This window comes from Streptomyces sp. NPDC041135 (assembly GCF_055592085.1).
The window spans coordinates 1-57,021 of the sequence record NZ_JBVIYZ010000016.1 but is presented as its reverse complement, the minus strand read 5'-3'; the positions used below and the strand labels follow the sequence as shown (position 1 = coordinate 57,021).

Here is a 57,021-nt window from a genome sequence, read left to right as displayed (position 1 = left end):
AGCCGGGCCTGGCCCGGCAGCGGGCTCTCGCCGACGCGCGCGCCCTGCGGGCCCTGGTCGAGCGGCACGCCGTGCGCGACCCCGAGAACCCTGAGTGAGGAACATCAGGGCCGACCGGGTGACGCCCACCCTGCCGCATCGGGCCATGTCTTGATTAATCTGGAGGCGGAGGTGTTTTCGTTGCGCCTCCGCCCCTGCTGCTCCGCCCGGTGCACAGGGGTTCCTGCTACCCGAGGAGTGACTCCCTCCAGCGATGGACGGATCGTCCTGTAGTACCTGCGCCGCCCCCTTCCCGATCGCGGAGGCGGCGGCCTCATGACCACCTCCCTGCTGCTCCTGGCAGCGGCATTCCTGCTGATCCTCGCCAACGGCTTCTTCGTCGCGGCGGAGTTCGGCCTGGTGACGGTCGACCGCCCGGACGCCGAGCGGGCCGCCGCCGAGGGCGACAAGCGCGCCCGTACGGTCGTCGAGTCGCTCAAGGAGCTGTCCTTCCAGCTCTCCGGCACCCAGCTGGGCATCACCATCACCTCCCTGGTCGTCGGCATGCTCGCCGAACCGGCCCTCGCCCAGCTGCTGCGCGGCCCCTTCACCGCGATCGGCGTCCCCCCGGGCGCCGTCTCCGGCGTCGCCGTGGTCGTCGGCATGCTGCTCGCCTCCGCCGTCCAGATGGTCATCGGCGAGCTGGTGCCGAAGAACTGGGCGGTGTCCAAGCCGCTCCAGGTGGCGCGGTTCGTCGCCGGTCCCCAGCACCGCTTCGCCCTGCTGTTCCGCCCGGTGATCGCCGCCCTCAACACGGTCGCCAACCGGCTGGTGCGGGCCCTGGGCGTCGAGCCCGCCGAGGAGCTGGCCTCCGCCCGCACCCCCGGCGAACTCGTCTCCCTCGCCCGGCACTCCGCCCAGGCCGGCGCGCTGGAACAGGACACCGCCGACCTCTTCGTACGGACTCTGTCGCTCGGCGAGCTGACCGCGCAGCACGTGATGACCCCGCGGGTGAAGGTCAGCGCGCTGCAGTCGTCGGCCACCGCCGAGGACGTCGTCAACCTCACCCGGGCCACCGGCCTGTCCCGCTTCCCGGTCTACCGGGAGAAGATCGACGAGATCGTCGGCATGGCCCACCTCAAGGACGCCCTCGCCGTCCCGGTGCGCGACCGGCTGCGCACCCCCGTCGGCCGCATCGCCCGGCCCGCCCTGCTGGTGCCCGAGACGCTCCCGGTCCAGCCGCTGCTGGCCCGGCTGCGCAGCGAGCAGCCCATCGCCGTCGTCGTCGACGAGTACGGCGGCACCGCCGGCGTGGTCACCCTGGAGGACATCGTCGAGGAACTCGTCGGCGAGGTCCGCGACGAGCACGACGGCCAGCTGGTGCCGGAGCTGGCCGCCGCCCCGCCCGAGGACGGCAGGCCCGCCTGGGACGCCGACGGCAGCTGCCGGGTCGACGTCCTGCTGCGCATCGGCCTCGACGTGCCCGAGGGGCCGTACGAGACCGTGGCCGGGCTGGTCGCCGACCTGCTCGGCCGCATTCCGGCCCCCGGCGACAAGGCCGAGCTGCCCGGGTGGCGGCTCTCCGTGCGCCGGGTCGGCCACTACCGCGCCGAGCGGGTCCGCCTGGTGCGCACGGTGCCCGCGGTGAACGTCATGGAGGCCGCCCGATGAGCGTCGTCCAACTCCTCTTCGCCGCGCTGCTGGTCCTGGCGAACGGCTTCTTCGTCGGCGCCGAGTTCGCGCTGGTCTCGGTGCGCCGCAGCCAGATCGAACCGCTCGGCACCACCCGGGCCCGCCAGGTCCTGCACGGTCTGGAGCGGCTGCCGCAGATGATGGCCGCCGCCCAGTTCGGCATCACGGTCTGCTCGCTCACGCTGGGCGCCGTCGCCGAGCCGACGGTGGCCCGGCTGCTGGAGCCGGTCTTCGCGTGGGTCCACGTGCCGCACGGGGTGATCCACCCCCTGGGCTATGTCATCGCCCTGGCGGCCGTGGTCTTCTTCCATCTGGTCATCGGTGAGATGGTGCCGAAGAACCTGGCGATGGCGGCCCCCGAGAAGGCCGCGCTGTGGCTCGCCCCGGGGCTGGTCGCCTTCGCCCGTGTGTGCCGGCCGATCACCGTGGGCCTCGGCGCCTGCGCCCGGGCCGTCCTGCGGCTGTTCGGCGTCGAGCCCAGGGACGAGGTCGAGGCCGTCTTCACCAGCGAGCAGCTCAACCGCCTGGTGGAGGACTCCGGCCAGGCCGGCCTCCTCGACCCCGAGGAGCAGGAGCGGCTGGAGGACGCGCTGGAGCTGGGTTCCCGCCCTGTCACCGACGTCCTGCTCAAGCGCGAGTCGTTGGTGACGGTGGCTCCCTCGGTCACCCCGGGACAGATCGTCGAGCTGACGGCCCGCACCGGCTACTCCCGCTTCCCGGTCGCCGCGGAGACCGGCGCCTTCATGGGCTACGTCCACGTCAAGGACGTGCTGGACCTGGAGGACTCGCAGCGCGCGGTGCCGCAGCAGGTGTGGCGCCCGATGACCACCCTGCGTGCGGAGCTGCCGCTCGACGACGCGCTGACCGTGATGCGCCGGGCCGCGACCCACCTGGCCCAGGTCGCCGACGCCTCCGGCCGGGTGCTCGGCCTGGTGGCGCTGGAGGACGTCCTGGAGCTGCTGGTGGGCGAGGTCCGCGACCCCGCGCACCGGGAGAACCCCGAGGAGGCCGAGGGCGGCGAGGACTCCGCAGCCGCCGTGGCCCGGGTGTCGGAACCCCGGGTGAGCGGGGAGCCGGAGGAGGCGCTGGCCGGCTGAGCCGCTTCCGGCCGGCCGGGCCCGTCCCGGTCGGCCGGCGGAGCCGGTACCGGTGGGCGGCGGGACCGCGGTTCCGGCCGGCGGGGTCGGGGGAGGTGTCACATCGCCGGCGGGTCCTGCGGTCCGCGCCCCGACAGCACCTCGCCGTACGCCTGCATCAGATCCGGCAGCCGCAGCGTCGCCAGGTCGTCGCGGGTGAGCGCCCCCGGGTAGGCCGACAGCCGCAGGTCCCGGTACGCGCAGCTCTTCTCGTACAGCGTGCGCAGGAACCGGCCGTTGCCCAGCTCGTCGATCCACCCCTGCTCGACCACGTGCCCGGCGATGGAACGCAGCTCCTCCAGCGTCTCCTCGTCCCACGCGTCCCCGTTCTCCGCGGCCAGCACCTCGCCGATGGCGGTCAGCTCCAGGGGCCGGTAGGACGGGAAGTCGACCCGGGTGGTGAAGCGGGAGGACAGGCCCGGGTTGGCGGCGAGCAGCCGGTCCATGCCCTCCGGGTAGCCGGCCAGGATCACCACCAGGTGGTCCCGGTTGTCCTCGGCCCGCTTCAGCAGCACCTGCAACGCCTCGTCGCCGTACGCGTCGCCCTTGCCGTAGCCCGAGTTGGACAGCGAGTAGGCCTCGTCCACGAAGAGCACGCCGCCGATCGCGGAGTCGATCAGCTCGTTGGCCTTCACGGCCGTCTGCCCCAGGTACTCGCCGACCAGATCGGCACGCTGGGCCTCCACCAGGTGGTCGCCGCCGAGGAGCCCGAGGGCGTAGAAGACCCGGCCCAGGATGCGCGCGACGGTGGTCTTGCCGGTGCCGGAGGGCCCGGAGAAGACGAAGTGCCGCTTCGGCGGCTGCACCGGCAGGCCCTGCCCGGCCCGCAGCCGCGCCATGTTCAGCTGCGCGGACAGCGCCTTGACCTGCCGCTTCACCGGCTCCAGACCGACCATCCGCTCGAGTTCGGCGAGCGCCTCCTCCAGCAGGGCGGGATCGGTGGGCCCGGTGGGCAGCGGCGTGGACGCCGCGACGGTCCGGTAGCGCACCGCGGGGTCGGCCGCCGGGGAGAGGGGACCGGCCGACGGCGGCTCTGCGTCGGGGAAGCGCAGGTCGCGCCCCTCGGTGCCGAACAGCGGATCGAGCAGGTCCGGGCCGTCCACCATGTCCTGGCCGGTGCCGGTGAGGGTGATCGCCGCGAAACCGGCCGCGTCCTCGTAGCCGTCGCCCTCGGCGATCGCGGCGAGCCGGGCGGAGGTGTCCATGAAGGCGGGGTCCACCCGGTGCACCGCCCGGTACAGGGGGAGGGCGGCCGCCGACCGGCCGGTGCCCTCGTGCGCCCGGGCCAGCCAGTACCGCAGCTCCTTGCGCTGCGGCTGCTCGCTGCGGCAGCGCATCAGGGCCGCCGAGAGCAGCGGCTCGGCCTGCCCGTACATCTCCAGGCGGACCCGGGCCATCCCGCCGAACAGTCCCGCCTCGATGCCGAGCAGGGCGTCGTCGAGCAGGGAGTCGGTGTGCCGCACCAGCTGCTCCCAGTCCTTGACCAGATAGGCGCGGCAGGCGTGCAGGAAGCGGACCTGCGGGTCGGTGTCCACCGGCGGCAGGCCGGCCAGCGCCCGGTCCAGCTCCGGGACGTGCCGCCCGTCCAGCCAGTGCGAGGCGTGGGCGAGCAGCAGATCGCGCGGGCTCTCCAGCACCGGCTGCACCCACCAGCCCAGCCAGTACCAGGAGTTGAGGGTGCGGCGGTGCCGGGTGCGCTGCTCGCCGAAGCGGTCCCGGTGGCGGAACATGCGCAGCAGCGCGGTGGTGGTGTCGACGCGTAACGCGTGCAGTCCGAGCCAGCCGTCGGCCATGCCGGGATCCATCCGCACCGCGGCGCGGAACTCCTCCTCGGCCTGCGGATAGGCGCCCATCGTGTAGGCGTCCACACCTCGCAGCCAGGCGAGGTCGGCCGGGGCCTCGTGGCCCCGCGTGCCGAAGTCCATCACGTCCCCCACAAACCGTGCCCCCGTCGGTTGACCACCGGGCCTTCGCCGGTGGCCGCCTTGGTCGAACCGCTGTGCCGCGGACCGGAGTTGCAGGTGCGCGAAGCAGTCGTTCGAAGGTCGCACCGTGGGCATCGTACCTGCGGGGACACCGCCCGCCGTAGGGTGCCGCACAGGCCGTTCGGCGCGGTGGTAGCGGGCGGCGCGCACCCCGAGCGGTGACCGTGGGTGAGCGGATCGGCGCTTGCGGCGGCCGGGAAACCGGCCGCGGGCAGAACGAAGCCCCCGGTCACGGGGGAACAACCGGGGGCTTCGCGTCTGCGGGCGGCCTCGAACGACCGCACATTGAGAACGTAAGACCTGCCCGGCCCCCGGGTCAAGCACAGGTGGGGGCGCTCGTGCGAGTTGCCCCCACGCGATCTTCACACCTTCACCACACAGCGGGCGGGCCGTCACACTCGGTGACGGAAGAGCCGGTTCCGCCGGTCGTCGCGGGTCCCGGCAGCACCTCGTACCCCTGCGGAGACCGCAGCACCAGCAGATCGGCGTACGGCCGTGAGGGGTCGGCGGCGAAGTGCCGCCGTTCCTCCCGGACCCATCCGGCCCAGAACTCCCGCTGCCTCTCCCCGTCCCGCGCCCGCCCCCGCGCCCAGGACTCCTCCCTCGGCACCTCCATCCACAGCAGCCGCGCCAGATGCGGGCGCAGCGCGCGGCGGCCGGCGCCCACGCCCTCCAGCAGGACCACCGGCGCGGACGGCAGCTCGCGGGGCGGGCCGAAGCGCCGGGCGGACCAGTCGTAGGGCTCGTAGTGCGCGCTCCCGCCCCGCCGCAGCGGCTCGATCACCTGGCCGAGCAGCCGCCCGGTCCAGTCGAAGGGCCGGGCGTGGCTGGCGATGTCGTCCAGGTGCAGCACGGGCGCCCCGCCCAGGGCGGCGGCCAGCCGTGCGGCGAACGTCGACTTGCCCGAGCCGGCGTGCCCGTCGACACCGATCAGCCGGACGGGGCCCAGGGACGGGGGGAGGCCGCGCAGCGCGCCGGCGAGGTCGTGAATGGCGATTCCTGAGGTGTGGTGCGGTGTGGGGTGTTTTCCGGAAACATTCTAGTAGCGGCCCGCCGGGCCCGGCGGGTGGGGCCCAGAAAACGTCACGTCTTGAACTACCGGCGGGTCCACGGGCAATCGCCCGCATTGAGTTCCGAATCGGCTGACCGATATGTCGAAATCGACGTTCCCGCTGTGCCTCCGGCTGAGTAAGGTGCCTCCTGCGCACCTGCGACGCGCGCCACGGGGACGGACAGGGGAACATGGCCACGGAATTATTCGAGGGGCACTATGTGTGGCACCCGGCGGCCGACGACCGCGTCCTCGCGCGGGTATGCGTCGATGTGCGCGCCGGACGTTATCTGACCGCGTCCGAGGCCCTGGCCCAGACCCGTGCCGACTTCGCGCTGCGCGCCCACCGCTCACTGGTCATCGCCTCCGAGGCCGCCGACACCGACCTGGTCGAACGCTGGCTGGCCGAGGAGCCCACCGCCGAGGCGACCCTGATGTGGGCGCGGGTGGCGGTGCAGCGGGCGGTGCGGGCCGCCGACGCCCGTGACGAGCGGGCCGAGGCACTGGAGCGGATAGCGCTGGCGGCCTGCGACCGGGCGGCCGAGATGGCCCCGGCCGACCCCACCCCCTGGGTCGCCAAGCTGGCCATGGCCCGGCTGCACCGGCTGCGCGACCCCGCCCCCGCCGGGCTGCTCACCGCCCCGCCCGGCCCCTGGCGGCTGTTCGCGCACATCCTGTCCCTCGACCCCTGGCACCGCGAGGCCCACCACCGCTTCCTGTCCTGCTTCTTCAGCCGGTACGGCGGTTCGGTCAACGCGGCCTGGGACGTGGCCGCCTTCCTCAGCCAGCGCGCCCCCGCCGACTCGGCCCTGCGGCTGCTGCCCCTGGTCGCGCTGGTGGAGAGCTACAACCCCGGCCAGCTGCTGGCCGACCGCGTCTGGGAGCAGCCGCAGTGGCGCTCCACGGCCCTGGCGATCTACCACAACTGGCTGCCCACGGTGACCGGTTACCGCTTCACCCCGGTGCTGGACCTGGCCTACCTCGGGCACGCGCTGGTCATGGCCCAGCGCGAGTTCGAGGCCCGGGCGGTGTTCGCGGCGATGGGACCGTACGCCTCGCGCATGCCCTGGAGCGTCTTCGGCGACCCCGAGGAGCAGCTCTCCCGGGCCCGGCGCGCCTGCGGACTGCCCGTGCCGGGACCCGCCTGACCGAAGTTCGTCCCCCGCTCGTCCCCAACCGAGAGAAAGGTCGATCAGTGTCGGAACGGATTTCGACTCCCCGGGCCGCGGCCCGCCGAGGAGACGACCCGGTCGTGCTCGACGACGACGCCACCCTGCACGCGATGGGTTATCCGCGGAAACTGACCCGTCGTTTCAAGGCGTTCGACAATTTCGCGATCTCCTTCACCATCATCAATATCCTTTCAGGTATCTTCTCGTCCTTCGGATACGGTATGAACGCGGGCGGGCCGCGCATTCTCGTGTTCGGCTGGATAGGCGTCTCCGTCATGGTGCTGCTCATCGGCGCGGCCATGGCGGAAGTCGCTTCGGCCTATCCGACGAGCGGTGCCCTGTATTTCTCCGCCGGAAAGCTGGCCAAGCGGCACAAGGGCGCCTGGTCCTGGTACACGGGATGGCTGAACTTCGTCGGCCAGATCGGCGGCACCGCGGCCACCGGATACGCGGCCGCCACCTTCATCCAGGCCTTCATCGCCCTCCAGTGGTCCTCCTACCAGCCGACCGCGCACCAGACGGTGCTGATCACCGCGCTGATCATCGTGCTCCAGGGGCTCGCCAACACCTTCACGGTCCAGCTGGTCGCGCTGCTGAACCGGATATCCGTGTGGTGGCTGATCATCGGACTCGTGGTGATCGTGAGCACACTGATCGTGATGCCCGATCATCATCAGTCGGCGTCCTTCGTGACGCATTTCGTGAACAACACCGGCTTCAGCAACGGCCTTTACGGCGGCATGCTCGGCCTGCTGGTCACCAGCTGGACCTTCACCGGGTTCGACGGCAGCTTCCACATGTCCGAGGAAACGGTCCAGGCGACGGTCAACGCCCCCAAGGGGATCACCCGGGCGATCGGCTATTCGGCGCTCACCGGCCTGATCCTGATGCTCGCACTGGTCTACAGCATTAGCGACTACGCCAAGGTGGCCGGTTCTTCCGCACCGCCCGTCCAGATTCTCATCGACGGCCTGGGCCTGGGCGCCGCCAAGGTGATGCTGCTGATCGTGATCGGCGCGATGCTCTTCTGCGGTCTCGCCAACCTCACCAGCAACACCCGGCAGATCTTCGCCTTCTCCCGGGACGGCGCCATGCCCGGCTCCCGGTGGTGGCACTCGGTCTCGTCGCGCACCCGCACCCCGGTCAAGGCCGTGTGGCTCGCCGTGGGCTGCTCCCTGGCGCTGGTCGTGCCCGGCTGGTGGTCGCACACCGCGTTCACCGCGATCGTCAGCGTCAACGTCGTCGGCCTCTTCCTCGCCTACGCGGTGCCGATCTTCCTGCGGCTGCGGCTGGGCTCCCGGTTCGAGCCGGGACCCTGGCACCTGGGCCGCTGGAGCAGGCCGGTGGGCTGGCTGGCGGTGGTCTGGATCCTGCTCAGCAGCGTGCTGTTCATGCTGCCGCAGGCCTCGCCGATCACCGTCGACTCCTTCAACTACGCCCCGATCGCCCTGGCCGTCGTCCTCGCCGTGGCCACGGTGTGGTGGTTCGCCACCGCCCGCCGCCGCTTCCAGGGTCCGGTCAGCTACGGCCGCCCCGACGAGGTCGCCGCGATGGACCTCATCTGACCGACCCCGACCCACCCGGACCCGCCCCCGACGCGCCCTGGGCCCGCCCTGGGCCCGCCCGGTCCCAGGGCGTCCGGCCACGGCCCCCGGCCCCGGCGTCCCGCGTCCCGTACGCGCGGACACCGGGGCCGCGCCGCGTCCGGAGGAGGACCTCCTCCGCCGGCCTTGCGGCGGTCTTCCGGGGTCCTTCCAGAGGACGAGACCAATATTCCTGGCGTGGCATGGGCCGAAGTGCTGGCAGGGGCATGCCCCCTGCTTCATAGTTGGCGCACACCGTGCACCGCACCAGCCCCGACTCGGACACCTGGGGGTCTCGCGCCCATGAGCCAAGCCGAACAGCCGTCCCGCCGAACTGTCCTGGCGGCCGCCCTGGCCGCCGCGGTGGCCGCAGGAACGGCCGCCCCGGCGGCCGCCGCAGCGCCCGCGGCCGCCGCCGAAGACTCCCGCCGGGCCCCGGCCCGCCCGGTCGACAACCACGCCTGGACCACGTACCAGGACTGGCGCGCCGGCACCGCCCAGGGCGCGCGGGCCGTCGCCGGGGCCCGCCCCGGCGTCGAGATCGGCGCCCCGGTGGGCAGCACCGACTACCTCGACCCGCACACCGGCACGACCGCCCCCTGGGAGTACGCCACCTGGACCTCCCCGCGGCACCGGCTGAGCGTGCCCGCCACCGAGGCCGTGGCGCACTGGAACGCGCACACCCCGGCGGGCACCTGGCTCCAGGTCGAACTGCGCGGCACCTACTCCGACGGCAGCGACACCCCCTGGTACGTGATGGGCCGCTGGGCGGCCGGCGACCAGGACATCAAGCGGACCTCGGTGGACGACCAGAGCGACGGCCGCAGCAGCATCTGGACCGACACCTTCGCCATCGACGACGCCTCCACCGGACTGCGCCTGGCGTCCTACCGGCTGCGGCTGACGCTCTACCGCAGGCCGGGCACCACGCTCACCCCGACCGTCTGGCGGCTCGGCGCCATGGGCTCCGACGTCCCCGACCGCTTCACCGTCCCGGCCTCCACGCCCGGCCTGGCCCAGGAACTGGCCGTGCCGCGCTACTCGCAGGAGATCCACAAGGGGCAGTACCCGGAGTACGACAACGGCGGCGAGGCCTGGTGCAGCCCCACCTCCTCGCAGATGATCATCGAGTACTGGGGCGGCCGGCTCACCCCCGCGCAGCTGTCCTGGGTCGACCCGGCCTACGCCGACCCGCAGGTGTGCCACGCGGCCCGGTCCACCTACGACCACCAGTACGCGGGCTGCGGCAACTGGCCGTTCAACGCCGCCTACGCGGCCACCTTCCCGGACCTCCAGGGCGTGGTCACCCGGCTGGGCTCGCTCACCGACCTGGAGACGCTGATCGCGGCCGGCATCCCGGCCATAACGTCCCAGTCGTTCCTCAAGACCGAGCTGACCGGCGCCGGCTACGGCACCTCCGGCCACCTGATGACGGTGATCGGCTTCACCGCCGAGGGCGACGTCATCGCCAACGACCCGGCCTCCCCGAGCGACGACGCGGTGCGGCGGGTGTACGCGCGCCGGGAGTTCGAGAACATCTGGCTGCGGACCAAGCGGTACAACGCCTCCGGGACGGTCGTCTCGGGCACCGGAGGCGTCTGCTACCTCTACTTCCCCGCGCACCCCACCGCGCACCAGCGCAAGGCCCTCGACGCGGTGGGCGTCCGCTGAGCCGGCCCGGCTGTGAGCAAGGTCTCCGCCCTCCCGGGCCCTCGTCGATGGCAAGGTGGACGGGTGGGGGGAGACCACTCCAGCCGGCAGACCTCAGCGAGACACCATGACCGCACACGCAGCCACCGCCACTCCTACCGCCCACGCCCGCACCGTCCCGGACCGCGCCGCCCGCGCCCGCACCGGCGGCCCGCAGGACGACGGCTCCAGGTTCGCCGAGCACGTCCTGGGCTGGGTCCTTGTGGTGGTGACCGCCATGCTGGTCACCCAGCTGGGACTGCTCTAGCGGGTCCCTGGGGCCGCCGCGCGCCTTCCCGGCACCCGCCGGGGGAGCGCGGGGCGGGCCGGCGGCCGCGAGGCGCTCGCCGGGAGCCGCTCCGGCGGGCTCTGGCATACTGCGGATGTCCCGCCCCCGCCCGAGACCAGGGTGTGAATTGAATATCAGTCAGCAGCGTGCCGCCGCCCCTCCCCGGGTGCGCGGCACCGAGCGCTCTGCGACCCGTCGCGCCGAACTCATCGCCATCGGGCGGAAGTTGTTCGCCGACACGTCCTACGACGCACTGTCCATGGACGACATCGCCAAGCAGGCGGGGGTCGCCAAGGGACTGATCTACTACTACTTCCAGTCCAAGCGCGGCTACTACCTGGCGATCATCCACGACTCCGTCGCCGACCTGGTCGCCTTCGCCGCGAGCGGTCTGGAACTGCCCGCCGTGGACCGGGTCCACCGCACCGTCGACAGCTATCTGCGCTACGCCGAGCACCACCAGGCCGCCTACCGCACCATCGTCAGCGGCGGCGTCGGCTTCGACGCCGAGGTGCACGCCGTCCGGGACGGGGTGCGCGAGGCCATCGTCGCCACCATCGCCGAGGGCGCCTACGGCCGCAGCGACATCGCCCCGCTGGCCCGGATGGGCCTGCTGGCCTGGGTGTGCAGCGTGGAGGGCGCCACCCTGGACTGGATGGACCGCCCCGCGCTCTCCCGCGACCGCATGCGCGAGCTGCTGGTGCGGACCCTCGGCGGAGCCCTGCGCGCCATCGAGGACATGGACCCGGCCTACCCCGCCCCGCTGCCCGCCCGCCGGGAGGCGTGACGCACGGGAGCGGGGGCTCGTGGTCCCCCGCTCCCGCGTCCCTCCGGCCGGGCCGTCGCCCGCCGGGCACCTGTTAGTTGATGGCCTTGATCAGCTCACCGTTCGAGGTGTCCCCGCTCAGCTCCCAGAAGAAGGTGCCGCCGAGGCCCTGCTGGTTCTTGTACGTCATCTTCGTCGCGATGGTGGCGGGGGTGTCGTAACTCCACCAGTCGCTGCCGCACTTGGCGTAGGCGGTGCCGCCCACGGTGCCGGTGGCCGGGCACTTGGTCTTCAGCACCTTGTAGTCGTCGATGCCCTGCTCGTACGTTCCCGCCGCCGGGCCGGTCGCCGTGCCGCCCGGTGCCGCCTGGGTGACCCCGGTCCAGCCGCGGCCGTAGAAGCCGATGCCCAGCAGCAGCTTCGAGGACGGGACGCCGAGGCCCTTCAGCCTGGCGATGGTCGCCGAGGTGGTGTAACCCTCCTTCGGGATGCCGGAGTAGGAGGTCAGCGGCGAGTGCGGGGCCGTCGGGCCCTTGGCGTCCCAGGCGCCGAAGTAGTCGTACGTCATCGGGTTGTACCAGTCGACGTACTGGGCGGCGCCCGCGTAGTCCGCCGCGTCGATCTTGCCGCCGCTGGTGGCGTCGGCGGTGATGGCCGCGGTGACCAGGTTGCCGGAGCCGAACTTCGAGCGCAGGGCGGCCATCACCGTGCGGAAGGCGTCCCGGCCGCTGGTGTCGCAGGTGTTGCCGCAGGCGTTCGGGTACTCCCAGTCGATGTCGATGCCGTCGAAGACGCCCGCCCACTTGGAGTTCTTGACCAGGTCGTAGCAGGACTGGGCGAAGGCGGCCGGGTTCTTCGCGGCCTCGCCGAAGCCGCTGGACCAGGTCCAGCCGCCGAAGGACCACAGCACCTTCAGCCCCGGGTGCTTCTTCTTCAGCTTCAGCAGCTGGTTGAAGTTGCCGCGCAGCGGCTGGTCCCAGGTGTCGGCGACGCCGTCCACCGACTCGGCGGCGGTGTGGGCGCGGTCGGTGGCGGCGTAGGAGTCGCCCATCGCGCACTTGCCGCCGGTGACGTTGCCGAAGGCGTAGTTGATGTGGGTGAGCCTGGCCGCCGAACCGGACGTCTCGATGTTCTTGACGAGGTACTTGCGGTCGTAGACGCCCCATTCGGTGAAGTAGCCGACCACCTTGGAGCCGGCGCTGAGCTGCTGGGCCCGGGCGGCCGGCGGGGCGGCCGCGGTGGCGGTGCCCGCGCCGGCCAGCAGCCCGGCGCCGAGGGCGGCGCAACACGCGGCGGACAGCAGCGCCCGGAAGCGGGAGCGGGGAGAGAAGTGCATCGGGTGTCTCCTCGTGGGGGGAGGGGAACGCGCGCGGATTGGCATGAACGCATTCAAGCCGTGGTTCGAGAGGTTAGGAGGACTAGACCACTCGGGTCAATGGTTCGGACCAATGCGCAGGGGTCGGAATTGAGGGGTGGAATCTTCAAGTGAGCGGTCGTTAACTGGTGACGGGAGGGTGTGGATCGGGCATACTCACTGCGCAGCCGCTGGTCAGCCGCCTCCCGAGACCCGGGAAAGCCCGCCTCGGCCGCACCGGAACGTTGTGGCGGAGCCGCCCCACCCAAGGCGCACATCCGCCGATGTGCCCGACAGGGAGGAGACCGACGCCATGTCCGACCGCGACCCGCAGCCGGTGGAGCGTCAACTGCCCACGGAAGAGGCGAGAGATCTGATCTCGCTCGTCCGTGAGATCGCACAGCGCGAGATCGCGCCGAAGGCGGCCGAGGAGGAGGACGCCGGACGCTTCCCCCGCGAGGTCTTCCGCCTGCTCTCCGCCTCCGGCCTGCTCGGCCTGCCCTACGACTCCGAGCACGGCGGCGGTGACCAGCCCTACGAGGTCTACCTCCAGGTGCTGGAGGAGCTGGCCGCGGCCCGCCTCACCGTCGGCCTCGGCGTCAGCGTGCACACCCTCGCCTCCTACGCACTGGCCGCCTACGGCACCAAGCAGCAGCAGGTCGAGCACCTGCCCGCCATGCTCGGCGGCGGTCTGCTCGGCGCGTACTGCCTCTCGGAGCCGTCCTCCGGTTCCGACGCGGCCTCCCTGCGCACCCGCGCGGTGCGGGACGGCGACGACTGGGTCGTCACCGGCAGCAAGGCCTGGATCACCCACGGCGGAATAGCGGACTTCTACACCGTCATGGCCCGCACCGGCGAGGAGGGCCCGCGCGGGATCACCGCCTTCCTGGTGCCCGGCGACGCGCCGGGCCTGAGCGCCGCCGCGCCCGAGCGGAAGATGGGCATGAAGGGCTCACCGACCGCCCAGGTCCACTTCGACGGCGTACGGGTGCCCGACGAGCGGCGCCTCGGCGAGGTGGGGCAGGGCTTCGCCATCGCCCTGTCCGCGCTGGACTCCGGGCGGCTGGGCATCGCGGCCTGCGCCATGGGCCTGGCCCAGGCGGCACTGGACGAGGCGGTGGCCTACGCGACCGGGCGCCGGCAGTTCGGCCGGCCCATCTCCGACTTCCAGGGCCTGCGCTTCATGATCGCCGACATGGCGACGCAGATCGAGGCCGGGCGCGCCCTCTACCTCGCGGCCGCACGGCTGCGCGACGCCGGGCTGCCGTTCGCCAAGCAGGCGGCGATGGCGAAGCTGCACTGCACCGACACCGCCATGAAGGTCACCACCGACGCCGTGCAGATACTCGGTGGCTACGGCTACACCGCGGACTTCCCGGTCGAGCGCTACATGCGCGAGGCGAAGGTGCTGCAGATCGTCGAGGGGACCAACCAGATCCAGCGGATGGTCATCGCCCGTCACGTGGCGGGCCCAGAGGGTCGCTGAACTGGCCCAGGACGGCCGCCGGGGCCGCCAGCCTGACCCACTCCGGGTCGTGGCGGCCCGGCAGCGTCCGGCCCCGGTCGGCCCAGGCGCGCATCATCGCGCGGTAGATCGGGGGGTCCTGCGGCTGCGGGGGCGGCGGGGCCGATGTCGCGGGAGGCGGGACGAAGAGGCGGCGCTGACGCCCGGTCGCCGAGTACATGGTGGCCATACCAGGGCAACGCGACGACGGCCCGGCAGGTCACCGTCCGGCCGAATCGAGCGTGCGTTCACGGACGTCGCGCCGGAACCGGACGCACCACCCGGACCCGGATCCCTGGCGCCGGGCGCACCGGACCCGCACCACGGCAGCGTGCACAGGCCGTGGTGCGGGGCGGCTGCGGGGATGCGGCGAGGCGGCTCAGGCGGCCTGGCGGCGCATCGCCGGCACGCGCATCGGGCGGGAGCCCGGGCCGCCGACGTGCGAGAAGGGCTGCGTGCGCCAGTCGAGTCCCTGGGGGAGCGTGAGCAGCAGGGCCGTGTCCTGCTCCTGCGGCTCGACGGACTCGTCGGCGGGCCGGGCGTCGGCCGCGGCGCGGCCCGTACCGGCACAGACCGTGAGCCCGAACGGGTTCCACGGCGAGGCGCACAGCGCGTGCTCCGGCAGGACCTCCTCGTCCGCCAGCAGCGCGATCGGCTGTGCGCAGTCCGGGCAGATCACCCGGTACATCTCGAAGGTGTCGTAGGCGTCCAGCTCCTCGGCCTCGAAGGCGTCGGGTTCGACGCCCTCCGGCTCGGGCTCGACGACCGGCTGCTGCCGCTTGGACGTGGAACGACCAGGGCGCTTCATACTCTGCATGGGATTCTCCCCCTTGAACTGGGCCGGGACGGCACTGCGGCCTCGACCACAGCAAGCACTTCCCGCCCGGTCCGGGGGGTAATCACGAGAACATCACGGAGCGCGTCCGTGTGATGTGGCGTTCGTCACATGCGGGGTGCGGGTGCCCGGTGCGGTCGGTTTGTCCCCCGGCGGGCCGCGGGTGATCCCCCGTCACATCACGAACCGGGCATGACCTGGAATGCCGAGGTATCGGAGGAGGTCAGGCGCACTGTAGGTTTTGGCGCCATGGAGGAGCTGGACCGGCAGATCGTGCAGCTGCTCGTCAAGGACGGGCGGATGAGCTACACAGACCTGGGCAAGGCCACGGGCCTGTCCACGTCGGCCGTGCACCAGCGGGTGCGCCGGCTGGAACAGCGTGGCGTCATCCGCGGGTACGCCGCGGTCGTGGACCCCGAGGCGGTGGGGCTGCCCATGACCGCGTTCATCTCGGTCAAGCCCTTCGACCCCAGCGCCCCCGACGACATCGCCGAGCGTCTCGCCGGCGTCCCCGAGATCGAGGCCTGCCACAGCGTCGCGGGCGACGAGAACTACATCCTCAAGGTGCGCGTGGCCACCCCGCACGAGCTGGAGGAACTCCTCGCCCGGCTGCGCTCGCTGGCCGGCGTCTCCACCCGCACGACCGTGGTGCTGTCGACGCCGTACGAGGCCCGGCCGCCGAAGATCTGACCCGGCGCCACGCCGGCGAGCGCACCGGCGGCCCCGCGTACGGCGTCCCCCCGGCCGCGCGAGAGACTGTCCGGCATGAGTGAGCGACCCGCCGACCCCCGTACCGTCCTGCTGCGCCGCGGGGAGGTCCACAGTCCCGCCGACCCCTTCGCCACCGCGATGGTCGTGGAACACGGCCAGGTCGCCTGGGTCGGCTCCGAGGGCGCCGCCGACGCCTTCGCGGACGGGGTGGACGAGGTGGTCGACCTCGACGGCGCCCTGGTCACCCCCGCGTTCACCGACGCCCATGTGCACACCACCTCCACCGGCCTGGCGCTGACCGGCCTCGACCTGTCCGGCGCCCCCTCCCTGGAGGCGGCCCTCGCCCGCGTCCGTGACTTCGCCGCGGCCCGGCCCGCGGACCGGGTGCTGCTCGGGCACGGCTGGGACGCCGCCCGCTGGCCCGGCGGCCGCCCGCCGACCCGCGCCGAACTCGACGAGGCCACCGGCGGGCGGCCGCTCTACCTGTCCCGCATCGACGTCCACTCGGCGGTCGTCACCACCGCCCTGCTGGAGATGCTCCCCGGCGACGCCGCCCGCACGGTCGCCCGCGACACGCCCGGCCCGGACGCCCCGCTCACCCGCGACGCCCACCACGCCGTCCGCGCCGCCGCGTTCGGCGCCGTCACGCCCGTCCAGCGCGCCGAGGCCCAGCGCACCGCCCTCGCGCACGCCGCGTCCCTCGGGATCGGCACCGTCCACGAGTGCGGCGGTCCGGCCATCTCCTCCGAGGACGACTTCACCGCGCTGCTGCGGCTCGCCGCCGCCGAGGCCGGGCCCCGCGTCGTCGGCTACTGGGCCGAGCAGGACGCCGGCAAGGCCCGGGAGCTGGGCGCGCACGGCGCCGCCGGTGACCTGTTCGTCGACGGCGCCCTCGGCTCGCACACCGCCTGCCTGCACCAGCCCTACGCCGACGCCGCCCACACCGGCACCGCCTACCTGGACGCGGACGCCGTCGCGGCCCACGTCCTCGCCTGCACCGAGGCCGGCCTCCAGGCGGGATTCCACGCCATCGGAGACGCCGCCGTGACCGCCGTCGTCGAGGGCGTCCGCACGGCCGCCGAGAAGGCCGGCCCCGCCCGCGTGCGCGCCGCCCGGCACCGGGTGGAGCACGCCGAGATGCTCACCCCCGAGACCGTCGCCGCCTTCGCCGAGCTGGGACTCATCGCCTCCGTGCAGCCGGCCTTCGACGCGCTGTGGGGCGGTGACGACGGCATGTACGCCGAGCGGCTGGGCGCCGAGCGGGCCCGGACGCTGAACCCCTTCGCCGCGCTGCTGCGCGCCGGGGTCCCCCTCGCCTTCGGCTCCGACAGCCCCGTCACCCCCCTCGACCCCTGGGGCACCGTCCGCGCCGCCGCCTTCCACCGCACCCCCGGGCACCGGATCTCGGTGCGCGCCGCCTTCACCGCCCACACCCGCGGCGGCTGGCGCGCCGTCGGCCGGGACGACGCGGGCGTCCTGGTGCCGGGCGCGCCCGCCGACTACGCCGTCTGGCGCACCGGCGAACTGGTGGTCCAGGCCCCCGACGACCGGGTCGCCCGGTGGTCCACGGACCCGCGCTCGGGCACCCCGGGCCTGCCCGACCTCAGCCCGGGCCGTGACCTGCCGGTCTGTCTGCGCACCGTGGTCGGCGGACGGACGGTGTTCGTAGGGCCGGGCGAGTGATCTCCTGGGGCGGCGCGCCGCCGATCGGTGCGCGCCGCCCCGTCGCGCGACCTGCGCATCCTCCGCGCTGACCAGCGACGCAGCACTGTCGCACCAGGTCAGACGGCTGTTGACAGTCGACGGCCGGGGGCCGGTAGGTTCGGCGGAGTCCACCACCGGACACCCGACCGGGGAGCGTTCGCGCACTCGTCGCAGCGCCGCTGGGTCAGGGACGGTGTGCCGCACCGGGGCACCGCCACTGGGAGCCAGGCTCAGCGCCCGCGCCGGCGAGGGAAGGCTCCGGCCGGTCGGGAAGGTGTGACCCGGGTGGGGCCCGGGAGCTCAGTAGACAACGGCTTTCGGTCGACCCGCAGCCAGCGGGCCCCAGGTCGGCCCGAAGGGCGCCGGGCCCCCATCCGCAGCGGACGAGGTGCCGTAAAGCGCGTTCTTACCCTGTTCTTGTGGATTCGACACCACCGCACGGACGAGCCGTCGCGTCATCGCAGGCCGCGGACACTATGGTGGACCCCTGCGTACGACATGAAGGGGCAGCAGTGAACGACGGCGACGGGACCCTCGAGGCCAAGGCCCAGGGGAGGCAGTTCGGTCCGCTCGGCACGGCCTTGGTGATCATTCCGACCTACAACGAGGCGGAGAACATCAAGTCCATCGTCGGCCGGGTGCGCGAGGCCGTCCCCGAGGCGCACGTGCTGGTGGCGGACGACAACAGCCCCGACGGCACGGGCAAGCTCGCCGACGAGCTGGCCGCCGGCGACGACCACGTCCGGGTGCTGCACCGCAAGGGCAAGGAGGGCCTCGGCGCCGCCTACCTCGCGGGCTTCCGCTGGGGCATCGAGAACGGCTTCGGCGTCCTGGTCGAGATGGACGCCGACGGCTCCCACCAGCCGGAGGAGCTGCCCCGGCTGCTGACCGCACTGAAGGGTGCCGACCTGGTGCTCGGCTCCCGCTGGGTGCCCGGCGGCCGGGTCGTGAACTGGCCGAAGTCCCGGGAGTTCATCTCGCGGGGCGGCAGCCTCTACTCCCGCGTGGCCCTCGACCTGCCGCTGCGCGACATCACCGGCGGCTACCGCGCCTTCCGCCGCGAGACCCTGGAGGGCCTGGGCCTGACCGAGGTCGCCTCGCAGGGCTACTGCTTCCAGGTCGACCTGGCCCGCCGGGCGGTCCGGGCCGGCTACCACGTGGTCGAGGTGCCCATCACCTTCGTCGAACGCGAACTCGGCGACTCCAAGATGAGCCGCGACATCCTCGTCGAGGCGCTGTGGCGGGTCACCGCCTGGGGCGCGCAGGACCGGGTCGCCAAGCTCAGGGCCAAGCGCGGCCGCTGAGCGGGGACGGCCCGTACGGCGGCCGGTGAAGGCCAGGTGCGTGCCCGCACGGCGGCCGGTGAGCCGGGCGGGCCCCCACGGCCGGTGCCTGACGGGCCCCTTATCCCGCGCTGAGCCGGGCCCGGGCACACTGGGAGCATGACGACTGGCGCCGCGACCACCCACCCCGCCGACCGGCCCCGCCGCTCCCGGCTGCGCAGGTACCTGCCGTTCGGCCTCGCCGGGTGGCTGGCGCTGGAGATCTGGCTGCTGACCGTGGTGGCGGGCGCGGCGGGCGGCCCCACCGTGTTCCTGCTGCTGGTGGCGGGTCTCGTCGCCGGATGCCTGGTCATCAAGCGGGCCGGCCGCCGCGCCTTCGAGAACCTGAACGAGGCGCTCCGGCAGGGCGGCTCCCCCCGGCGCGGCGGCGGCAACGGCCTGACGATGCTCGGCGGCCTGCTGCTCATCCTGCCCGGCCTCCTGTCCGACCTGGCGGGTCTGCTGCTGCTGGTCCCCGCCGTCCAGAAGGCCGTGAGCCGTTCCACCGAGCGCGCCCTCGACCGCAGGCTCCGCGCGGCCGTCCCCGGCACCTTCGGCGACGCCTTCCAGCGGGCCCGCGTCCACCACCCCGGCGGCACGGTGGTGCAGGGCGAGGTCGTCCGCGAGGAGCCGGGGGACACGCCCCGGGAGCAGTACCCGCCGCTGGCCCGCTGAGCGGCCGCTGCGGTGACACACGCGAAAACCGCGGGCGCCGTACGTCGACCTCACGTACGGCGCCCGCGGTTATGTCGTGCGCTGTGTGACTCCGCTCCAGCCCCTGCGGGGACTAGGCGGACTTGCGGCTGTCCCGGGGATGAACCGCGATGTTCATCGCACCGGAGCGCAGCACCGCCAGACGCTCCTCGAGGACCTCTTCGAGCTCCTCGCGGGTGCGCCGCTCCATCAGCATGTCCCAATGGGTACGCGCGGGCTTGGCCTTCTTCTCTTCAGGGCCGTCGCCGTCCACCAGGAGTGCCTGGGCCCCGCAGACCTTGCACTCCCACTCCGGCGGGATCTCCGCCTCGACCGAGAAGGGCATCTCGAAACGATGCCCCTTCTCGCATGCGTACTCCACGGCCTGGCGCGGGGCCAGGTCGATACCGCGGTCCGTCTCGTAGCTGGTCACCACGAGGCGCGTACCGCGAAGAGCTCGCTCACTCATGAATCGTGCCTCCCGGGCTTGTCGCCCACAGGACAGGTGTCGCTGTCGTCGTCATCCGGTCAACGTCCGGTCGGCGGTAAAGATTCCCGTTCCGAGTCCCGTTCCGGGTCATGCGTCGCCGTCGTAGCCGCCCCTTGTTGTACCCACCAGTGTCCGGTTTGTCACATCTGTCAGCAGATGTCATCCAGCGTTTCGGCATCTTTGACGCGCAGTAACGGTACGCCTGGCAGGCCAAACGCGTACACTACCGCCCTTTCGTGTTGAGCGCTAAATCTTGTCCGCAAACGTGTCGTCCGCCTCACCGCGTCCTCCGCCTCTCCGGTCGCCGGACGTACGGGTACCCGCGCGGGCGGAGCGAATCCGGACAGGGCGCGAAGGTACCGGGGTGGTACCGGGGAGGCCGCGGCCGCCGCGCTCAGACCCAGACGCCGCGCTCCTCCATGACCGCGCGAAGCGTGTCGATGTGGTCGGTCATGATGCCGTCGACGCCCAGGTCCAGCAGCCGGTGCATGCGCTCGGGCTCGTTCACCGTCCAGACGTGCACCTTCAGCCCGTACGCGTGGGCGGCGCGCACGAAGCGCTGGTCGACCACGGGTACACCGGACTGGGCCTCCGGAACCTGCGCGGCGACCGCCGAGCGCCGCACCGCGGCGGGCAGCCCCCAGGAGCGCAGCCGCAGATTGAGCACGCCCCGGGTGCCGAACGAGGTGGCCAGCCGCGGTCCGGCCAGCCGCTGGGCGCGCAGCACGCGGGCCTCGGAGAAGGAGCCGGCGCACACGCGGTCCCAGGCGCCGGTGCGCTCGACCAGCTCCAGCAGCGGACGCAGCGCGCCCTCCACCTTGATGTCCACGTTCCAGCGGACGCCGGGGAACGTCTCCAGCAGTTCCTCCAGCAGCGGCACCGGTTCGCGGCCCGCCACGCGCGCGTGGCGCACCTCGTCCCAGGTCAGGTCGGCGATGCGGCCCGCCCCGTCGGTCATCCGGTCCAGGGTCGCGTCGTGGAAGGCGACGAGGCGGCCGTCCGCCGTGGCGTGCACGTCCGTCTCCATGTACCGGTAGCCCAGCTCGGCCGCGCGCCGGAACTGGGCCACGGTGTTCTCCAGCCCGTCGGCCGCCCCGCCCCGGTGGGCGAAGGCGATCGGGCCGGGATGGTCCAGGTACGGGTGGCGTATCGGCGGAGTCACGGACGAAGTATCACCCGTTCGGGTGGCCCGGCGGCAACGACCGTGCTGCCGGCCGGTGCCGGGGCGGCGGTGAACAGCCGCAGGAACAGCTGCGCCAGCGGGCCGATGGACAGGGCGTAGAGCAGGGTGCCGACGCCGACGGTGCCGCCCAGCGCGAACCCGGTGGCCACCACCACGACCTCGACCGCCGTGCGCGTCACCCGGATCGAGCGGCCGGTACGCCGGTGCAGCCCGGTCATCAGGCCGTCGCGCGGGCCCGGCCCGAAGTCGGCCGCGATGTACAGGCCGGTCGCGGCGCCGTTGAGCACGATGCCCGCCACCAGCAGGGGGACCCGGACGGCCAGGGCGTGCACGTCGGGGACGAGGGCGAGCGTGCCGTCCATGGCGAGACCGACCACGAAGACGTTGGAGACCGTGCCCAGCCCCGGCCGCTGGCGCAGCGGGAGCCACAGCAGCAGCACCGCGGCACCCACGACGATCGAGACCACGCCGATGCTCAGTCCGGTGCGTTCGGCGATCCCCTGGTGCAGCACGTTCCAGGGCTCCAGGCCCAGCCCCGCCACGACGAGGAGCGCCGAGCTGGCGCCGTACAGCGCCAGCCCGGCGTACAGCTGGACGAGACGTGGTCCGATACGGCCCCGTGTGGACACGAGATACCCCCTGAGTGGTGATGGTGGCCTGTCCCGTGACACTCTGTGGCGTGGGATGGCATGCCATCCATGGCCAATTCGAGGAAGGTGGACTGATCGTCATGGCGCAGTGGACCTCGGCGGTGGGGGCCGCGCAGCTCGCCCGGCTGCTCACCTCCCAGCAGGACCGCCCCGCCGGCACCGGCACCCGCCGCCCCCCGGCCTACCGCGCGCTCGCCGACGGCATCCGGCTGCTGGTCCTCGAAGGACGCGTCCCCGTCGCCGCCCGCCTGCCCGCCGAACGCGAACTGGCCCTCTTCCTCTCCGTCAGCCGCACCACCGTCGCCGCCGCCTACGAGGCGCTGCGCACCGAGGGCTTCCTCGAGTCCCGGCGCGGCGCCGGCAGCTGGACGGCCGTACCGGCCGGCAACCCGCTGCCCGCCCGGGGCCTGGAGCCGCTGCCCCCGGAGGCGCTCGGCTCGATGATCGACCTGGGCTGCGCGTCCCTCCCCGCGCCCGAGCCGTGGCTCACCCGCGCCGTGCAGGGCGCCCTGGAGGACCTCCCGCCCTACGCGCACACCCACGGCGACTACCCGGCCGGGCTGCCCGCCCTGCGCGCGATGATCGCCGAGCGCTACACCGCGCGCGGGATCCCCACCATGCCCGAACAGATCATGGTCACCACCGGTGCGATGGGCGCCATCGACGCGATCTGCCACCTCTTCGCGGGCCGCGGCGAGCGCATCGCCGTCGAGTCGCCGTCCTACGCCAACATCCTCCAGCTGATGCGGGAGACGGGGGCGCGGCTGGTCCCGGTGGCGATGGCGGAGGGCCTGGGCGGCTGGGACATGGACCACTGGCGCCAGGTGCTGCGCGACGCGGCGCCCCGCGTCGCCTATGTGGTCGCCGACTTCCACAACCCCACCGGCGCGCTCGCCGACGAGGACCAGCGCCGCCGGCTCGTCGACGCCGCCCGCTCGGCCGGGACCGTACTGGTCGCCGACGAGACGATGACCGAGCTGTGGCTGGAGGACGACCTCCGGATGCCGCGGCCGGTGTGCGGGTTCGACCCGGCCGGCTCGACGGTGATCACGGTCGGCTCGGCCAGCAAGGCGTTCTGGGCGGGCATGCGGATCGGCTGGGTGCGGGCGGCCCCGGACGTGATCCGCAGCCTGGTCGCCGCCCGCGCCTACGCCGACCTCGGCACCCCCGTCCTGGAGCAGCTGGCCGTCAACTGGCTGTTCAGCACCGGCGGCTGGGAGCAGGCCGTGCTGCTGCGCCGCGCCCAGGCCCGGGAGAACCGCGACGCCCTGGTGCGGGGGTTGCGCCGTGAGCTGCCCGGCTGGGAGTTCGAGGTGCCCCGCGGCGGACTCACGCTCTGGGTGCGGGCCGGCGGACTGTCCGGCTCCCGGCTGGCCGAGGCGGGGGAGCGGGTCGGCGTCCGGGTGCCCTCCGGGCCCCGCTTCGGGGTCGACGGCGCCTTCGAGGGCTATGTCCGGCTTCCGTTCACGGTGGGCGGGGCGGTGGCGGACGAGGCGGCTGCCCGGCTGGCCGCGGCGGCCCGGCTGGTGGAGCGGGGCGCCACCGGGGGCAGCGAGGCACCGCGGACGTTCGTGGCCTGAAAGGCCCGTGCGGGCCGGCCGGGGCGGAGGATGCCGCCGCGCACCGGCCCGGCCGCCTCAGGACGTCTCGGCCACCGCGGCCTCCACGGGCACCGCCTGCCCCGGCCCCGTCTCCCCGGGCACCGGTCCGCTCGCCGGGGACGCCACGGAGACCTTCTCCATCGACAGCGCTCTCGCCGGCCCGGCCCCCACCGGCACGCTCTCCACCGGCACGCTCTCCACCGGCACGGTGTCTGCCGGTACCGCCCCCACGGGCGCGCTCTCCCGCGCCGCCACGGCGTCCCGGGAATCGGCGTCGTCCGGGGAGTCGGCGTCGTCCAGGGACTTCACGTCGTCCAGCGAGTCCTCGTTCAGCGGATCGCCGTCCAGCGCGTCCACGCCCAGCGGCTCGTCCGGCCCGGCCGGCCGCGCGGGTTCGACGTGCTCCCCGTCCGCGGGCGTCGTGCGCGGCGGCAGCAGCGCGAGCACCGCCTGCCGGTCCGCCTCGCCGGTCGCGTCGTCGTAGGGGTCGGGCGTGGCCGGGACCTGGAGCCGGTGCACCGGTCCGTGTCCGAGCCGCGCGTAACCGCGTCCCGGCGGGACGTGGGCCGGCGGGGTCGTGCGCGGGGGAGCGCCCAGCACGCTTTCCAGCTGCTGCGGCGTCGCGGGGCCGAGCACGACACGCGCGCGCGTGTGCTGCCGTACCTGCTCGCTGAGGCCGTCCGCGCAGTCGAACTGCTCGGCCAGGACGACGGTCACGTTGGCCGCGCGGCCGTGCCGCAGCGGCATCTGGAGCAGCGTCTGCGGGTCCTTGCGGCCGCCCGCCGCGGCGAGGTGCGCGAAGGCGGTGGGCCGGTCCAGCAGGATCCACAGCGGACGCCTGGTGTCCTCGGGCGGCGGGTTTCCGGCCTGCCGCGCCCGGTTGACGGTGATCAGCCGCCGCTCGGTCTCGTGCGCGGCCCACTCCAGGCTGGCCAGCGCCCCGGTGAGACCGCACTCCACGGCCAGGACGCCGTCCCGGCCGGTCAGACAGGTGTACTCACCGGTGCCGCCGCCGTCGACGATCAGCAGGTCGCCGTACTGGAGGGCCTGGAGGGCGACAGAGCGCAGCAGGGACGAGGTGCCGCTGCCCGGCTGGCCCATGACCAGCAGGTGCGGCTCGGTGGAACGGATGCCGGTGCGCCAGACGACCGGCGGGACGTCGCGCTGGTCCTCCCCGTAGGACAGGGGAAGGGTGCGCTGGACCTCGGTGGGGTCGGTGAAGCCCAGCACCGTCTCGCCGGGCGCGGTGACGAAGCGCTGGGCGGCGATGTCGGTGGGCAGCGGGGCGAGCGCGCTCAGGGTGAGCTGGTTGCCGGCCTCGTCCCAGGTGAACAGGTACTCGCGGCCGCGGCCGGCCTTCGCGGTGAGCAGGTGCTCGATGCGCGCGCGGGCCTCGGGCTCGCCGTCCGGGAAGTAGGCGGGGTACCGGATGACGAGGTGGCCGAAGCTGCCGGAGTCGTCGAAGGTGTGGGTGGCGAAGGCGTTCTCCCACTCACCGCCGTGCGCGTACAGCGGGGCGGGGTCCTCGGCGGTCGAGAAGTACGGCACCAGGGCCTCGTACAGCGACCGCAGCCGCTGGGCCTGCGACTCGTCGGGGCCGTCGGGTTCCGCCCGGGTGCGGTCGCGGCCGTACCAGGCGCTCGCCGCCATCAGGGCGATGGCGGCGAGCAGCGGGCCGTACGGCACCAGCGCCACGGCCAGGACCACCGAGGCCACCAGGAACAGCAGCGGCCCGCGCTTGTCCTTGGGTGTCTGCGCCCACCTGCGCCCGCCGGCCGCGAGCAGCCGCCGCAGCCCCCGGGTGACGGTGATCAGTGGGTGCAGGACGTCGGTCGCGCTGTCGGCAGCGGTCCGGGCCAGCTCCCGGCTCCGGGCGATCTGCGCGCTGCCGTTGCTCAGGATGCGGGGGAGAGGGCGCCGGACCACTGCTGCCTCCTGGGGGTGCGTGCGTGCGGGCGGGGCGGGCGTCAGAACTTGATGCCGCCGAGGAGGCTCGCCAGGCTCTCGCCGCCGGCCCTGATGCTCGGTGCGATGCCGGTGCTGGCGAGGTAGAAGCCGAACAGCGCCGAGGTGCACGCGTGCGAGCCCTTGAGCCCGTCCTTCCGGAAGAACAGGAAGACGATGATGCCGAGCAGCAGGACGCCGGACAGGGACAGGATCATTTCGGGTCTCCTGGTGTCGAGAGGGGACAGTCACCATGAGTACTTCCAGGATCACAGGATGTATCCATACGATTAAAGGTGCAAGTGGATGAAATCCGGCTGATTTCACCCACCGGGCCGAGTCGTCCTGGGCCGGTTGGGCACGTTTGTGCCCGGCGTCACGCCTGTGGTGATCTTTACCTCGGGCACTTCGGGTCATGTACGGCGCGAGCCAGTACCCTTGCGATTCACCTGAACGGTTGCAACGAGAGGCGGTCCGGCCGATGAGTGAAGCCCTCGACCCCGAGGTCGTGGAGCTGGCGACCAAGATCTTCGATCTGGCCCGGCAGGGACAGACGGAGACCCTGGTGGCCTACGTCGACGCGGGCGTCCCGGCCGACCTCACCAACGACCGCGGCGACTCCCTCGTGATGCTCGCCGCCTACCACGGGCACGCCGACGCGGTACGGGAGCTGCTCGCCCGGGGCGCCGACGCCGACCGTGTCAACGACCGGGGCCAGACGCCGCTCGCCGGCGCCGCCTTCAAGGGGGAGACGGACGTCGTCAAGGCTCTCCTGGAAGCCGGCGCCGATCCCGCGGCCGGAACTCCCTCGGCCGTCGACACCGCCCGGATGTTCGCCAGGACAGAACTCCTGGAATTGTTCGGCGCACAGTGATCCGAACGCTCTGACCAGGCACGACAACGAAAACGGGGGAGGCGGTAAATGGCCGCCGGAAATACGGTCGCGGCAGGAGAAACCCGCGGGTCATCATGACGTCGTGATTCACGGACGCGATGGCCGGGCAGGTGAGGCCGCACCGCGCGGACCGTGACGCGGCCCGTACGGGCCACCGACGAGAGGCAGAGGAAGATGGTCTACAGCAAGCAGGAAACGGCGGGCGCCCCGACGTGTCGTCACGCGGCCAGGTAATGCACGTCCCCGGTTGCGTCGACGCTTGATGTGAGGCTGTTTCCCATGTTCGATCCGGTCATAGCGCCCAGCGGAACGCTGCTCGGCCTGCTCCAGAGAGGTCGCGGCGACGGCACGCTGCACGCGCTCACCGCCCCGCGCACCGAGGCGCTGGCGGCCCTGAACCACTGTGTCCTGCGCGATCCCCGCCACGACTGGCAGGTGGAGAACCGCTCCCTGTACTACGCCCGCCTGTATCTCGACCTCAGCGGCGAGCTGGACGCCGTCGAGGCGCACCTCTTCGACCCCGAGGACGTCCTCGACACCGACGAGTCCCGCACCGGCCTCGCCCTCGCCGTCCTCGGCCACCTCGCCTCCTACGGCCGGCGGGACGCCCTCGACCTGCTGCGCCGCTACGCCGCGACCGGCGCCAACTGGGCCTGGGCCCTGGACGAGCTGGCCCTCAGGGACGACGACGCCGCCCTGCGCGCCCTGGCCGCCCCCGTCCTGGCCCGCTTCGCCACCGACCCCGAGGGCGAGGCCGAACTGGCCGCCGCCGTCCGGGACGCCTTCGAACCCCGCCCCTGGCGGCTGTGGGCGGAGGACCCGCGCCGGTCCATCGCCACGCGCGTGCGTGCCGCTCAGGAGACCGGCGCCTTCGACCGCTGGCAACGCCAGATGCGGCCCGCCGGGCCGCGCCCCGGCTGGAGCGTGCGAGCCGTCTTCGAGTGGGCCCAGCAGGGCGTGGAGCGCGGCGCGGCGCTGCACGTGCCCGCCGCCCGCTGCCTCGCGGCCGTGGCCGGTGCCGAGGACCGCCCGGAGATCGTCCGGGCCGCCCGGGAGGGCGACGAGGGAGCCCGCTGCACCGCACTTCGCTACCTCGCCGACCGCGAGGACCCCGGCGCCCTCGACCTCATCGAGGCGGCCGCCGCCGACGGTCCGGTGCCGGTCGTGGACGCCGCCGTCGACGCCTTCGAACGGATGCGCGGCACCGCCGCCGTCGACCGCGCCCGCGGCTGGGCCCACCGCCCCGACGCCCTCGGGGCCGCCGCCGGCCGCGTGCTCGCCTGCCGGGGCGGGGCGAAGGACAGCGACCTGGTCCTCGGCGCCCTGCGCGAGGCCGTACGCGGCGAGGGACCCGACGCGCCGACCCTGTGGACCCTGGTCGACGGCACCGGCCGTCTGGGCATCGCCTGTGCGGCGCCCGTCCTGCGCCACGTCTACCGCGAGACCGCCTCCTCCCACCTCCGCGGCCGCGCCGCCCGCGCTCTCGCCGCCACCGACCCCTCCTTCGCCACCGGGTTCGCCGTCGAATGCCTGTGGGACTGCGAGGAGAGCACCCGCGAGATCGCCGCCCGGCACGCCGAGACGGGTGACGCCCGGGTCGTGGAACAACTGCGCAGGCTCGCCGCCGACCCGGCCGAGGAGGCCGAGGTGCAGACGGCCGTACGCAGCCGGATCACCCCCGACGGCCGGGTGTCGTGACCGGGGCCGGACCCGGCGGCCGGGTGTTGTGACCCGGTCCGGACCCGGCGGACGGAAGCCGTGACGCACCGGATGCCACGGGCGGCCCGCGCCGACCGCGCCGGCGGCGAGGCACGCGTCGCGTGAACCGGACCGGGCGCGACGGGCGGGTCCCGTGAACGCGGGGTGACCCACGGGGCAGGAGGGCGTGGCCGGGGCCCGACCGCTCGCGCCCGCAGCGCAACGCTCATGGGACGTTCCGCGCCCGGACGGATCCAAGTTGACGCGGCCACGTCCAGCAGGGCGACAAACCGGTACACGTGTCGTCATCGTGACCGAGTCCCTTCCCCGTGATGTGAACGGCGTGGCCCACTGCGCGCTCCAGACGGCCCGGCACCTCGTCGCTCGCGGTCACGCTCCCCCCGTCGTCGCCCCGGCCACGGCCGCCGGGACGCCGGAGGACGCCTGGGCCGCGTGCCCCGAGGTCCCCGGCGTCCCCGTCCTCCGGGTGCCCTCCCTCCCGCTCCCCGGCTGTCCCCAGGTCCTCGCCCGAGCCGGAGTTCCCCCCGCCCACCGCCGCGGCGAGCCGGTGCCGGCCGGCCACCGTCGGCACCGGCTGGGTGGCCCGGCGGTGCTCCGACCCGCTGCCGCAGCTGCTGCGGCCGGCCGCCGACGGGATGCGGCACCGCGCCCGGGGCAGCAGCGCCCGCCTCGACCTGTGCGCCTCCACCGCGGTGTCGGCGGCACTGGCCGCCGTGTCCGCGGCGGAGCGGGCGGGCGCCCCCTGAGGCCGGGCTCTCACCGCCACCGGGGCGGCGCGCGCCGGGGTGACGGCCGGCGGCGGTGTCCGGTGCCGGGGGTCAGCGGCGGCGGACGGGGACGAAGCGCACCTCGGTGCCCGGCAGGGCCTGCGCGGCCGCGGGGAGGTCGTCCGCCCGGACCACCGCGATCACCGGGTAGCCGCCGGTGGTCGGGTGGTCGGCCAGGAAGACCACCGGGCGGCCGTCCGGCGGGACCTGCACCGCCCCCAGCACCATGCCCTCGCTGGGCAGTTCCCCGGCCCGGGCCCGCTCCAGGGCGGGCCCCTCGGTGCGCAGCCCGATGCGGTTGCTCGCCGAGGACACCCGGTAGGTCCGGCCGGTGAACTCCCGCACGGCCTGCGGCGTGAACCAGTCCGCGCGCGGCCCCGGCGTCACCCGCAGCACGAGCCCGTCCGGCGGACCGGGCTGCGGGGTGCCGTCCACGCGCGCGGGAGGCCCGGCCGGGGCCCCCAGGGGCAGCACCGTGCCGTTCCTGAGCGGCGGCGGCCCGAGGCCGGACAGCAGATCCGTGGCCCGGCTGCCCAGCACCGGCTCCACCTGGACGCCCCCGGAGACGGCCACGTACGCGCGTACGCCGCGGACGGCCGGCCCCACCTCCAGCACCTGCCCGGCCGGCACCACGACCGGGGCGCCCCAGGCGGCCGGGCGGCCGCCCACGCCGACCGGGCACGGCGCACCGCCGACCGCCACCGTCACCGTGCAGCGCGCCCGTACCGCACAGCCGTCGAGGGTGGTCTCCAGCACGGCCGCGTCCGGCGGATTGCCGGCCAGCCGGTTGACCAGCGCCGCCGCCGGCGCGTCGAGCGCCCCCGAGCGCGGCACCCCGAGATGCGCGTACCCGGGTCGCCCCCGGTCCTGCACGGTGGTCAGCGCCCCGGCCCGTACGACGACCAGCGCCCGGTCGCTCATGCGTCCCCCACCGGCACGAAGCGCACGCGTGCCCCCGGCGTCAGCAGCGCGGCCGGCACGCGCGCGTGGTCCCACAGCACCGCGTCCGTCGTCCCGATCAGCTGCCAGCCGCCCGGCGAGGACCGCGGGTACACGCCCGTGTACGGCCCCGCCAGGCCCACGGCGCCCGCCGGGACGGCCGTCCGCGGGGTCGCCCGGCGCGGCACGTGGTGACGGGCCGCCAGCCCGGTGAGGTAGCCGAACCCGGGGGCGAACCCGCAGAAGGCGACCGTGAACTCGGTCGCCGCGTGGATACGGCCCACCTCGCGCTCCGGTACGTCCCAGTGCGCGGCGACCTCCGCGAGGTCCGGACCGTCGTAGCGGACGGGGAGTTCCACCAGCTCGCGCGCGGGCGGGGGAGTGGGCGGCACCCGGGCGGCGGTCAGTTCGCGGGCCCAGCCGGCGGGGTCGTCCAGTCCGTCGAGCAGGACCGTACGGGCCGCCGGGACGATCTCGGCGGCCCGCAGCGTGCCCTCGGAGCGGCGCCGCAGCAGCTCCGCGTGCAGCGCCTGGGCCTCGGCGACCGACGCCACCTCGACGAGCAGCGCCCGGTCACCCACCGGCAGCGCCCTCATGCGAAGGCCTCCACCGTCACGCCCGCCGCCTCCAGCCGCTGCCGTACCCGGCGGGCCAGCTCGACCGCGCCGGGCGTGTCGCCGTGCAGGCACAGCGAGCGGGCGCGCACCTCGATCCGCGCGCCGGAGTGCGCCGTGACCGCACCGGAGCGTGCGAGGTCCAGCGAGCGCTCCACGACCTCTCCCGGATCGCTCACCACGGCGCCCGGCAGGCCGCGCGGCACCAGCGTGCCCTCGTCGGTGTACGCCCGGTCCGCGAACGCCTCCGTGACGGCCGGCAGCCCCGCCTGCCCGGCCAGCTCGAGCAGACGCGACCCGGGCAGCCCCAGCACGGGCAGCGACGCGTCCGCCAGGCGCACGCCGTCGATCACCGCCCGGGCCTGCTCCGCGTCGTGCACGACCCGGTTGTAGAGCGCGCCGTGCGGCTTCACGTACGCCACGCGTGCGCCCGCCGCCCGGGCGAACACCTCGAGGGCGCCGATCTGGTAGGCCATCTCGGCCGCCAGCTCGTCGGGCGGCACGTCCATCGCGCGCCGCCCGAACCCGGCGAGGTCCCGGTAGGAGACCTGGGCGCCGATCCGCACCCCGCGCGCGGCGGCCAGGTCGCACACCCGGCGCATGGTGACCGCGTCCCCGGCGTGGAAGCCGCAGGCCACGTTGGCGCTGGTGACGACGGACAGCAGCTGTTCGTCGTCGGTCAGCCGCCACCGGCCGAAGCCCTCGCCGAGGTCGGCGTTCAGATCGATCGCGGTCATCTTTCCGTCTTTCCGTCGTGCGTCCGTGGTGCCCGTCCGTGCCGCCGAGGTGCCGTGCGGCCCGCTCCCCGGGTACCCGTGTTCGTGCCGCGCCGCCGTCTGCCGCGCCGTCAGCCGCCCAAGGCGATGCGGTACTGCTCGTCCCGCGCGTCGGTGAGGAACATCTGGCCCGGGGCGTGGGTGATGGCGAAGGGCGGCCGGGACGCCATCACCGCCGCCTGCGGGGTCACCCCGCAGGCCCAGAACACCGGGATGTCGTCCGGCCCGGCGTCCACCGGGTCGCCGAAGTCCGGCCGGGCGAGATCGCCGATGCCCAGCGCCGCGGGGTCGCCGCAGTGCACGGGGCCGCCGTGCACCGCCGGGAGCAGACTGCTCTCCCGGATGGCGGCCGCCAGGTGCTCCGGCGGCACCGGGCGCATGGACACCACCATCGGCCCGCGCAGCCTGCCCGCCGGCCGGCAGGGACGGCCGGTGACGTACATCGGCACGTTGCGGCCCTGGTCGACGTGGGCGATCGGTACGCCCGCCGCGGCCAGCGCCCACTCGAAGGTGAAGCTGCACCCGATGAGGAACGACACCAGGTCGTCCCGCCAGTGCGCGCGCACGTCCGTCGGCTCCTCGACCAGTTCACCGTCCCGCCAGAGCCGGTAGCGCGGCAGGTCGGTGCGCAGGTCCGCGCCCTCGGCGAGGACGGTGGTGACCGCGCCGGCGTCCGTGACGTCGAGCACCGGGCAGGGCTTGGGGTTGCGCTGGCAGAAGAGCAGCATGTCGTACGCCCAGTCGGCCGGCACCGAGATCAGGTTGGCCTGCGTGTGGCCGGCCGCGACCCCGGCCGTGGGCCCGGCGAGTCCCTCGCGGAAACGGGCCCGGGCGGCTTCCGGGCTCCACGCGTGCGCGTGCTCGTCGACGGCGGCCAGCGGGCGGTCACCGGTCCGGTCCGCCCCGGTCACGTCAGCTCCTTCCCGCGCGTCTCCGGCAGCCCGAGCAGTGCCAGCGCCGCGAGCGCGTACCCGGCCGCCCCGAAGACCAGCGCGCCGCCCACGCCCCAGCTGTCGGCCAGGAAGCCCACCAGGGTCGGGAAGACGGCGCCCACCGCGCGGCCGGTGTTGTAGGTGAAGCCCTGCCCGGTGCCGCGGACCGCCGTCGGGTACAGCTCGCTCAGGTAGGAACCGAAGCCGCTGAAGATCGCCGACATGCAGAAGCCGAGGGGGAAGCCGAGCACCAGCAGCAGGGTGTCCGCCCCCTGCGGGATGTTGGCGTACGCCACGACGCACACCGCCGACAGCAGCGCGAACAGCCAGATGGTGCGGCGCCGGCCGAGCCGGTCGGTGAGGTGGCCGCCGGTGAGGTAGCCGAGGAAGGCGCCCGAGATCAGGGCGGTCAGATAGCCGCCGGTGCCCACGACCGACAGCCCGCGCCCGGTCTTCAGGTACGTCGGCACCCAGGTGGCCAGTGTGTAGTAGCCGCCCTGCACACCGGTGGACAGCAGACCCGCGAAGACCGTCGTCCGCAGCAGGCCCGGGTCGCCGGCCGTGCCGGGCCGGAAGATCGCCGTGAACGAGCCGCGCCGCGGGCCGTGTTCCCGGACGGCCGCGGCCTGCGGGGCGTCGTGCACCCGGCGGCGCAGCCACACCACGAGGAGCGCGGGCAGTGCGCCGGTCCAGAACATCACGCGCCAGGCCAGGGCATCGCCGGCGAAGGAGAAGACCAGCGTGTAGACGACGACCGCCAGTCCCCAGCCGACCGCCCAGGAACTCTGCACCGCGCCGAGCGTGCGCCCCCGGTGCCGAGCGCTCGCGTACTCGGCGACGAGGACCGCGCCGACCGCCCACTCGCCGCCGAAGCCGATCCCCTGGAGGGCGCGGAAGACCAGCAGCGCCTCGTAGGTGGGCGCGAATCCGCACGCCACGGTGAAGACGGCGTAGGTGAGCACGGTCGCCATCAGGGCGCGGACCCGTCCGACGCGGTCCGCGACGACGCCCGCCGCCGCGCCGCCGAGCGCCGAGGCCACCAGGGTGACGGTGGTGAACAGGCCGGTCTGTCCGCTGTCCAGCCCGAAGTACGCGGACAGCGCCACCATGCTCAGCGGCAGCGTGAAGTAGTCGTAGGAATCGAGGGCGTAGCCGCCGAACGCCCCGGCGAACGCGCGGCGGCCGTCCGGCCCGAGGGCGCGCAGCCAGCCGAACGCGCCGGCGTCGACGGGGGACCGGCCGCCGTCCGGCCGGATGTCGGGGGTCAGGGACCGCGGTGGCGGAGTCGTGCTCAAGGGCACCTCGCAGATGAGGGGTGGAGGGTGCGGGAGACGAGCCGTGCGGAATCGGTACCGTGCGCAGCACCGTAGAGGATCGTTCAACGATCCTTCAATACCCTCGTTGTCCCGTCCTCGGCTCTGCGGTTGAATTCCGGGCATGGCAGAGCAGCTGACGGGACTGGCCGACGACCGCGCCCTCCTCGGGCGCACCAGCACCGCCGAACGGGTCTCCGACATCCTCAGAAGCCGGATCGCCGAGGGGTACTTCCCGCCGGGCACCCGCCTGTCCGAGGACGGCATCGGCGGCGCGCTCGGCGTCTCCCGCAACACCCTGCGCGAGGCGTTCCGGCTGCTCACCCACGAGCGCCTGCTGGTCCACGAGCTGAACCGGGGCGTCTTCGTCCGGGTGCTGACCGTGGAGGACGTCGAGGACATCTACCGCACCCGGGCCCTCGTCGAGTGCGCCGTCGTCCGGGGCCTCGGGGAGCCGCCGTACGCGCTCCACGCGCTCGCCTCCGCCGTCACCGAGGGACAGGTGGCATCGGCCGGGAACGACTGGAACGCGCTGGGTACGGCCAATATCCACTTCCACCGGGAACTGGTCGCCCTGGCGGGCAGCGAGCGCACCGACGAGCTGATGCGCAGCGTCTTCGCCGAGCTGCGCCTCGCCTTCCACGTCGTCGACGACCCGCGGCGGCTGCACGCGCCCTACCTGGCCCGCAACCGCCAGATCCTCCAGGCCCTCGAGGCCGGGGACCGGCGGGAGGCGGAGAGGGTGCTCGGCGCCTACCTCGCCGACTCGCTGGAGCAGGTCGTGGAGGTGTACCGGCGACGGGTCGGGGAGGACGGCGCCGAGGCCGGGTAGGCCCCGCACGGCGCCGTTCGCGGCCGCCGCGGCGACCGTCGCTTCTGCGCCGTTTCGGTCGTTGTCAGACGGAGGACCTACGCTGTGCACCGTGACTTCGCCTGCATCGACGGACCGTGTTCCGCCCCAGCTCAGCGCGGGGCCGCGCCCCGCGCCGGGCCCGGCCGCCGACGAGGGACTGGCGCGGCGGCTGCGCGCGCTCGCCTGCACCGCGCCGCTGCACGACCTCGACGCCCGCAAGGCGAACCTCGCGGGCGAGTACTCGGTGTACGGCATGGCCGAGGTGGCCCTGTCCGCCATCGACCTGGTCACCCTGAACATGGACTTCGACACGGGCGCCGACCACGAGCAGATCGTGGCCCGCCTCGTCCCGCGCATCGCCGCCCAGGCTCCGCACCGGCCCGCCGCCGAGCACGAGCGGGTGGCCCGCTGGGTCCTGGAGAACCTGATCAACGTCGGCAGCGTCGACCGCGGCTTCCGCGCGGTGTACGGCACGTTCGCGCCCGACGGCACCTACGTCCGCCGCGACTACGACTTCAAGCTGATCGAGGAGGTCCCCGGCCCCGGCGGCACCGTCTACCTGCGCACCACCGACGAGGCGGTCAACGTCCTGGTCGGCGCTCTCGACACCGACGTCACCAGCGCCCAGATCGCCGCCGAGGTCAAGCTGGAGGTGCTGATCAACCGCGGCCGCCTCGCCGACGCCCAGCTCGCCGCGGAGCAGGCCCGCTACCGCACCGTGCAGTACTCGGAGACCCTGCGCCGCGCCCTGGAGGCGACCCGGCGCAACGTCCGCGCCGTGGACTGGCTCAACGCCGTGCCCGACATGATCGCCGAGGCCCTGGACCACGTGGCCGACCGCTACCGCCACGAGAACGCCATCCTCACCAACATCCGCAAGGCCCGCGACGAGACCGAGGAGCCCGAGCACAAGCGCCGCGCCGCCGAACTCGTCGACATCGTCAAGGACTGCATCCGGCGCCACACCCAGCTCCAGTCCCGGCTGCTGGAGGCCGGCCCGCTCTTCCGCGCCGAGCAGGACCGGCAGGCCTTCGCCACGCCCATGACGACCTCCGGCACGGACCTGTACGGTCACCTCGTCGCCCCCCTGCTGCCGCTGCCCGTGGAGCAGGCGGTCCGGGTCACGGACGCGTTCTTCGCGCGCGGCACGGGCCTGCGCACCCCGGTGTCCGTCCGCGTCACCGACCTGGTGGACCTCCTGCTGACGCCGCCGGTGGAGCGGGAGCACCTGGGCGCCGAGATGCCCGAACCGGATCTGATCGCCACCCCGGACGACAGCCGGTTCAGCGAGGAGCAGCTGGCCGCCGCCATGGAGCTGCTCGCGCTGCCGGCGGACGCCCCCCGCCGGCTGTCGGGACTGCTGGCCGAGGCGCGGCGGCAGGACCCCGAACTGCCCTACCTGGTGGCGCTGCTGGCGGTGCACGCGGCCAGTCCGCCGGTGGGCACCGCCTACCGGCAGGGCGAGGAGAAGCTGCTGTTCGCCGTGGACGACGGAACCGAGCTGGACGACCCGGAGTTCGGCGGCGCCGACCTGATCGTGGGCACCGCCCTGCTCGACGCCGCCGGGATGGCGGCGGACCGGACGGAAGCGGCATGAGCGGTATGAGCGGCATGAGCCGCATGAGTGGACGACGAAGCGACGAGGAGCCGAAGCCGTGACCGAGCACGCCGACCGGAGTGAGCCCGAGCCCGCCGCCGCGCCGGCCGGTTCCGCCGTCACCCCCGCCGACGCCGCCGACGCGGCGCGGCTCGTGGCGTTCGGGCTGCAGCCCAGACTCCAGCCCGCGCGCGACCAGGAGTACACCGACCTGCTGCGCCGCTACCGCGAGGACCCGCCCTTCGCGCGCCTCGCCGACGCCGTGGCCACCGGGCTCGGACTGGTGGTCCTGGAGGTGTCCCCGCGCGCGGGGATGGCCGTCACGGCCGCGGAGGACTCGGTGTTCGCCGTCCGCATGGGCGACTACGCGCGTCGCACCTCCGCCGACTCCGGCGACCGGTTCCTGCACGGGCTGGCCCATCTCGCCGTCGCCGCGCTGGCCTTCCCCCGCCCGGAGGACCTCGCCGACGACGGCTACATCGGCCGCGTCTCCGTCAACGGCGTCGACGCCTTCGTCCGGCAGGCCTGCCGCCGGCTGGAGGAACGCGCCGAGGCGCAGGGCGAGAACACCGACCCGGCCACCGACGCGCCCGGCCTGGAGGCCGCCTGGCGGATCTGGGCCAGACGCAGCGCGACCGGCGCCACCAAGGACGCCCGCCGGCTGGCCGGTTCCACCACCGGCATCGTCGGCAAGGCGGTCGCCTTCCTCACCGACTCCGGCTTCCTCCAGCGCACCGGCGACGAGAGCGGCGGCACCTACCGCACGACCGCCCGCTACCAGCTCCAGGTGCGCGACCTGGCCGGCAGCGCCGCGCTCGCCGAACTGCTGGAGCTGGGCGTCGTCCCGGTCACCGACGGCACGGCCAGCCTGCTGCCCCCCGAGGAGAGCGACGACCTGGAGCTGGTGGCCGACGCGGGGCTGCCGTTCCACTCCTGACGCCCCGCGCCCGCCCCCCGTCCCGCCCGCGCACCCCGCAGCCGCCACGAGCCCCCGGGGCCGGCGAGGCCCCCGTGCCTCCCGGCCGCCGAAGCCCCGGCGCCGACGTCCCTGACCTGCACGAGACCTACGAGAGTCCGCCATGTACGAGCTGTCCCGCATCCGCCTCTACTCGATCGGGCCCGCCGGTGCGCGCTACGCCGACACCGTGCTGGACCTGCGGGGCGTGGGCGAGCCCGTGCCCGACCCCGCGCCCGCGCAGGCGGAGTTCTTCGAGGAGGAGCCCGTCGGCCCGCCGCGCCGGCCCGCGCCCGCCGGTGTGCTCTTCCTGGAGAACGGCGGCGGCAAGTCCGTCCTGCTCAAGCTGATCTTCTCGGTGATGCTGCCCGGCCACCGCAACACCCTCGGCGGCGCCAGCTCCGGCGTGCTGCGCAAGTTCCTGCTCGCCGACGACTGCGGGCACGTGGCCCTGGAGTGGCAGCACGTGCAGACCGGCGAGTGCGTGGTCGTGGGCAAGGCCAGCGAATGGCGCGGACGCCAGGTCTCCAGCGACCCGCGCAAGTTCGCCGAGGCCTGGTACTCCTTCCGGCCCGGCCCCGGACTGAGCCTGGACAACCTGCCCGTCGCCGAGTCCACCGCCGTACGGCCGTCCGCGGAGGGCACCTCGGGCGCCCAGGGCCGGCGCCGCACCATGAAGGGCTTCCGCGACGCCCTCACCGAGGCGGGCAAGGCCTACCCGCACCTGGAGGTGCACTGGGAGGAGACCCACGACCGGTGGATCGAGCACCTCGGTGACCTCGGCCTCGACCCCGAACTCTTCCGCTACCAGCGGGAGATGAACGCCGACGAGGGCGAGGCCGCCGGTCTCTTCGCGGTGAAGAAGGACTCCGACTTCACCGACCTGCTGCTGCGCGCGGTCACCGACACCCGGGACACCGACGGGCTCGCCGACCTGGTCAGCGGCTTCGGCAACAAGCTGGGCCGCCGCGCCGAACTGATCGCCGAACGCGACTTCACCGCCGGCTCCGCCGAACTGCTCGGCCGGATCGTCGAGGCGGCCGGGGCACGCGCGCGGGCCCGCGACATCCACACCGGTGCCGAGCGCCGCACCCGCACCCTGGCCCGCCGGCTGTCCGCGCGCGCGGTGCGCGAGCGGGCCCGGGCCGGCGACCTCGCCCAGCGGGTCACCGCCGCCGCCCACACCGTCACGCAGTCCGAGGGCGCCCGGGAGCGCAGCGCCCTGATCGCCGCCGAACTCGCCTACCGCCACGCCTCGCTGGCCCTCGCCGCGGCCGAGAAGTCCGCCGCCGCGCAGAAGCGCGAACTGGCCGACGCCCGCACGCTGCACGCCGCCTGGCAGGCCGCCGAGGCGGTGCTGCGTCACCGCGCCGCCGCCGACCGCACCGCCCGGGTGTCCGCCGCCATCCAGGAGGCCGAGCGCGACGCCGCCCCCGCCCTCGCCGCCCGCGCCAGGGCGGCCGTGGACCTCGTACGGGCACTGCACGCGGCCGCCGAACGGGCCGAGGCGCTCGCCAACGAGGAGGAGGCACGCTCGGCCGCCCTTCAGGAGGTCAGCGACTGCGCCCACCGGGACTCCACCTCCGCCGCGACCGAGGCGCAGCGCGCCCGCAGCGAGGTGGGCCACCTGCGCCAGCGGCTCGGCGAGGTCGAGCAGGAGACCGCCGAGGCGGTGCGCGCGGGCTGGCTCGACGACAGCGCGCCCGACGCCGACCCGGCCCGCGCCGCCCTCGCGGCCAGCGATGCCGAGAAGACCGCCGTGGCCGCCTGGGACGAGGCCCGCGAGGCCGCCCGCCGGGCCACGGAGCACGCGCGTGAGGCGGCCTCCGCCGAGTCCCGCGCGGAGCTGACGGCGGCCCGCGCGGCCGACGCGGCGACGGCGGCGGAACGGGCGTACGACGCGGAGCTGCGGCTCGCCGAGGCGCTCGCCCGCGAAGAGCGGCTCGCCGAGCTGCTCAGCCTGCCGGGAGCCGCCGGCCGGCGTCGGCCCGGCGTGCCCGGACCCCGCTCGGGCACCAATACGGCGGCCCCGGCGACGGAGCCGGGCCCCGGCACCGCGGCCGCCGGCGCCCTGCTCGGCCCGGAGGACCTCGACCGCTTCGCGGAGGAGCTGCGCGAACTCCTCGACGGCACCGTGTCCGCCGCCGAGCGGCACCTGTTCGACCTGCGCACCGCCGCCGCCGACGACGCCCGCATCCTGGGCGCGCTCGGCGACGGGGGACTGCTGCCGCCCGGCCCGGACGTGCTGGCCACCGTCGAGTACCTCGGCGAGCACGGCATCCCCGCGCTGCCCGGCTGGCGCTACCTCGCCCAGGCCGTCGACCCCGCCGACCACGCGCGCGTGCTCGCCGCCCGCCCCGAGCTGGTCGACGGCGTGATCATCACCGACCCCGACACCCACGCCCGGGCCCGGGACGCGCTCACCGACGCGGCCCTGCTGCCGCGCTCCGCCGTGGCCGTCGGCACGGCCGCCGCGCTCCTCGCCCCCACCCCGGCCGCCGGCGCCGCCCCCGGGGACGTGTTCCTCGTCCCGCCGAACCCGGCCATGCACGACGAGCACGCCGCCGACGAGGAACGCCAGGCGCTGCGCGCACGGGCCACCGAGCGCGACGAGGAGATCCGCGCCCTCGCCGCCCGGCTCGGCAAGGACCGCGAACTGGTCGCGCGGCTCGCCTCCTGGCGCACCGGCTGCCCCACCGGACGGCTCGCCGAACTGGCCCGGGCGGCGCGGGAGGCACGCGCGTTCGCCGAGGAGGCGGAGGCCGAGCTGGCCGAAGCCCGCACCGTGCGCGCCGAGGCCGACGAGGCCGCCGCCGAGACGGCCGCGATCCGCGACGAGCGGCAGGAGAGCGCGCAGCGGGCCCGGCGCACCGCCGACGCCCTCGCCGGACTCGCCCACCGGCTGCGCGAACGGGCCGGCTGGCAGGCCAGGCTCCGCGAACTCGCCGACGAGGCCGCCGAGTCGGAAGCCCGCGCCCAGGCCTGCCTGGACCGCGCCCGCGCCGCCGACGAGGACCGCCGCGCCGCCCAGCGCGCCGCCGACGACACCCGCCGCACCGCCCGCGCGCTGCGCGCCGAGCGCTCGGAGATCGCGGGCGCCCCCGACGACCTGCCCGAGGCGGACACCGACGCGCCCCGGACCTCCCTGCCCGCCCTGCGCGAGGCCTACCGGGCCGCCTCCCAGCTGTACGAGAAGGTCGGCGTCGGCGCCGACCTGCGCGCCGAGCAGGCCCGCGCGGAGAGCGACGAGAGCGCCGCCCGCGCCGACCTGGACCGGCTGAGCAACAAGGTCCGCACCCGCGCCGAAGCACTGCTGCAGTCACCCGACGGCTCCGACGGGCCCTCCCGGCAGGCCGCCGCCGCACGCGCCGAGGAACTGGTGCAGCTGCTGGAGACCCGGATGTCGACCGCCAGCGAGCACCTCGGGCGCCTGCGCGGCGAGGCCGAGCGGCACGCCCCCGAGGACGGCACGGCCCACACCGAGCTGCCCGCGGAACTCGTCCCGGGCGACGCCGGGCACGCGCAGGCGCTGCTGCGCACGGCGACCACCGAACTCGCCGCCCGCACCGAGGCGCTGGCCGGGGCACGGCAGGCGCACGCCGAGCTGCTGGACGCCCACCGCGCCGCCGAGGACGCGGCCGGCGGCTTCGACGAGATCGCGGCCATGCTTCGTGACCTGCTGCGCGACCACCCGGCCGACGAGGAAACCGAGGAGCCGGAGCCGTACCCCGGCAGCCTGGAGGAGGCCCGGCAGTCCGCCGCCGAGGCCCGCCGCTCGCTGCGCGGCTGCGCCGCCGACCTGTCCGCCGCCGAGTCGGCCGTCCGCGAGGCGAGCGACGTCCTCGTACGGCACGCCAACTCCACGCGCTACGAGCAGGTCCGCACCCCCGCCCGGCAGCAGATCCGCGAACTGCCCGCCGCCGCGCTGCCCGAGCACGCCCAGAAGTGGGCCGACGCCTTCGCGCCCCGGCTGCGCGTCCTCACCGACGAGCTGGCCCAGCTGGAACGCAACCGGGACTCGATCGTGGACCGGCTGCGCGGGCTCACCGAGTCCGCCCTCGCCACCCTGCGCGCCGCCCAGCGGCTCTCCCGCCTGCCCGAAGGGCTCGGCGAGTGGTCCGGCCAGGAGTTCCTGCGGATCCGCTTCGAGGAGCCCGACCAGGCCACGCTGACCGAGCGGCTGGGCGAGGTCGTCGACGAGGCGACCCGGGCCGCGCTGCGCAAGAACTCCGACCTGCGCCGCGACGGCATGTCGCTGCTGCTGCGCGGGGTGGCGGCGGCACTGCACCCCAAGGGCGTCGCCGTGGAGATCCTCAAGCCCGACGCCGTCCTGCGCGCCGAGCGGGTGCCCGTCGGGCAGATGGGCGACGTGTTCTCCGGCGGCCAGCTGCTCACCGCGGCCATCGCGCTGTACTGCACCATGGCCGCGCTGCGCTCCAACGACCGGGGCCACGACCGGCACCGGCACGCGGGCACGCTGTTCCTGGACAACCCGATCGGCCGCGCGAACGCCACCTACCTGCTCGAACTCCAGCGGGCCGTCTCGGACGCGCTGGGCGTGCAACTGCTCTACACGACCGGCCTGTTCGACACGACCGCGCTCGCCGAGTTCCCGCTCGTCATCCGGCTGCGCAACGACGCCGACCTGAGGGCCGGTCTGAAGTACATCAGCGTGGAGGAACACCTGCGCCCGGGGCTGCCCCAGCAGGCTCCGGCCGGCGAGGGCGAAGCGGTGCACAGCGAGATCACGGCGACCCGGATGTACCGGCGCCCGGCCTGATCCGGGTCAGGGATGCGACAGCTGTCCGGCGCCGCCCCGCCTGCGTATCCGCTCCTGCTCCCGCAGGGCGGACCGCTCCTGGCGCCGGGCGGCACGCCGCTCGCGGCGCAGCGCACGGGCCGTGCTGCTCGGCACGGACACCACGCCGTGCCGCTGGTTCCACACCTGGCGGGTCACCCAGACGTCCACGACGGCCCAGGTGGCCACCACGGTGCCGGCCACGCTGCCGATGACCATCGGGAACGCCGCCCAGGACCCGGCCATCGTGCACAGGAAGGCCACCATCGCCAGGATCAGGGTCACGGCGACGACGAGCACCGCCCGCACCGCCGCCGTCCGCACCGGATCGGGCAGCCGGCGGCGCCGCGCGGGCTCCTCGATCCACAACGGCCGGTTCACGGACTGCCGCTGCACGCCTGCCACCTCCTCCTCCTGTCCCCGCGGAATGCCGGGATCCCGCGCCTGCCCTGTCCGCGACGCCCCCGGGCGCGCCGCCGCACCGTGCTTCGGCGCCCCGCGCCGCTCCGCCGTGCCCATCACCGTGTCACTCCCCACCGCCCGCAGACCGCTCGCCCCGGTGCCCGAAGACCCGGCTCCCCAGTGGCTGCCCGGCTTGCGCTGCTTTACGCCGCCGGGGCGCGCAATGCCGCTCCCGCGGCCGATTCCGCCCCCAATTCCCGTAGAGAGGACGAACGGCACCGCACGAAGATTCCCCACGGCCGTAAATTTTCGGCCAACCGGTGCGCGGTGCCCGGCGGTCCGGACTCGCCGGTAACAGGCCGAACCCGGTGGCAATCTCCCGCAATGCCCGGACAACTCGCCATCTCTCGCCGCTCTTGCGGAAGTTCGGCCTCCGGACAGGTCGTCGAGCCGGCCCTGGGGCGGTAGTAGGCTCGCGCCGTTTGTTGACGCACATGTGTACCCCCGACCGGCGGGGGTCGAGCTGGGGGAGGCCATGCGCTTTCGCGGGAAGTCCATCCGCCGGAAGATCGTGGCGCTGCTTCTCGTGCCGCTGCTGTCCCTGACCGCCATCTGGGGCTTCACCACGGTCCTCACGGGCCGCGAGGTCGCCCGGCTCCTCGACACCAACCGGACCGTCCAGGACATCGGTTACCCGGTCGAGGACACCGCCCGGGCCGTGCAGCAGGAACGCCGCCAGACCCTGGTGTACCTCGCCGACCCCCGGGCCTCCGACGCGCTCTCGGCGCTGCGCCGCACCCGCGCCGCCACCGACGGGGCCGTCGCCGAACTCCGCGGGAATGCCAAGGACCACGAGGTCCGCGAGGGCATGGACGACGACGACAGCGAACGCCTCACCGTGGTCCTGGACGCCTTCGACGGCATCGGCTCCCTGCGCCACGGCGTCGAGGCGGGCACCGTCACCCGTACCCAGGCACTCGGCCTCTACGACCGCCTCGTCGATCCCTGCTTCGCGCTGCTCGCCGCCCTCGACAGCGTCCAGGACGTGGAGCTGGACAAGCAGGCCCGCGCTCTCGTCAACGTCACCCGCGCCCGCGAGCTGCTCTCCCGCGAGGACGCCCTCCTCGGCTCCGCCCTGGTGGTCGGCAGGATCTCCCGCGCCGAGGCCCGGCAGGTCTCCGACCTCGTCGCCCAGCGCACCCTGCTGTACGACATCAGCCTGCCGCTGCTGCCCACCGCGGAGTGCGAGCGCTACAAGCGCTTCTGGAACAGCGCCACCACCGCCCCGCTGCGGGTGGCCGAACAGGCCGCCGCGAGCGACCGCTCCGGCGTGCCGCGTGGCATCACCGCCAAGGACTGGGACGCCGCGGCGGGCGACGCCCTCGACGAACTCGGCACCCTCGACGACCAGGCCGGCGACCGGCTCCAGGACCGCCTGCACCCCGTCGCCGTCGGCGTCATCGCCCAGGCCGTCGCCGCCGGCGTCCTCGGCCTGGTCGCGCTGCTCGTCTCCCTGGTGCTGTCGGTCCGCGTCGGCCGCGGCCTCGTCCGGGACCTGCGCCAGCTGCGCATGGAGGCCCACGAGGCGTCCGGGGTCCGGCTGCCCGGCGTGATGCGCCGGCTGTCGGCCGGTGAGCAGGTCGACGTGGAGACCGAGGTGCCGCGCCTGGAGTACGACCAGAACGAGATGGGCGAGGTCGGCCAGGCCCTCAACACCCTGCAGCGGGCCGCCGTCGAGGCCGCCGTCAAGCAGGCCGAACTCCGCTCCGGCGTCTCCGACGTGTTCGTCAACCTCGCCCGCCGCAGCCAGGTGCTGCTGCACAAGCAGCTCACCCTGCTCGACACCATGGAGCGCAGGACCGAGGACACCGACGAACTCGCCGACCTCTTCCGCCTCGACCACCTCACCACCCGTATGCGCCGGCACGCCGAGGGCCTGGTGATCCTCTCCGGCGCCGCTCCCTCGCGGCAGTGGCGGCGGCCCGTCCAGCTGATGGACGTCGTGCGGGCCGCCGTCGCCGAGGTCGAGGACTACGAGCGCATCGAGGTGCGCCGGCTGCCCCGGATCGCCGTCACCGGCCCGGCCGTCGCGGACCTCACCCACCTCGTCGCCGAACTCCTCGAGAACGCCACGGTGTTCTCGCCGCCGCACACCGCTGTGCAGGTGCTCGGCGAGCGGGTCGCCAACGGTTTCACCCTGGAGATCCACGACCGGGGCCTCGGCATGACGGCCGAGGCGCTGCTGGACGCCAACCTCCGGCTCGCCGAGACACCCGAGTTCGAACTCTCCGACACCGACCGGCTGGGCCTGTTCGTCGTCAGCCGGCTGGCCCAGCGCCAGAACGTACGCGTCTCGCTCCAGCCGTCGCCGTACGGCGGCACCACCGCCGTCGTCTTCATCCCCGACGTCCTGCTGACCGACGAGGTCCCCGACACCAACGGCATCGGCTTCCGTCTCGACCGCGACCGGCCCGCCCACGCCGCCGAGCCCGCGGACCCCCGTGCGGCCGCGCGCACCCAGCTGCCGGGACTGCCGGCCTCCCTGCTGGACGGCCCCGTGGAACTGGAGGCGCCCGTCGACCTGGACGCCCTCGACGCCTTCCCCGGCGTGCTGGCCGAGCAGGACAGCGAGCGCGGCGGACTCTTCCGCCCCCGCTCCCTCACCCGGGCCGGCGAGGAGCCCGCGGCCCGTCCGGGCGTGCCACGCCAGCCGGCCCCCGGCACGGCGGAGGGCCCCGGCGCCGGCGACCGCCCGAGCGGCCCGGTGCCGCTGCCCCGCCGGCACACGCCCAAGCTGGTCAGCTCGCACGGCAAACCCGTCACCGGGCAGCGCACCCCGCAGGACGAGCCCGGGCAGCCGTCCCGGACGGCCCCCGCGCCGCAGCGCCCCGAGCCGGGCGGACTGGCCCCGCTGCCCGCCCGCCGCCGGGAGACGCCCCGCCAGCGCGCCACCGGAGCCGCCGACCGCGCCGACGGGTCCGCGCCCACCCCGGGCACCGGCGCCGACGCGTCCTTCCCGGCGCCCGGGCTGCCCCGCCGGGCCCGCTCCGGCCCGACCGGGTCCCGCGGTGGCGCGGTGGACACCACCGCGCCCCACGACAGCGGCCTCCCGCAGCCCGACCCTGCCACCGGACCGCTGCCCAAGCGCGTACGCCAGGCCAACCTGGCCCCGCAGTTGAGGCAGGACCCGCAGCCGCGCACCGAGCCGGCGGAGCCCGTCGAGCGCGACGCCGACGAGGTCCGCAGCCGGATGGCCTCCCTCCAGCGGGGCTGGCAGCGCGGCCGCACGGAAAACGCCGAGGGCGACGGAGCCCACGGCACAGCACCAGGAACGACTAAGGGGGACGGTCGATGACCGCACCGAAGGCGACCGACCACGGGGCGACGGACAGGCGGGAGCTGAACTGGCTCCTCGACGACCTCGTCGACCGCGTCGCCAGCATCCGCAAGGCCGTCGTGCTCTCCGGCGACGGCCTGCCCACCGGCGTGTCCAAGGACCTGACCAGGGAGGACAGCGAACACCTGGCCGCGGTCGCGTCCGGTTTCCACAGCCTCGCCAAGGGCGTGGGACGGCACTTCGAGGCGGGCAGCGTCCGGCAGACGGTCGTCGAGCTGGACGACGCCTTCCTGTTCGTCACGGCCGCCGGCGACGGCAGCTGCCTCGCCGTCCTGTCCGACGCGGACTCCGACGTCGGCCAGGTCGCCTACGAGATGACCCTGCTGGTGAAGCGGGTCGGCGTGCATCTGGGCACCGCTCCGCGCACCGATCCGTCCGCAGGCGGGTAGTGAGATGACATGAGCGGAGACGGTCAAGGAAGAAGCCACTGGTTCGACGACGACGCCGGACCGGTCGTCCGCCCGTACGCCATGACGCGCGGCCGCACCACGAGTGCGGCCCAGCACCGCCTCGACCTGATCGCGGTGGTGGTCACGGAGGCACACGCGGACGATCCGGAAGCGGACCAGACGCTGTCCCCGGAGCACGTGGACATCGTGGAGCTGTGCCGTGACGCGCCGCAGTCGGTCGCCGAACTCGCCGCGGAACTGGACCTGCCCATCGGGGTGGTCCGGGTCCTCATCGGTGACCTCGTGAACGAGGAACTCGTCCACGTCACCCGCCCGGTGCCCCCGGCCGAACTGCCCGACGAGAGCATCCTGCGCGACGTGATCAACGGCCTCCGGGCGCTGTGACCGGCCGCGGCGGAGCGGTGACGTGACAGGCCGCCGGCCGCCCGCACCGGCTGCGCGCGGTCCGCGCCGGCCGGCGAGGTGAGCCCGCCGACGAGACCCCCGCGCGGTGACACGGCCCCGAAACCCCGGTGGCGGCGGCTGCGGCCGACCGCCGCCCGACCCCCATCAAGCAGGAGAAGAGATCGATGATCTTCGGGCGTTCTGAGCGCGGCAAGCCCCCGGTCGAGCCCGTCACGCTCAAGATCCTCGTGGCCGGCGGCTTCGGCGTGGGCAAGACGACCCTCGTCGGCGCGGTCAGCGAGATCAGGCCGCTGCGCACCGAGGAGGTGCTCACCGAGGCCGGGCGTCCGGTCGACGACGTCACCGGCGTGGAGGGCAAGCACACCACCACCGTGGCCATGGACTTCGGCCGGATCACCCTGCGCGAGGACCTGGTGCTGTACCTGTTCGGCACACCCGGGCAGGAGCGGTTCTGGTTCATGTGGGACGAGCTGTCCGAGGGCGCCCTCGGCGCGGTCGTCCTGGCCGACACCCGCCGCCTGGAGGACTGCTTCGCCGCCGTCGACTACTTCGAGCGGCGCTCCATCCCCTTCCTGGTCGCCGTCAACTGCTTCGAGGACGCCGCCCGTTACCCCGCCGAGGCCGTCCGCCAGGCGCTCGACCTGGACGAGGACGCACCGGTCGTGCTGTGCGACGCCCGGGACCGGGAGACGGTCAAGGAGGTCCTCATCGGGGTCGTCCAGCACGCGATGGCGTACGCGGCCGACCGCCGCCGCGCCGTCACCGGCTGACAGCGGGCGGCGCTCCACGCGCGCGTGCGGGACGCCGCCTCCGTCAGGAACCGGCCGCCTCCTCCAGCCGGGTCTCCGCGAGGGCCCGGACGAGGTCCGCCAGCCGTACGACACCCACACAGCGCCCGTGACCGTCGACGACCGCCACGTCGTCGGAAGTGCGCTCCCGGTCACCGATCGAGACGATGTCCAGGACCTGCCAGGCGGTGGCGTCGGCCCCGACCGTGCGCGGCACGTCCCCCAGGGTGAACGCGGGGCGCTCGGCGTACCGGGCGTGCCCGTGGCGTCCCGACATCGTCAGCAGGAACCGCGAGCGGTGCACCGAGCGGACCGGCACCCCGGCCCGGTCGACGAGCAGGACCCCGGACACCTCCGGCGAGCCCAGCAGCAGCGCCCGCACCTGACCCACCGACGCGGTGACCGGCAGCAGCGCCGCGGGCCGCAGGAACCGCCACACCGGCGGCCCGGACCGGGGCACGGCCGGCACGGCGGGAGGACGCGGCGGAACGTATACGTCCGCGACCGGGTTCCGGGCCGGCGGCGCGAACAGCGTCCCCTGGGCCAGCTGCGCGCCCGCGGACCGCGCGGCGGCACACTGCGGTTCGCTCTCCACGCCCTCCACCGCCACCAGGGCGCCCAGCTGCTCGCACAGCGTCCGCATCGCCCGTACCGCGGGCGGCCGCGTCAGCAGCGAGGCGTCCAGTTTGACCAGGTCGGGGGAGAGGTCGGTGAGCAGCCGCAGGGGCAGGTCGCCGTCCCCGACGCCGTCCGCGCTGATCCGGAACCCCTGCCCGCGCAGCGCGCCCACCGCCTCCAGCAGCGCCCGGTGCGGCACGTGCGTGTACGGGGGGACGATGTCGAGGGTGACCTCCCACGGCATGCGCCCGGCGCCGGACACGGCGTCGTGCAGCGGGGCGAGGCCGCCGAGGTCGGCGAGGGTGGCCGCGAACACGTTGAGGTGCAGGGGCAGCAGCGCCTCCTTGCGGGCCGCCGCCCGCAGGGCCGACACGGCCAGCCTGCTGTCCAGTTCGGGATCGCGGCGGGCCTCGGCCAGGATGTCGCCGCTCTCCGCGCGGGCCAGTACCTCCAGTGCGGCGACCGCGCCGGTGGTCAGGTCGACCACCGGCTGGAAGGCGAAGCAGAGAGTGTCCGTCCAGGAGTGCACGGCAGCATGATGTCGCCGCCGCCGCATGCCCCGGACCCGGTTCACGAGACGTTCACGCACGATTTCCGGCCGGTCACTCAGCGTGGAAACCCGCCGGTCCCGTCCGGTACTCCCGGCACGACCGGACGACCGGGCGGCAGCCCCCGGAGGACGTCCTTCCGTGATCGGATACAGTCCGCGCGTGTCCGAAACTCATCACTCAACGGCCAACTCCGGTCCGGGCTCGCACTGTTCGAGCTGCGGAGCGTCCTACGGAGCGGGCGTCTCCGGATGGCCCCGCACCTGCCCGTCCTGCGGGACCACCGGCTACCGCAACCCGCTGCCCGTGGCGGTCGCCCTCCAGCCGGTCTACGACACCGAGGGCACCGCCCTGGTCGTCATCACCCGCACCATCGCCCCCGCGCGCGGAGGCATCGCACTGCCCGGTGGCTACATCGACGACGGCGAGGACTGGCGGCAGGCCGTGGTCCGGGAACTGAGGGAGGAGACGGGGATCGAGGCGGCCGCCCGCGACGTGCGGCTGATGGACGCGATGAGTTCCCCCGACGGGCACCTCCTGCTCTTCGGACTCCTTCCGGAACGCCCCGCCGAAGGGCTCCCCGCCTCCGCCGTCACCGACGAGACCGAGGGCTGGCACCTGCTGCGCCGGCCGGAGCAGCTCGCCTTCCCGCTGCACACCCTGGCCGCACGGGCGTGGTTCGAGGGCCGCTACGTCTGAACCGAGCGCCTGAGCCGAGCGCTTCAGTCAAGACCCCGCACGCGCACGGGGCGGGACGGCTCCCCGGCCCCGGCCTCACCGTCCCGCGCCACCACCACCCGACCGCCCTTCCGGCGCGTCACGTAGCGCTCGATCTCCGGCTCCGCCCACCCGTCGCCCGCATCCGCCACGACCAGCCCGCCCCCGGTCCGACCGGGCGCGGGCGCCCACACCTCCAGCTCCGGGCCACCGTCCTCGCCCCGCACCGCAAGCACCGCACCCGCGCGCGCGAGGACCGGGACGCGGGCGAGCGGCGCGTCGAGCACCACCGTGCCCGGCCCTTCGTACGCCTGCCCCGTCGCCGTGTCGTACCAGCGCCCCGGGGGCAGCCGCACCGCACGCCGGTCGGCCCCCGGAACCAGCACCGGCGCCACCAACAGGCAGTCACCGAGCAGGAAGGCGTCCTCGCACGCGCGCAGCGCCCGGTCCTCCGGGTTGCCCCACCACAGGGGCCGCACGCAGGGGGCACCCGTCCGGCGCGCCAGCTGCGCCAGCGTGACGAAGTAGGGCAGCAGCCGCCGGCGCTCCAGCAGCGCCACGCGCGCGTGCTCCAGCACCCGCGGGCCGAACTCCCACGGCTCCCCGCACCCCGCGCGCGTACGGAACACCGGCAGGTACGCGCCGAGCTGCAACGACCGCAGATACAGCTCCGGCGAGGCACCGCCGTCCGGGCCGCCCACGTCCGGCCCCGAGTACGGCACCCCGCACAGCCCCAGCCCCAGCACCAGCGACACCGACGCCCGCAACCCCTCCCAGCCCGGCGCCACGTCCCCCGACCAGACGCCGCCGTAGCGCTGCAGTCCGGCCCAGCCGGAGCGCGACAGCACCAACGGCCGCTCCTCGGGCGCCAGGGCGCGCAGCCCCTCGTACGCGGCCCGGGCCATGCACAGCGCGTACACGTTGTGCGCCTCACGACGGTCTCCGCCGCGCCCCTCCAGCGCGTGCCGGGCCGGGCCGGCAGGCACCCGCTCACCGATGGCCGCGGGCTCGTCCAGGTCGTGCCGGAACCCCGCGAAACCCTGCCCCAGCCGCTCCTCGTACAGACCGCCCCACCACGCGCGCACCCGCGCGTCCGTGAAGTCCGGGAACACCGACTCCCCGCCCGGGCCGCGCACCGGCCGCCCCGACGCGTCCCGCACGAAGGCGTCCACGGCCGACCCGCCGTCGTACACGGCACAGCCCGGGGCGGCCCGCACCGCCGGACCGACGACCGACACCAGCCGGACGCCGTCGCGCCGCAGCTCCTCCGCGAGCACCGGCAGCTTCGGGAAGCGCTCCTGGTCGACGGTGAACACCTGCCGCCCGGCGAGGTGCCCGACACCGAGGTGGACCGCGTCCAGCGGCAGACCGTGCTCCTGGTGGCCCGCGACGGCCCGCCGCACCTCCTGCTCGCCGCCGGGATCCGCGGCCACGTGATGGTGGCCGAACGCCCACGCCGGCGGCAGCGCGGGCGCCCCGGTCAACGCCGCCCAGGCGTGCAGCACGCGCGCGGGGGTGCCCGCCATCACCCAGCAGCGCAGCGGACCGCCGTCCATCCGCAGCTCGCAGCGGCCCGCCCGGTCGTGCCCGGACCCGGCGCCCTCCTCGCCCTCCCGCAGCGTCAGCGTCCCGTCCCAGGAGGTGTCGTGGAACACCAGGTGCGCACCCGCGTCGGCCACCACCAGCTGCACCGGCATGGTCAGGTGCGCCGGATCACCGCCCGGGCCGGACGCCTCGCCGGCAGCGGCGTTCCACAGCCGGTACGTCCCCCCGCGCAGCCGCGGCCCCGACGCCCGTCCGCCCAGCCCGAAGAAACGGGCGTCCGCTGCCACCTCCGACCGCTGCGTCCACCGGGCCGGACCGCCGCCGACCGGGTCCCACCAGCGCGGCGGCATGTCCCGCCGCAGGGTCAGCCCGCCGGGCGTGCACACCTGCACCGCCCCGTGCCGCGAGACGACCACCGTCACCCGCTCCGCCACCACCCGCCAGCCGCCGTCCTTGTCCGGCTCCAGCACCGCCCGGGGATCCGGCTCCGGACAGCGCCCGGCCAGCGCGTACGACGGCTCCGGCCCGGCCCCGTCCCAGCCCCAGAAGACGGCCCCGCCCACCGTCACCACGATCCGCAGCTCCGAGCGGCTGAACGTGATCAGACCGCCCCCGGGGCCCGGCCGGGCCCCCCGCACCGGCCCGGGCACCCGGGCCCGCTCGGCCCCGGCGGGCAGCCCCTCGGCGCCGGCACGCCTCCCGCGCCAAGCCGCCCGCACGGTACGCACCGCCCGAGCCGCCCGCCCAGCACCGACCACCCTCACCGAACGCACCAGGTCACGACCGTCCATGCCGCTCACCCTGCCACTGACCGCCCCACGCGCGGGTGGCGTTCAACTTCCGTTCACCCGCGACCGGACCACATCTTCACGACGCCGACTATGTGGGGCCCGCCCTGGTGCGGAAGTCGATCACATGGCATCGTCCCTGTCAGCCGCGTCACGCGCACACCCCGCCCGTGCGCGACCGACGCACACGACGCGCACAGTCCGGGAGCCGCCCATGTCGACCGCGAACCCCCAGCCGCTCTGGCAGCCGGATCCGGAACGGATCGCCCAGGCACGCATCACGAAGTTCCAGGCCTGGGCGGCCGAGCACCACGGCGCCCCGGCGGAAGGCGGCTATCCGGCACTGCACCAGTGGTCCGTCGACGCGCTGGAGACCTTCTGGAAAGCCGTCACAGAGTGGTTCGACGTCCGCTTCGCCACCCCCTACGCGCGCGTGCTCGGCGACCGCTCGATGCCCGGCGCGGCGTGGTTCCCCGGAGCGACCCTCAACTACGCCGAGCACGCCCTGCGCGCCGCCGCCGACCGCCCCGGCGACCCCGCGCTGCTGCACGTCGACGAGACCCACGAGCCGACCCCGGTGACCTGGTCCGAACTGCGCCGCCAGGTGGGCTCCCTCGCCGCCGAACTGCGCGCCCTGGGCGTACGGCCCGGCGACCGCGTCAGCGGCTACCTCCCGAACGTGCCCCAGGCCGTGGTCGCCTTCCTCGCCACCGCCGCCGTGGGCGCCGTCTGGACCTCCTGCGCCCCCGACTTCGGCGCCCGCAGCGTCCTCGACCGCTTCCAGCAGATCGAACCGGTCGTCCTGTTCACCGTCGACGGCTACCGCTACGGCGGCAAGGAACACGACCGCCGCGAGATCGTCACCGAGCTGCGCCGCGAACTGCCCACCCTGCGCGCCGTCGTCCACATCCCGCTGCTCGGCACCGAGGCACCCGAGGGCGCCCTGGACTGGTCGGCGCTGACATCGGCCGACACCGACCCCGTCTTCGCCCAGGTGCCGTTCGACCACCCCCTGTGGGTGCTGTACTCCTCCGGCACGACCGGTCTGCCCAAGGCCATCGTGCAGTCCCAGGGCGGCATCCTGCTCGAACACCTCAAGCAGCTCGGCCTGCACTGCGACCTCGGTCCCGAGGACCGCTTCTTCTGGTACACCTCGACCGGCTGGATGATGTGGAACTTCCTCGTCTCCGGCCTCCTCACCGGCACGACGATCGTCCTGTACGACGGCAGCCCCGGCTACCCCGACACCGGCGCGCAGTGGCGGATCGCCGAACGCACCGGCGCCACCCTCTACGGCACCTCGGCCGCCTACGTCATGGCCTGCCGCAAGGCGGAGGTGCACCCCGCGCGCGACTTCGACCTCTCCCGCGTCCAGTGCGTCGCCACCACCGGCTCGCCCCTGCCCCCCGACGGCTTCCGCTGGCTGCACGACGAGGTCCGCGAGGACCTGTGGATCGCCTCCGTCAGCGGCGGCACGGACGTCTGCTCCTGCTTCGCGGGAGCCGTCCCCACCCTGCCCGTGTACACCGGTGAACTCCAGGCGCCCGGCCTCGGCACCGACCTGCAGTCCTGGGACCCCAGCGGCAGGCCGCTCGTCGACGAGGTCGGCGAACTCGTCGTCACCAACCCCATGCCGTCCATGCCGATCCGCTTCTGGAACGACCCCGACGGCAGCCGCTACCACGACAGCTACTTCGACACCTACCCCGGCGTCTGGCGCCACGGCGACTGGATCACCGTCACCTCACGGGGCTCCGTCGTCGTCCACGGCCGCTCCGACTCCACGCTCAACCGCCAGGGCGTACGCATGGGATCGGCCGACATCTACGAAGCGGTCGAACGGCTCCCGGAGATCCGGGAATCCCTCGTCATCGGCATCGAACAGCCCGACGGCGGTTACTGGATGCCGCTGTTCGTGCACCTCGCCCCGGGAGCCACCCTCGACGAGAGCCTCGTCGACCGCATCCGGCGGGCCATCCGCGAACAGCTCTCCCCGCGCCACGTCCCCGACGAGATCATCGAGGTCCCCGGCGTCCCGCACACCCTGACCGGAAAGCGCATCGAGGTCCCCGTCAAACGCCTGCTGCAGGGCACGCCCCTGGAGAAGGCCGTGAACCCCGGCTCCATCGACGACCTCGCCCTCCTCGGCTTCTACGAGGAGCTGGCCCGCAAGCGGAACTGACACACGCCGGACACCGCCCGCCGCTCCCGCCGGCCCCGGACCCGACCGCCCCGGCGGCCCGTCCGGGACCGGCGTCACCGGCCCGGCCGCCTCCCGCCCACCCCCCACTGTCAGTGCCGCCGGTTACGGTGAGTGAGCATTGATCGACCGCGCACAGGGGGAAACATGGCGCACACCGACCACCGCACCACGCGACGCGTCCTGCACCGCGAAATGGCCGGCACGATCGGCCTGCTCACCGACGAACACGACTTCCGCGCCATGCGGCGCTACCGCACCTTCACCTTCGACGACCACACCGCCTACCTCCACCACGTCGAGGCACTCCTGAGGACCCGGACCGCCCAGGGCAGCCACACCACACTGGCCCTCTTCGACCCCGAGGACTACGCCCTGTTCTGCGCCGACAGCGGCCTCGACCCGGACGCACCCGCGAGCCGCAGCCGCTTCACCGCCGAACTCGCCACCACCGGCCCGGCCATCCCCTACGACGGCAGGCCCCTCGACACCCTGGTGCCCGTCCTCGTCGACGAGGCGATCCGGCAGGCCACCTGGGAGTACGCCACCACGCTCCTCGCCCGCCTCGGCCCCTGCCCGACCTGCGGCGAGGATATCGGGCGCGCCGCCTTCACCCGCGCCTCCGCACTCCTCGCCCGCATCCTCGACACCGCCGCACCCGGCGACCGCCACCTCGTGTGCAGCGTCTCGGGACCGCCCGAAACGCTCGTCGCCGTCCTGCACGCCGACCAGGAGCCCGACGGCACCACCCGCCTCGACGAGGCGGAGGCGCTCGAGTTCACCAGCGTCCTCGCCCTCGGCCTCGCCACCCGCGGCCCCGGCGGGCTCGTCATGCGCACCACCACCCCCGGCGCCGCCGACCGGGTCTGCGGCTGGCGGCTGCGCGGCGACGGCCTGCGGCCCCTCACCGCCGCCGAGGTCTTCGACGCCTACTGCACCGACGCCGAGTCCGGAGACCTGATCTCCCCCGAACCGGGCGTCGAATACTGCGTACCGCCCGACCTGGGAGAAGAGGACGACCGGACGGGACACCACCACTGAACGCAGGCGGGGGCGCCCCGCCCGACGGCGGAACGCCCCCGCACGACCGATCCGCGGCGGACCGGCCCCGTTACTCGCCGGACAGCACCGCCTGCGCCGCGCCGCGCGCCTCCTCGGCACTGTCCGCCGCACGCGCTGCCGCCGCGGCCCGCTCGCACTGCGCCAGCGTGTGCTTCGCCAGCGTCGCCCGGACGTAAGGGATCGACGCCGCACCCATCGAGAGGGAGGTGACCCCCAGTCCGGTCAGCACACACGCCAGCAGCGGGTCGGACGCCGCCTCGCCGCACACCCCGCAGCTCTTGCCCTCGGCCCTGGCCGCCTCCGCGGACAGCGCCACCAGGTCGAGCAGCGCGGGCTGCCACGGGTCCTGCAGCCGCGACACCGCACCCACCTGCCGGTCAGCGGCGAACGTGTACTGCGCCAGGTCGTTCGTCCCCAGCGACAGGAACTCGACCTCCCGCAGGATCGACCGCGCCCGCAGCGCCGCCGACGGGATCTCCACCATCGCGCCGAACTTGGCCCGCAGCCCGGCCGCACGGCAGGCGTCCGCGAACGCCCTGGCGTCGGCCCGGTCGGCGACCATGGGCGCCATGACCTCCAGGTAGACGGGCAGCCCCTCCGCGGCCCTCGCCAGCGCGGTCAGCTGGGTGCGCAGGACGTCGGGGTGGTCCAGCAGCGTCCGCAGCCCCCGCACGCCCAGCGCCGGGTTCGGCTCGTCCGCCGGCGTCAGGAACTCCAGCGGCTTGTCCGCGCCCGCGTCCAGCACCCGCACGACGACCCGGCCCTCGGGGAACGCCTCCAGCACCTGCCGGTAGGCCTCCACCTGCTTCTCCTCGGACGGCGCGTTCCTGCTGTCGTCCAGGAACAGGAACTCGGTGCGGAACAGACCCACACCCTCGGCCCCGGCCTCCACGGCGGCAGGCACGTCCGCCGGGCCGCCGACGTTGGCCAGCAGCGGCACCTTGTGCCCGTCGGCCGTGGCGCCCGGACCCGTCGAGGCCGCGAGCGCCGCCCTGCGCTCGGCGGCAGCCGCCTCCAGTCGCGCCTTCTTCTCCTCGCTCGGGTTCACGAAGATGTCGCCCGTGCTGCCGTCGACGGCGATCATCGTGCCCTCGGCCAGCTCACCGGCTCCCGGCAGTGCCACCACCGCCGGCACCCCGAGCGCCCGCGCCAGGATCGCGCTGTGGCTGGTCGGCCCGCCCTCCTCGGTCACGAAGCCGAGCACCAGCGTCGGGTCCAGCAGCGCGGTGTCGGCGGGCGCGAGGTCACGCGCCACCAGCACATACGGCTCGTCGCTGTCCGGGACACCCGGCATGGGCACGCCCAGCAGCCGGGCGACGATCCGGTTGCGCACGTCGTCGAGGTCGGCCACCCGGCCGGCCAGGTACTCACCGGCACCCGCCAGCAGCTCGCGGTAGGCCGCGAACGCGTCGTACACGGCACGCTCCGCGGTACTGCCGACAGCGATACGGCGGTCCACGTCGGCCATCAGCTCGGGGTCCAGCGCCATCATGGCCTGCGCCTCGAGCACCGCCTGGGCTTCACCACCGGCCAGATTGCCGCGCGCGGTCAGATCGGCCGCCACCGCTTCGACAGCCGTACGGGCACGCCCCTGCTCGCGCTCCGCGTCCTGCGCCGGGATCTGCTTGGCAGGCGGTTCGAGCACCGCCGTCCCCATGTGCCGAACCTCGCCGATCGCCACACCGTGGCTCACGCCGACGCCTCGCAGCGTTGTCTCCATCTCACCCGTCTCCGATAGTGCGGCGGGCCCCCGCCGCGGTGGTTGTCGTGTGCGCCGAGCGAGGCGCTGCCGTCACTGCCAGTCGAAGAGGTTGTCGCCGGCCTTCACGTCCCCGGCGTCACGGACGCCGGAGAGGGCGTCCGCCGTGGCCTCCAGCGCCACGACCGGGCACACCGGGGACTTGCCCGAGGCCTCGACGGCGGCGGGGTTCCAGCGCACGATGCCCTGACCGCGCCGCACCGTGTCGCCCTTGTTGACGAGCAGCTCGAAGCCCTCGCCGTTGAGCTGCACGGTGTCGATCCCCAGGTGGGTGAGGACGCCGTGGCCCTCTTCGTCGACGACGACGAAGGCGTGCGGGTGCAGGGAGACGATGACGCCGTCCACCGGGGAGACGGCCTCGGAGGGCTCCCGCTCGGGGTCGATGGCGGTGCCCGGGCCGACCATGGCCCCGGAGAAGACCGGGTCCGGCACGGCGGCCAGTCCGATGGCACGCCCGGCGAGAGGGGACGACACGCTGGTCATGAGAAGCCTCCAGGATGGGGCTGCACCGGGCCGTCGCGGTCCAGGGACGGCGCACTGAGCAGCAGGGTATGTCAGGTGAAGGGGCGGTTCCGTATGGAAGCTACCAGTTGGTGGTCTAGACCACCAACCCCATGGATTTGCACCCGCTTCGAGGCCCCGTGTACTGTCGTACCCCTGCTTGAGACCGAGCGACGCGATCCAGCGTGCTTGCTCAGCAGCACTCAACTCGTCAGATCCTATCTCCGGATCGCTTCCGCATGCCTGCGGGAGGGTGGTCAGGGAGACGGAAAAACACTGGTAGAGTTGAGCACAGCGAAGGGAAGCCCGGAGGAAAGCCCGAGAGGGTGAGTACAAAGGAAGCGACCGTTCCTTGAGAACTCAACAGCGTGCCAAAAGTCAACGCCAGAT

General features: G+C 74.3%; 45 protein-coding genes and 2 pseudogenes (1 of these 47 only partly in view). 28 read left to right on the top strand and 19 right to left on the bottom strand.

The window, feature by feature from the left end; genetic code table 11:
* The 3 genes from ACZ6CZ_RS28450 to ACZ6CZ_RS28440 all read left to right on the top strand — a co-directional run.
* Positions 1-98 carry the 3' portion of a PH domain-containing protein gene (locus tag ACZ6CZ_RS28450; protein WP_469026731.1) on the top strand. Its footprint begins 373 nt before the window's first position, so the window shows 98 of its 471 coding nt (coding positions 374-471); the start codon falls outside the window, past its left edge; it ends in the stop codon at positions 96-98.
* Positions 99-315: 217 nt separating this feature from the next.
* Complete coding sequence (locus ACZ6CZ_RS28445) at positions 316-1,650, top strand: hemolysin family protein (protein WP_469026729.1); 1,335 nt, start codon at positions 316-318, stop codon at positions 1,648-1,650.
* Positions 1,647-2,768: a hemolysin family protein gene (locus tag ACZ6CZ_RS28440; protein ID WP_469026726.1), complete on the top strand. Its 1,122-nt coding sequence runs from the start codon at positions 1,647-1,649 to the stop codon at positions 2,766-2,768. Before ACZ6CZ_RS28445 ends, ACZ6CZ_RS28440 begins: the two co-directional genes overlap by 4 nt.
* A 98-nt stretch (positions 2,769-2,866) precedes the next feature.
* Here ACZ6CZ_RS28440 and ACZ6CZ_RS28435 read toward each other — a convergent pair whose 3' ends face one another.
* Positions 2,867-4,732, bottom strand: a complete 1,866-nt coding sequence (locus ACZ6CZ_RS28435; protein WP_469026724.1) for an AAA family ATPase — start codon at positions 4,730-4,732, stop codon at positions 2,867-2,869.
* 430 nt (positions 4,733-5,162) lie between these two features.
* Entirely contained in the window at positions 5,163-5,783 is a 621-nt protein-coding gene (locus ACZ6CZ_RS28430; RefSeq protein WP_469026890.1) for a uridine kinase family protein, read from the bottom strand.
* 251 nt (positions 5,784-6,034) lie between these two features.
* Here ACZ6CZ_RS28430 and ACZ6CZ_RS28425 point away from each other — a divergent pair, with 251 nt between their 5' ends.
* The 5 genes from ACZ6CZ_RS28425 to ACZ6CZ_RS28405 all read left to right on the top strand — a co-directional run bounded on the left by ACZ6CZ_RS28425 (position 6,035) and on the right by ACZ6CZ_RS28405 (position 11,363).
* Entirely contained in the window at positions 6,035-6,991 is a 957-nt protein-coding gene (locus ACZ6CZ_RS28425) for a hypothetical protein (protein ID WP_469026721.1), read from the top strand.
* A 47-nt stretch (positions 6,992-7,038) separates the two neighbouring features.
* Entirely contained in the window at positions 7,039-8,580 is a 1,542-nt protein-coding gene (locus tag ACZ6CZ_RS28420) for an amino acid permease (RefSeq protein ID WP_469026719.1), read from the top strand.
* A gap of 321 nt (positions 8,581-8,901) precedes the next feature.
* Positions 8,902-10,269, top strand: a complete 1,368-nt coding sequence (locus tag ACZ6CZ_RS28415) for a peptidase C39 family protein (protein ID WP_469026717.1) — start codon at positions 8,902-8,904, stop codon at positions 10,267-10,269.
* A 106-nt stretch (positions 10,270-10,375) separates the two neighbouring features.
* The gene (locus tag ACZ6CZ_RS28410; RefSeq protein ID WP_469026715.1) at positions 10,376-10,555 is read left to right on the top strand and encodes an SCO1431 family membrane protein; all 180 of its coding nucleotides are present in this window, start codon (positions 10,376-10,378) and stop codon (positions 10,553-10,555) included.
* Between the two features lie 148 nt (positions 10,556-10,703).
* Positions 10,704-11,363, top strand: coding sequence for a TetR/AcrR family transcriptional regulator (locus ACZ6CZ_RS28405; RefSeq protein WP_469026713.1), 660 nt, complete (start codon positions 10,704-10,706; stop codon positions 11,361-11,363).
* A gap of 73 nt (positions 11,364-11,436) precedes the next feature.
* Here the strand turns inward: ACZ6CZ_RS28405 and ACZ6CZ_RS28400 are convergent, their stop codons facing one another.
* Entirely contained in the window at positions 11,437-12,678 is a 1,242-nt protein-coding gene (locus ACZ6CZ_RS28400; RefSeq protein WP_469026711.1) for a glycoside hydrolase family 18 protein, read from the bottom strand.
* Between the two features lie 331 nt (positions 12,679-13,009).
* Here ACZ6CZ_RS28400 and ACZ6CZ_RS28395 point away from each other — a divergent pair, with 331 nt between their 5' ends.
* Entirely contained in the window at positions 13,010-14,182 is a 1,173-nt protein-coding gene (locus ACZ6CZ_RS28395) for an acyl-CoA dehydrogenase family protein (RefSeq protein ID WP_469026709.1), read from the top strand.
* Positions 14,183-14,579: 397 nt separating this feature from the next.
* Here ACZ6CZ_RS28395 and ACZ6CZ_RS28390 read toward each other — a convergent pair whose 3' ends face one another.
* A complete protein-coding gene (locus ACZ6CZ_RS28390; RefSeq protein WP_469026707.1) occupies positions 14,580-15,017 on the bottom strand; it encodes a hypothetical protein in 438 nt (145 codons plus the stop codon).
* Positions 15,018-15,284: 267 nt separating this feature from the next.
* Between ACZ6CZ_RS28390 and ACZ6CZ_RS28385 the strand changes: the two genes are divergently transcribed.
* From ACZ6CZ_RS28385 to fxsA, 4 genes are all read left to right on the top strand, one after another.
* Positions 15,285-15,725 carry an Lrp/AsnC family transcriptional regulator gene (locus tag ACZ6CZ_RS28385; protein WP_469026705.1) on the top strand — a complete coding sequence of 147 codons (441 nt, stop codon included), beginning with the start codon at positions 15,285-15,287 and terminating at the stop codon, positions 15,723-15,725.
* 75 nt (positions 15,726-15,800) lie between these two features.
* Positions 15,801-17,429: an amidohydrolase gene (locus tag ACZ6CZ_RS28380; RefSeq protein WP_469026703.1), complete on the top strand. Its 1,629-nt coding sequence runs from the start codon at positions 15,801-15,803 to the stop codon at positions 17,427-17,429.
* A 533-nt stretch (positions 17,430-17,962) separates the two neighbouring features.
* On the top strand, positions 17,963-18,754 hold the full coding sequence (locus ACZ6CZ_RS28375) for a polyprenol monophosphomannose synthase (protein WP_469026701.1): 792 nt from the start codon (positions 17,963-17,965) through the stop codon (positions 18,752-18,754).
* A 138-nt stretch (positions 18,755-18,892) separates the two neighbouring features.
* Positions 18,893-19,447 (top strand): FxsA family membrane protein, encoded by a 555-nt coding sequence (gene fxsA, locus ACZ6CZ_RS28370; RefSeq protein WP_469026699.1) that lies wholly within the window; start codon positions 18,893-18,895, stop codon positions 19,445-19,447.
* A 112-nt stretch (positions 19,448-19,559) separates the two neighbouring features.
* On the opposite strand, the gene ACZ6CZ_RS28365 is transcribed toward fxsA, so the two are convergent.
* The 3 genes from ACZ6CZ_RS28365 to yczE form a co-directional block, all read right to left on the bottom strand.
* Positions 19,560-19,934: an RNA polymerase-binding protein RbpA gene (locus ACZ6CZ_RS28365; protein ID WP_003977404.1), complete on the bottom strand. Its 375-nt coding sequence runs from the start codon at positions 19,932-19,934 to the stop codon at positions 19,560-19,562.
* A 415-nt stretch (positions 19,935-20,349) separates the two neighbouring features.
* Positions 20,350-21,117, bottom strand: coding sequence for a glycerophosphodiester phosphodiesterase (locus tag ACZ6CZ_RS28360; RefSeq protein ID WP_469026697.1), 768 nt, complete (start codon positions 21,115-21,117; stop codon positions 20,350-20,352).
* The gene (gene yczE / locus ACZ6CZ_RS28355) at positions 21,114-21,767 is read right to left on the bottom strand and encodes a membrane protein YczE (RefSeq protein ID WP_469026695.1); all 654 of its coding nucleotides are present in this window, start codon (positions 21,765-21,767) and stop codon (positions 21,114-21,116) included. The genes ACZ6CZ_RS28360 and yczE overlap by 4 nt, the downstream gene beginning before the upstream one ends.
* A gap of 101 nt (positions 21,768-21,868) precedes the next feature.
* Between yczE and ACZ6CZ_RS28350 the strand changes: the two genes are divergently transcribed.
* Positions 21,869-23,368: an SCO1417 family PLP biosynthesis transcription factor gene (locus ACZ6CZ_RS28350; RefSeq protein WP_469026692.1), complete on the top strand. Its 1,500-nt coding sequence runs from the start codon at positions 21,869-21,871 to the stop codon at positions 23,366-23,368.
* A gap of 57 nt (positions 23,369-23,425) precedes the next feature.
* On the opposite strand, the gene ACZ6CZ_RS28345 is transcribed toward ACZ6CZ_RS28350, so the two are convergent.
* Both ACZ6CZ_RS28345 and ACZ6CZ_RS28340 read right to left on the bottom strand, forming a co-directional pair.
* The gene (locus tag ACZ6CZ_RS28345; protein ID WP_469026690.1) at positions 23,426-25,315 is read right to left on the bottom strand and encodes a hypothetical protein; all 1,890 of its coding nucleotides are present in this window, start codon (positions 25,313-25,315) and stop codon (positions 23,426-23,428) included.
* Positions 25,316-25,356: 41 nt separating this feature from the next.
* The gene (locus tag ACZ6CZ_RS28340; protein ID WP_469026688.1) at positions 25,357-25,551 is read right to left on the bottom strand and encodes a hypothetical protein; all 195 of its coding nucleotides are present in this window, start codon (positions 25,549-25,551) and stop codon (positions 25,357-25,359) included.
* A 263-nt stretch (positions 25,552-25,814) separates the two neighbouring features.
* Between ACZ6CZ_RS28340 and ACZ6CZ_RS28335 the strand changes: the two genes are divergently transcribed.
* The 3 genes and pseudogenes from ACZ6CZ_RS28335 to ACZ6CZ_RS28325 all read left to right on the top strand — a co-directional run.
* A complete protein-coding gene (locus ACZ6CZ_RS28335; protein WP_469026686.1) occupies positions 25,815-26,207 on the top strand; it encodes an ankyrin repeat domain-containing protein in 393 nt (130 codons plus the stop codon).
* A 300-nt stretch (positions 26,208-26,507) separates the two neighbouring features.
* On the top strand, positions 26,508-27,926 hold the full coding sequence (locus tag ACZ6CZ_RS28330; RefSeq protein ID WP_469026684.1) for a HEAT repeat domain-containing protein: 1,419 nt from the start codon (positions 26,508-26,510) through the stop codon (positions 27,924-27,926).
* Positions 27,927-28,450: 524 nt separating this feature from the next.
* Positions 28,451-28,693, top strand: a pseudogene (locus ACZ6CZ_RS28325) (SGNH/GDSL hydrolase family protein); the annotation flags it as partial.
* Between the two features lie 72 nt (positions 28,694-28,765).
* On the opposite strand, the gene ACZ6CZ_RS28320 reads toward ACZ6CZ_RS28325, so the two are convergent.
* The 5 genes from ACZ6CZ_RS28320 to ACZ6CZ_RS28300 form a co-directional block, all read right to left on the bottom strand.
* Positions 28,766-29,635 carry a 5-oxoprolinase subunit C family protein gene (locus tag ACZ6CZ_RS28320; protein ID WP_469026681.1) on the bottom strand — a complete coding sequence of 290 codons (870 nt, stop codon included), beginning with the start codon at positions 29,633-29,635 and terminating at the stop codon, positions 28,766-28,768.
* A complete protein-coding gene (locus ACZ6CZ_RS28315; RefSeq protein ID WP_469026679.1) occupies positions 29,632-30,249 on the bottom strand; it encodes a 5-oxoprolinase subunit B family protein in 618 nt (205 codons plus the stop codon). Before ACZ6CZ_RS28315 ends, ACZ6CZ_RS28320 begins: the two co-directional genes overlap by 4 nt.
* Positions 30,246-31,004, bottom strand: coding sequence for a LamB/YcsF family protein (locus tag ACZ6CZ_RS28310; protein ID WP_469026676.1), 759 nt, complete (start codon positions 31,002-31,004; stop codon positions 30,246-30,248). Before ACZ6CZ_RS28310 ends, ACZ6CZ_RS28315 begins: the two co-directional genes overlap by 4 nt.
* Positions 31,005-31,114: 110 nt before the next feature.
* Positions 31,115-31,954 carry a putative hydro-lyase gene (locus ACZ6CZ_RS28305; protein WP_469026674.1) on the bottom strand — a complete coding sequence of 280 codons (840 nt, stop codon included), beginning with the start codon at positions 31,952-31,954 and terminating at the stop codon, positions 31,115-31,117.
* The gene (locus tag ACZ6CZ_RS28300; protein WP_469026672.1) at positions 31,951-33,270 is read right to left on the bottom strand and encodes an MFS transporter; all 1,320 of its coding nucleotides are present in this window, start codon (positions 33,268-33,270) and stop codon (positions 31,951-31,953) included. Before ACZ6CZ_RS28300 ends, ACZ6CZ_RS28305 begins: the two co-directional genes overlap by 4 nt.
* Before the next feature lie 142 nt (positions 33,271-33,412).
* Here ACZ6CZ_RS28300 and ACZ6CZ_RS28295 point away from each other — a divergent pair, with 142 nt between their 5' ends.
* From ACZ6CZ_RS28295 to ACZ6CZ_RS28280, 4 genes are all read left to right on the top strand, one after another.
* Entirely contained in the window at positions 33,413-34,120 is a 708-nt protein-coding gene (locus tag ACZ6CZ_RS28295; RefSeq protein WP_469026669.1) for a GntR family transcriptional regulator, read from the top strand.
* A gap of 91 nt (positions 34,121-34,211) precedes the next feature.
* Complete coding sequence (locus ACZ6CZ_RS28290) at positions 34,212-35,738, top strand: hypothetical protein (RefSeq protein WP_469026667.1); 1,527 nt, start codon at positions 34,212-34,214, stop codon at positions 35,736-35,738.
* A 58-nt stretch (positions 35,739-35,796) separates the two neighbouring features.
* The gene (locus ACZ6CZ_RS28285) at positions 35,797-36,675 is read left to right on the top strand and encodes a hypothetical protein (protein WP_469026665.1); all 879 of its coding nucleotides are present in this window, start codon (positions 35,797-35,799) and stop codon (positions 36,673-36,675) included.
* A 142-nt stretch (positions 36,676-36,817) separates the two neighbouring features.
* Entirely contained in the window at positions 36,818-41,473 is a 4,656-nt protein-coding gene (locus ACZ6CZ_RS28280; protein WP_469026662.1) for a hypothetical protein, read from the top strand.
* Between the two features lie 6 nt (positions 41,474-41,479).
* On the opposite strand, the gene ACZ6CZ_RS28275 is transcribed toward ACZ6CZ_RS28280, so the two are convergent.
* Positions 41,480-42,010, bottom strand: a complete 531-nt coding sequence (locus ACZ6CZ_RS28275) for a hypothetical protein (RefSeq protein ID WP_469026659.1) — start codon at positions 42,008-42,010, stop codon at positions 41,480-41,482.
* A gap of 418 nt (positions 42,011-42,428) precedes the next feature.
* On the opposite strand from ACZ6CZ_RS28275, the gene ACZ6CZ_RS28270 reads away from it, so the two are divergent.
* The 4 genes from ACZ6CZ_RS28270 (at position 42,429) to ACZ6CZ_RS28255 (ending at position 46,875) form a co-directional block, all read left to right on the top strand.
* Positions 42,429-45,248 carry a nitrate- and nitrite sensing domain-containing protein gene (locus tag ACZ6CZ_RS28270; RefSeq protein WP_469026656.1) on the top strand — a complete coding sequence of 940 codons (2,820 nt, stop codon included), beginning with the start codon at positions 42,429-42,431 and terminating at the stop codon, positions 45,246-45,248.
* A complete protein-coding gene (locus ACZ6CZ_RS28265) occupies positions 45,245-45,679 on the top strand; it encodes a roadblock/LC7 domain-containing protein (protein ID WP_469026654.1) in 435 nt (144 codons plus the stop codon). The genes ACZ6CZ_RS28270 and ACZ6CZ_RS28265 overlap by 4 nt, the downstream gene beginning before the upstream one ends.
* Positions 45,680-45,688: 9 nt before the next feature.
* Positions 45,689-46,084 carry a DUF742 domain-containing protein gene (locus ACZ6CZ_RS28260; RefSeq protein ID WP_469026652.1) on the top strand — a complete coding sequence of 132 codons (396 nt, stop codon included), beginning with the start codon at positions 45,689-45,691 and terminating at the stop codon, positions 46,082-46,084.
* Positions 46,085-46,269: 185 nt separating this feature from the next.
* Positions 46,270-46,875 (top strand): GTP-binding protein, encoded by a 606-nt coding sequence (locus ACZ6CZ_RS28255; RefSeq protein WP_469026649.1) that lies wholly within the window; start codon positions 46,270-46,272, stop codon positions 46,873-46,875.
* Between the two features lie 49 nt (positions 46,876-46,924).
* Here ACZ6CZ_RS28255 and ACZ6CZ_RS28250 read toward each other — a convergent pair.
* A pseudogene (locus tag ACZ6CZ_RS28250) lies at positions 46,925-48,040 on the bottom strand (EAL domain-containing protein); the annotation flags it as partial.
* Positions 48,041-48,221: 181 nt separating this feature from the next.
* On the opposite strand from ACZ6CZ_RS28250, the gene ACZ6CZ_RS28245 reads away from it, so the two are divergent.
* Entirely contained in the window at positions 48,222-48,758 is a 537-nt protein-coding gene (locus tag ACZ6CZ_RS28245; RefSeq protein ID WP_469026646.1) for an NUDIX domain-containing protein, read from the top strand.
* 23 nt (positions 48,759-48,781) lie between these two features.
* Here ACZ6CZ_RS28245 and ACZ6CZ_RS28240 read toward each other — a convergent pair whose 3' ends face one another.
* Positions 48,782-51,112 (bottom strand): glycoside hydrolase family 31 protein, encoded by a 2,331-nt coding sequence (locus tag ACZ6CZ_RS28240; protein ID WP_469026643.1) that lies wholly within the window; start codon positions 51,110-51,112, stop codon positions 48,782-48,784.
* Positions 51,113-51,323: 211 nt separating this feature from the next.
* Between ACZ6CZ_RS28240 and ACZ6CZ_RS28235 the strand changes: the two genes are divergently transcribed.
* Positions 51,324-53,291 carry an acetoacetate--CoA ligase gene (locus ACZ6CZ_RS28235; protein WP_469026641.1) on the top strand — a complete coding sequence of 656 codons (1,968 nt, stop codon included), beginning with the start codon at positions 51,324-51,326 and terminating at the stop codon, positions 53,289-53,291.
* A gap of 165 nt (positions 53,292-53,456) precedes the next feature.
* Complete coding sequence (locus ACZ6CZ_RS28230; protein ID WP_469026638.1) at positions 53,457-54,350, top strand: hypothetical protein; 894 nt, start codon at positions 53,457-53,459, stop codon at positions 54,348-54,350.
* 70 nt (positions 54,351-54,420) lie between these two features.
* Here ACZ6CZ_RS28230 and ptsP read toward each other — a convergent pair whose 3' ends face one another.
* Positions 54,421-56,091 (bottom strand): phosphoenolpyruvate--protein phosphotransferase, encoded by a 1,671-nt coding sequence (gene ptsP, locus ACZ6CZ_RS28225; protein ID WP_469026636.1) that lies wholly within the window; start codon positions 56,089-56,091, stop codon positions 54,421-54,423.
* Positions 56,092-56,163: 72 nt separating this feature from the next.
* Positions 56,164-56,613 (bottom strand): PTS sugar transporter subunit IIA, encoded by a 450-nt coding sequence (locus ACZ6CZ_RS28220; RefSeq protein ID WP_469026633.1) that lies wholly within the window; start codon positions 56,611-56,613, stop codon positions 56,164-56,166.
* Positions 56,614-57,021 lie beyond the last annotated feature (408 nt).

What these genes read in the sequence shown, in the direction of transcription:
- ACZ6CZ_RS28445 (WP_469026729.1), top strand. Translation starts at nt 316, where the DNA reads ATGACCACCTCCCTGCTGCTCCTGGCAGCGGCATTCCTGCTGATCCTC.
- ACZ6CZ_RS28440 (WP_469026726.1), top strand. Translation starts at nt 1,647, where the DNA reads ATGAGCGTCGTCCAACTCCTCTTCGCCGCGCTGCTGGTCCTGGCGAAC.
- ACZ6CZ_RS28435 (WP_469026724.1), bottom strand. Translation starts at nt 4,732, where the DNA reads ATGGACTTCGGCACGCGGGGCCACGAGGCCCCGGCCGACCTCGCCTGG.
- ACZ6CZ_RS28425 (WP_469026721.1), top strand. Translation starts at nt 6,035, where the DNA reads ATGGCCACGGAATTATTCGAGGGGCACTATGTGTGGCACCCGGCGGCC.
- ACZ6CZ_RS28415 (WP_469026717.1), top strand. Translation starts at nt 8,902, where the DNA reads ATGAGCCAAGCCGAACAGCCGTCCCGCCGAACTGTCCTGGCGGCCGCC.
- ACZ6CZ_RS28410 (WP_469026715.1), top strand. Translation starts at nt 10,376, where the DNA reads ATGACCGCACACGCAGCCACCGCCACTCCTACCGCCCACGCCCGCACC.
- ACZ6CZ_RS28400 (WP_469026711.1), bottom strand. Translation starts at nt 12,678, where the DNA reads ATGCACTTCTCTCCCCGCTCCCGCTTCCGGGCGCTGCTGTCCGCCGCG.
- ACZ6CZ_RS28395 (WP_469026709.1), top strand. Translation starts at nt 13,010, where the DNA reads ATGTCCGACCGCGACCCGCAGCCGGTGGAGCGTCAACTGCCCACGGAA.
- ACZ6CZ_RS28390 (WP_469026707.1), bottom strand. Translation starts at nt 15,017, where the DNA reads ATGCAGAGTATGAAGCGCCCTGGTCGTTCCACGTCCAAGCGGCAGCAG.
- ACZ6CZ_RS28385 (WP_469026705.1), top strand. Translation starts at nt 15,285, where the DNA reads ATGGAGGAGCTGGACCGGCAGATCGTGCAGCTGCTCGTCAAGGACGGG.
- ACZ6CZ_RS28380 (WP_469026703.1), top strand. Translation starts at nt 15,801, where the DNA reads ATGAGTGAGCGACCCGCCGACCCCCGTACCGTCCTGCTGCGCCGCGGG.
- fxsA (WP_469026699.1), top strand. Translation starts at nt 18,893, where the DNA reads ATGACGACTGGCGCCGCGACCACCCACCCCGCCGACCGGCCCCGCCGC.
- ACZ6CZ_RS28365 (WP_003977404.1), bottom strand. Translation starts at nt 19,934, where the DNA reads ATGAGTGAGCGAGCTCTTCGCGGTACGCGCCTCGTGGTGACCAGCTAC.
- ACZ6CZ_RS28350 (WP_469026692.1), top strand. Translation starts at nt 21,869, where the DNA reads ATGGCGCAGTGGACCTCGGCGGTGGGGGCCGCGCAGCTCGCCCGGCTG.
- ACZ6CZ_RS28340 (WP_469026688.1), bottom strand. Translation starts at nt 25,551, where the DNA reads ATGATCCTGTCCCTGTCCGGCGTCCTGCTGCTCGGCATCATCGTCTTC.
- ACZ6CZ_RS28335 (WP_469026686.1), top strand. Translation starts at nt 25,815, where the DNA reads ATGAGTGAAGCCCTCGACCCCGAGGTCGTGGAGCTGGCGACCAAGATC.
- ACZ6CZ_RS28330 (WP_469026684.1), top strand. Translation starts at nt 26,508, where the DNA reads ATGTTCGATCCGGTCATAGCGCCCAGCGGAACGCTGCTCGGCCTGCTC.
- ACZ6CZ_RS28320 (WP_469026681.1), bottom strand. Translation starts at nt 29,635, where the DNA reads ATGAGCGACCGGGCGCTGGTCGTCGTACGGGCCGGGGCGCTGACCACC.
- ACZ6CZ_RS28315 (WP_469026679.1), bottom strand. Translation starts at nt 30,249, where the DNA reads ATGAGGGCGCTGCCGGTGGGTGACCGGGCGCTGCTCGTCGAGGTGGCG.
- ACZ6CZ_RS28310 (WP_469026676.1), bottom strand. Translation starts at nt 31,004, where the DNA reads ATGACCGCGATCGATCTGAACGCCGACCTCGGCGAGGGCTTCGGCCGG.
- ACZ6CZ_RS28295 (WP_469026669.1), top strand. Translation starts at nt 33,413, where the DNA reads ATGGCAGAGCAGCTGACGGGACTGGCCGACGACCGCGCCCTCCTCGGG.
- ACZ6CZ_RS28280 (WP_469026662.1), top strand. Translation starts at nt 36,818, where the DNA reads ATGTACGAGCTGTCCCGCATCCGCCTCTACTCGATCGGGCCCGCCGGT.
- ACZ6CZ_RS28275 (WP_469026659.1), bottom strand. Translation starts at nt 42,010, where the DNA reads ATGGGCACGGCGGAGCGGCGCGGGGCGCCGAAGCACGGTGCGGCGGCG.
- ACZ6CZ_RS28270 (WP_469026656.1), top strand. Translation starts at nt 42,429, where the DNA reads ATGCGCTTTCGCGGGAAGTCCATCCGCCGGAAGATCGTGGCGCTGCTT.
- ACZ6CZ_RS28265 (WP_469026654.1), top strand. Translation starts at nt 45,245, where the DNA reads ATGACCGCACCGAAGGCGACCGACCACGGGGCGACGGACAGGCGGGAG.
- ACZ6CZ_RS28260 (WP_469026652.1), top strand. Translation starts at nt 45,689, where the DNA reads ATGAGCGGAGACGGTCAAGGAAGAAGCCACTGGTTCGACGACGACGCC.
- ACZ6CZ_RS28255 (WP_469026649.1), top strand. Translation starts at nt 46,270, where the DNA reads ATGATCTTCGGGCGTTCTGAGCGCGGCAAGCCCCCGGTCGAGCCCGTC.
- ACZ6CZ_RS28240 (WP_469026643.1), bottom strand. Translation starts at nt 51,112, where the DNA reads ATGGACGGTCGTGACCTGGTGCGTTCGGTGAGGGTGGTCGGTGCTGGG.
- ACZ6CZ_RS28235 (WP_469026641.1), top strand. Translation starts at nt 51,324, where the DNA reads ATGTCGACCGCGAACCCCCAGCCGCTCTGGCAGCCGGATCCGGAACGG.
- ACZ6CZ_RS28230 (WP_469026638.1), top strand. Translation starts at nt 53,457, where the DNA reads ATGGCGCACACCGACCACCGCACCACGCGACGCGTCCTGCACCGCGAA.
- ptsP (WP_469026636.1), bottom strand. Translation starts at nt 56,091, where the DNA reads ATGGAGACAACGCTGCGAGGCGTCGGCGTGAGCCACGGTGTGGCGATC.
- ACZ6CZ_RS28220 (WP_469026633.1), bottom strand. Translation starts at nt 56,613, where the DNA reads ATGACCAGCGTGTCGTCCCCTCTCGCCGGGCGTGCCATCGGACTGGCC.